This window comes from Phenylobacterium sp., assembly GCF_035569475.1.
GTDB lineage: Bacteria > Pseudomonadota > Alphaproteobacteria > Caulobacterales > Caulobacteraceae > Phenylobacterium.
Genome location: NZ_DATMNA010000119.1, coordinates 1 through 48,493, shown reverse-complemented (window position 1 = coordinate 48,493; position 48,493 = coordinate 1). Strand labels below are relative to the sequence as shown.

Genomic DNA, 48,493 nt, shown 5'->3' with positions numbered 1-48,493 from the left:
CTCGGTGGGACCCGCCGAACCGCCCCCTGTACGGCTCGCCCCGAGCCTCGGCCTGGCCTACCTGGGCCGCACCATTTTCGAAGGCGTGCGCCTGGCGGAGGTCCTGAACCCGCTGGCCAAGCGCTACCTCGCCGATCCGGGCGACGTCGGGGCGCTCATGGACCTGTCGATCCTGGTGCACATGCGCGGCGACCGCGAGAAGGGGCTGGAGCTGCAAGCCTCGGCCCTCGAGGCGTGCCGCATCTACCGCACGACGCACGGCAGCGGGAAGGGGCCGAAGATCCTGGCCTTCATGGCGCCCGGGGACTTCATGACCAACACGCCGATCGACTTCCTGCTGGAAGGCTCGGACGCCGAACTGACCCTCTATTACATCGATGGCGACCTGCCGACGCCGGACCAGGTCCCCGAGCATGACATCGCCTTCCTGGCCATCGGTCAGGCCGACGACGGCTCGGCGGCGCTCGCCAGGCTGCAGGGCGCCTTCGACGCCTGGCCCCGGCCGGTCCTGAACGCGCGCCCGGACCTCATCGCCGCCCTCAGCCGCGATGGCGTGGCCGACCGTTTCGAGGGCCATCCGCAGGTGCTCTGCCCGCCCACCCGCCGGGTGGAGCGTGCGGCCCTGGCCGCCATCGCCGGGGGCGCGCTGGCCCTTGACGCCCTGCATGCCGAACTGCGCTATCCGATCATCGTGCGCCCGATCGGCTCCCACGCCGGCAAGGGCCTGGAGAAGGTCGACAGCGCCGCAGAGCTGGCCGCCTATGTCGCGGGCCACGAGGCCCAGGCCTTCTTCATCGCCAACTTCTTCGACTACGCCGGAGCGGACGGCCTCTACCGCAAGCTGCGGGTGGTGTTCATCGACGGCCAGCCCTTCGTCTCCCACATGGCGGTCTCCGCCCGCTGGATGGTGCACTACCTGAACGCCGACATGAGCGAGGCGGCCAACCGCGCCGCCGAGGCCGAGATGATGGAGACCTTCGACGAAGGCTTCGCCGCGCGCCACGCCGCGGCGTTCGAGGCCCTGACCCGCGCCTTCGGCCTCGACTACTTCGGCATCGACTGCGCCGAGACCCAGGACGGGCGGCTGGTGGTGTTCGAAGCCGACGTGGCGATGATCGTCCACGCCATGGATCCGGCGGAGCTCTATCCCTACAAGAAGCCGGCCATGGCGAAGCTGTTCTCCGCCTTCGTCGCCGCCCTGTCGCGCTCCGCCCAGCGCGGCCGGCTCGCCGCCTAGGCCCGTCCCGGCGGGCCGCGCTAAGCTCGGTCACCTTTCGCCGGGAAGACCGCCATGCCCAAGATCGACGTCGCCGCCGTGCCGGAGCGCAAAGGCTCCGGCTATCCGCCACCCTTCGCCGCGCCCTGCGCCGACCGCGTAAGGCAGCGGCTTGGCAACGCCGGCGGGCTCGTGGATTTCGGGGTCAATCTCATGCGCCTGCCGCCGGGCAATTGGTCGAGCCAGCGCCACTGGCATAGCCACGAAGACGAGTTCGTCTATGTGCTCGAAGGCGAGCTGACGCTGATCGAAGACGCTGGCGAGACGGTGCTGCGGGCCGGCGATTGCGCGGCCTTTCCGAAAGGCTCGGGCAACGGCCATCACATGATCAACCGGTCGGGCGCGACGGCGGTCTATCTCGAAGTCGGCTCGCGCGCGCCCGCCGACCTCACCACCTGCTCCGACATCGACATGATGAGCCTCAACGCCGACGGCCGCTTCACGCACAAGGATGGCTCGCCCTATCCCGAGGCCTAGACCCTGTCCCGGCTGACTTGGATCAAGTCAGCCGGGAAAGAACAGGGTTGTCGCCTATGTCTGGAGCCCTTCTTGTCCACTCAGGGCTCTAGGCTGGGGTCCTCAAGCTCTCCACCAGGGCGCGGGCGTAGGGGCGAAGCTCCGCGTCGGCGCGCACGACGATGGTCAGCTCGCGCGCCGACCAGTCGTCCGCGAGCTCGACGCGGCCCAGGCGCATGGTCATGGCCGCCCGCGCCGCGGTGGTCGCCGGCACGACACCCACGCCGACGCCGCACTCCACCATCCGGCAGACAGCGTCGAAGCTGCGTAGTTGGACGCGAAGCCGCAGCGGCCGCCCCTCGCGCGCCGCCTTGCCGGCCAGGAAGCGCTGCAGGGACGCCGCCCGGTCCAGGCCGACCAGATCGTAGTCCAGAACCTCCGCAAAGCGCACGCTCCCGCGCCCGGCCAGTGCATGGTCGGCGGGCGTCACCACCACGAACCGATCGGAGCGGAACGGGTAAGTGGCCAGCGCGCCCACCTCGACCGTGCCGGCGACGATGCCCACGTCGGCCGCGCCCTCCGCCACCAGGCCGACGATCTCGTCGGACAGCCGCTCCTCAAGGTCGACGCTGACCTGCGGATGGGCGGCGAGGAAGGCCGAGAGCGCCTCGGGCAGGAATTCGGTCAGGGCGTTGGTGTTGGCCAGCAGCCGCACTTCGCCGGTGAAGCCGCCGGCAAAGGCGCTGAGGTCTTCGCGAAGCTGCGCGCTCTGGGCCAGCATGGCGCGGGCGTGCTTCAGCAGGGTGCGCCCGGCCTCGGTGGGCGTGACGCCCTGGCGCGAGCGGATCAAGAGGGCCGCGCCCAGCGCCTCCTCCATGCCGCGGATGCGCGTCGAGGCGGCGGCCAGGGCCAGGGCGCTGCGCTCGGCCCCGGCGGTGATCGAGCCCGCGTCAGCCACATCGCAGAACAATCGCAGGTCCGTCAGATCGAAGCGCATCCTTCGCCTTTCGCGAAGTAAGACTACAGCAATGACGCATTGCCCCGCTAGATGAGATCGCAGAAGCTTCGTCCCCGGCGAAACAATTCCGAGGCATCGTCGCATGGCTGCGTTCCTCGCCGAAAGGACGAACTCCCCGGCGTCGAAGGCCGAAAACCCCGTCATCGCGACCCGGTGCGCGGCCTTCGTTGACACCCCTCGCGCGGCGCTTAAAAGCGAACTCGCCTTGGCACGGGATCAGAGCGGATCACACCCATGACGGAAGCCTCCACCACGCCGCGAGAGCGGCCGGTTTCGCCGCACCTGGTCACCGGGGGCCTCGGCTCGCCGCCCCTCTGGCGCTGGCACATCACCATGTGGACCTCGATCCTGCACCGGGCGACCGGCGTGGCGCTGTATGTGGGCGCCCTGATCGCCGCGGCCTGGGCGATCTCCCTGGCGGGAGGGCCCGACGCCTACGCCGGGTTCAAGGCCCTGCTGGGCTCGATCCCCGGCAAGGTGGTGATGTTCGGCCTGACGGTCTGCGTCTTCTACCACCTGGCCAACGGCGTCCGGCACCTGGTCTGGGACACCGGCCACGGCCTCGACGTGAAGTCCGCCAACGCCAGCGCGGTGCTGGTCTTCGCCTTCGCCGCGGCGGCCAGCCTGGCGATCTGGGGCATCGCCGGCATGACGGGAGCGCTCTGATGGTCAGCTATCGCACTCCGCTCGGCCGCGCCCGTGGCCTGGGCTCCGCCAAGCACGGCGCCGGCCACTGGGTCTCCGAGCGGGTCAGCTCCATCGCCCTCGCGCCGCTGGTGGTCTGGGCGGTCTACGGCGTGCTGCGCCTGGCCGCCGGGGACTACGGCTTCGCGGTCCACTGGGTCCAGGCCCCGCTGAACGCGACGCTCCTGGTGCTGACCCTGGCCATCAGCTTCTGGCACATGCATTCCGGCATGCGGGTGGTGGTCGAAGACTACATCCACAAGACCCTGACCAAGACCGCGCTCCTGGTCCTGAACCTTTTCGTCTGCGGCCTGGCCGGCGCGCTGGCGATCTTCTCGATCCTCAAGGTCGCGCTGGGAGGCGCCTGAGATCAGCATGGCGACCTACAATTTCATCGATCACAAGTATGACGTCGTCGTCGTGGGCGCCGGCGGGTCCGGCCTGCGCGCGGCGCTGGGCTGCGCGGCGGCGGGGTTGAAGACGGCCTGCATCTCCAAGGTCTTCCCGACCCGCTCGCACACCGTCGCGGCGCAAGGCGGCATCTCCGCCAGTCTCGGCAACATGGGCGAGGACGACTGGCGCTGGCACATGTACGACACCGTCAAGGGGTCGGACTGGCTGGGCGACCAGGACGCCATCGAATATCTGGTCAGGAACGCGCCGGCGGCCGTCTACGAACTCGAGCACTGGGGCGTGCCCTTTTCGCGGACCCCGGACGGCAAGATCTACCAGCGCGCCTTCGGCGGCATGACCCGCAACTTCGGCGAGGCGCCGATCCAGCGCACCTGCGCGGCGGCCGACCGCACCGGCCACGCCATGCTGCACACCATGTACGGCCAGGCGCTGGCCAAGAAGACCGAGTTCTTCATCGAGTACTTCGCCCTGGACCTGATCATGGACGAGGGCGTGTGCCGCGGCGTCACCGCCTGGAAGCTGGACGACGGGACCCTGCACCGCTTTCAGGCGCAGATGGTGATCCTGGCGACGGGGGGGTACGGGCGCGCCTACTTCTCCTGCACCAGCGCCCATACCTGCACCGGCGACGGCGGCGGCATGGCGTTGCGCGCCGGCCTGCCGCTGCAGGACATGGAGTTCGTGCAGTTCCACCCCACCGGCATCTACGGCGCCGGCTGCCTGATCACCGAGGGCGCCCGCGGCGAGGGCGGCTACCTGACCAACTCCGAGGGCGAGCGGTTCATGGAGCGCTATGCGCCCTCCGTGAAGGACCTGGCGCCCCGCGACATGGTCAGCCGCGCCATGACCATCGAGATTCGCGAGGGCCGCGGCGTGGGCCCGAAGAAAGACCACATCAACCTGCACCTCGATCACTTGGATCCGAAAGTATTACACGAACGCCTGCCGGGCATTTCTGAAAGCGCCAGAATATTCGCTGGTGTTGACGTAACTAAAGAGCCCATTCCGGTGCTCCCGACCGTCCATTATAACATGGGCGGGGTGCCGACGAACTTCTACTCCGAGGTAGTGACCAAAGCCGGCAAGGATCCGGACAAGGTAGTGCCGGGCCTGATGGCCGTGGGCGAGGCGGCCTGCGTGTCCGTGCATGGCGCCAACCGCCTGGGCTCCAACTCGCTGATCGACCTGGTGGTGTTCGGGCGTTCGGCGGCGCTGCGCGCGGCGGACATCATCAAGGCGGGCGCGACCCAGCCGGAACTGCGGCCTTCGATGACCGACGGCCACCTGGCGCGGTTCGACCGGTTCCGCAACGCCAGCGGCAAGACCTCGACCGCGGCGCTGCGGCTGGAGATGCAGCGGTCCATGCAGGAGGACGCCGCGGTGTTCCGCACCGGCGAGAGCCTGGTGAGCGGCGTGAAGCGCCTGGAGGCGGTGCAGAAGAAACGCAAGGATCTGGCGGTCTCCGACCGCGGCATGATCTGGAACACCGACCTGATGGAGACCCTGGAGCTCGACAACCTGATCGGCCAGGCCGTGGTGACGGTGGTGGGCGCCAACAACCGCCAGGAGAGCCGCGGGGCCCACGCGCGGGAGGACTTCGCCAACCGCGACGACAAGACCTGGATGAAGCACACGCTCACCTGGTTCGACGACGCCACGGGCAAGGTGAAGATCGATTACCGGCCGGTCCACGACTACACCATGACCAACGACATCGCCCCGATCCCGCCCAAGGCGCGGGTGTACTGAGGCGGTCATGGACGCCGCCCAGCCAGGTCTGGAGACACCCCCGGCCATCGGCTGGTTCCACTCGCTGAGCCTGCCGGGCGGCGAGACGACGACTGGCGAAAAGCCGGCGGCGGTGCTCGGCGCCGAGGCCGAGGTGGTGTTCAGGCACGGCGTCGCCGGCAAGCGGGTGCTCGACATCGGCGCCTGGGACGGCTTCTTCAGCTTCGAGGCCGAGCGGCGCGGAGCGGCCCATGTGCTGGCCACCGACCACTTCTGCTGGTCGGGGCCGGGCTGGGGCACGAAGGCCGGCTTCGACTACGCCCACCGCCGCCTGGACTCCAAGGTGGCGAGCCTGGACATCGACGTGCCGCGGATCGGGCCGGAGACCGTGGGGACGCACGACGTGGTGCTGTTCCTGGGCGTGCTCTACCATGTGAAGGACCCGCTGGCGGCGCTGGAACGGGCGGCCTCGGTGACCGGCGAGCTGCTGGTCGTGGAGACCGCCACGGCGCTGGACGTCCTGCCCTGGCCGGTGGCGCGCTACTACCAGGGGCGCGAGCTGAACAACGACCCCACCAACTTCTGGGCGCCCAACCGGCGGTGCCTGGAGGGCATGGCCCGCGACCTCGGCTTCTCGCGCATCGAGATGACCGGCCATCCGTCGACCCGGCCGCACTGGCGCGCGCCGGACCTCTACTGGAAGCACAATCGGGTGTTCATGCATGCCTGGCGTTGAACTCGAATCCGCGCTCCGGGCGCGCGACACGGACGCCGACTGGCGCGAGCTGGGCGAGACCGAGCCCTATTGGGCCGTGCTCAGCCACCCGGACTTCCGTAGCGAACGGCTGACGCCTGAGGGGATCGAGAGCTTCTACCAGTCGGGCCCGCCCTACATCGCCACCCTGGCCGAGGCGCTGAAGGCGATGACCGGCGCCTATCCGTCCGGCCGCGCGCTGGACTTCGGCTCAGGCGTCGGCCGGCTGGCCGAGGCGATGACCGCCTACGCCGGCGAGGTCACCGGCGTCGACATCTCTCCGGGCATGCTGGCGCTGGCCCGGGCCCGCGGCAGCAAGGTGACCTACGCCGACCGGATCCCGGACGGTCCCTTCGACTGGATCAACAGCTTCATCGTGTTCCAGCACATCCCGCCGCCCCGGGGCGAGGCGATCATCGAGGAGCTGCTGTCGAAGCTGTCGCCCGGCGGGGTCGTCAGCCTGCAGATCATCGTCTGGCGCGACAAGAACCGCGAGTGGCCCGCCGAGACCGGCTGGCGAAAGCTGATCGCCGGCCAGCTTCGCCGCAAACGGGTGCGCGAACTGCCGGTGGGCCAGATCCTGATGTACGACTACGACCTGTCGCGGGTCGTGCGCCTGCTGAACCTGGCCGGCATTGAGGAGATCCGCCTGGTCTCCACCAACCACGACGGCCACCACGGCTTCATCATCCTCGGGCAGAAGACCGCCCCGGCCAGCTTTTCTTAGGGACCCTACCGATGGTCGAACTCGTCCTGCCGAAGAACTCCCGCGTCACCAAGGGCAAGCACCACCCGGCCCCGGAGGGCGCGAAAAAGACCAAGACCTTCCGCGTCTACCGCTACGATCCGGAGGGCGTCGAGAACCCGCGCTGGGACACCTATGACGTGGACGTCGAGGCCTGCGGGCCGATGGTCCTGGACGCGCTGATCTATATCAAGAACGAGATCGACCCGACGCTGGCCTTCCGCCGGTCCTGCCGCGAGGGCGTCTGCGGCTCCTGCGCCATGAACATCGGCGGGCGCAACACGCTGGCCTGCACCCACGGCTGGGCCGAGGTCCCCGGCAAGGACGTGCAGATCAGCCCCCTGCCGCACATGCCGGTGGTCAAGGACCTGGTCCCCGACCTGACCCAGTTCTACGCTCAGTACGCCTCCATCGAGCCCTGGCTGCACACCGAGACGCCGGAGCCGCAGAAGGAATGGCTGCAGTCGCCGGAGGACCGCGAGAAGCTGGACGGGCTCTACGAGTGCATCCTCTGCGCCTGCTGCACGACCTCCTGCCCGAGCTACTGGTGGAACCAGGACAAGTATCTCGGCCCCGCGACGTTGTTGCAGTCCTACCGCTGGCTGGTCGACAGCCGCGACGAGGCCACCGGCGAGCGGCTGGACGCGCTGGAGGACCCCTTCAAGCTCTACCGCTGCCACACGATCATGAACTGCGCCCAGGTCTGCCCGAAGGGTCTCAACCCCGCCAAGGCGATCGCCGAGGTGAAGAAGATGCTGGTGGAGCGGGTGGTCTAGAACGCGTCCTCTCCCTTCGCGCTTCGCGTCCGGGGAGATGCGGGTTTTTTGGATTTGTCGGGGGTTCAAGATGGGCGGCAGGACGATCGGAAGCGGGCTCGTGGCCCTGGTGCTGGCTTTGGGGACGGCGCCGGCGGTGGGGCTGCTGGCCGCACCCGGCCTGGCCATCGCCCAGCCCAGCCAGGCCGAGGCCGGAAAGCTGACCGCCTTCCTCGACGCGGAATACGAAGAGGTGCTGAAGGCCAATCCGCAGCAGGCGACCTCGCTCGGCCGCAAGGAAGGCCAGGACCGCCTGAACGACCTCAGCGAGGCCGCGGAGCTGAAACGCCTGGAATGGCGGCGCGGCAGCGTGGCGCGGATGAAGGCCCAGTTCCAGCGGGACAAGCTGCCGCTGGAGGCGAAGATCAGCTTCGACATGTGGCTGGACGAGCTCGACAGCGCCGAGCTGGCCTACAAGTTCCGCCGCTATGACTACGCGCTGGGCGGCGGCGCGCTGCACTCCGGCCTGCCCAATTTCCTGATCAGCTCCCACCTCGTCGACAGCGCGTTGGACATGGCCGCCTACAACGCCCGCGTCCGGGCTCTGGGCCCGGCGATGGACCAGGTGCGCGAGCGCGTGGCGGCGGCGGCCGGCGAGGGCGTCCGCATGCCGCGCTTCCAGTACGAGCGGGTGATCGCCGAGAGCCGCAAGCTGATTTCCGGCCAGCCGTTCGACCAGGCCGGGCCCGACTCGCCGCTCTGGGCCGACGCCAAGGCCAAGGTCGGCAGGCTGGCCGCCGCCGGCAAGGTGACCCCGGCCCAGGCCCAGGCGCTGCTGGACGAGACCCGGGCCGCGCTGACGGGCTCCATGAAGCCGGGCTATGAGCGGCTGATCGCCTGGGTCCAGGCCGACGAGCCGAACGCGCCCTCCGGCAAGGTGGGCGCGGTGACCCTGCCGGGCGGCCTCGCCTGGTACGCCGCGGCCCTGAAGCTGCAGACCCGCACCGACCTCACCGCCGACCAGGTCCACGCCCTGGGCCTCTCCGAGGTGAAGCGCATCCAGGGCGAGATGAACGCACTCGCCCGGACCGCCGGGTTCAAGGACGCCGAGGCCTACTATGCCGAGCTGGCCCGGCTCGATCCGCCGCAGCCCTACACGGACGCCAACCGCGCCGAGATCCTGGCCTACTCCAACGCCCTGATCGCCAACGACCGGGCGCACCTGCCGGCGATGTTCAACAGCCTGCCGATCTACGGCATCGAGGTGGTGCGCGAACCCTCGTTCAGCGAGGTCCCGGGCGGTGCGGCCCACACCAACGGCGCCAGCCCCGACGGCAAGCGCCCGGGGATGGTCTATCTGCACATGCTGGGCAAGACCTCGCCGCGCGCCAGCCTGCCGGACTTGATGTGCCACGAGGGCATTCCCGGCCACGCCATGCAGGGCGACATCCGGGTGCGCCAGAAGGGCGTTCCGAAGTTCCGGCTTGGGGCCCGCAACGCGGCCTTCAACGAGGGCTGGGGCCTCTATTCCGAGCTGCTCTGCAAGGAGATGGGCGTCTATCCGGACACGGCGTCCGACTTCATGCGCCTGGACGGCGAGCTGTTCCGCGCCGCGCGCCTGGTCACCGACACCGGCCTGCACGCCAAGGGTTGGACCGAGGACGAGGCGGTCGCCTACCTGAAGACCACCGGCCATCGCAGCGAGGACACCGCCCGCGCCGAGACCCACCGCTACATCGTCAATCCCGGCCAGGCGACGGCCTACAAGATCGGCATGATCCGCATCCTGGCGCTGCGCACCGAGGCGCAGAAGGCGCTGGGCCCGAAGTTCGACATCAAGGGCTTCAACGACATGATCATCGCCTCCGGGTCGCTGCCGCTGTCGGTCCTGGACATGCGGGTCCACGAGTGGGTGGCCGAGCGGAAGGCGGGGGCGTGACGCGCTCCCTCCCCCGGCGCAGCCGAGAGGGAGAGGGTTGGGGAGGGGGCGGCGCAGGACTCGCGAGCGGCGCCGTGGTCCAGTCACTGTCCGCTCCCGGCAGGTCATGGCTGAATCGGCTGTTCGTGGGGTGACGCGGAGCCGCCCTCTCCCTACCCTCTGCCTCTCGGCTGCGCCGGGGTAGAGGCGAGCAAGTTGACGCCGGCGTCATTTTTGGGCATCGAGGCTGAATGAGCGATGCGGCCAATCCTGCTCCGGGCGGGCATGTGGTGATCCTGGGGGCTGGCCATGCGGGGGGCACGGCGGCGGCGCTGTTGCGGCAGTACGGGCACGCGGGGCCGATCACCCTGGTGGGCGCCGAGCCGATTCCGCCCTACCAGCGGCCGCCGCTCTCCAAGGCCTGGTTGAAGGGCGAGGCCGACGCGGACTCCCTGGCGCTCAAGCCGCTGGAGTTCTACGCGGAGCACAATATCGACTTCCGGGCCTCGACGACGGCGGTGGCGATCAACCGCGGCGCCAAGACCGTCAGCCTCTCCGGCGGATCGACCCTCGCCTACGACGTCGCGATCATCGCCACCGGCGCGCGGCCCATCGCGCTGCCGATCCCAGGCGCGGACCTCAGGGGCGTGATGTTCCTGCGAACCGCCGCCGACGCCGAGCGGCTGAAGGCCACCGTGGGACCGGGCAGGCGGCTGGCGGTGGTGGGCGGCGGCTACATCGGGCTGGAGGTGGCCGCCTCCGGCCGCGCGCTGGGCGCCGAGGTCGTGGTGCTGGAGCGCGAGGATCGGCTACTCGCGCGGGTGGCCTGCACGACCCTGTCGACCTTCTTCAAGAGCTATCACGAGGCCCATGGCGTCAGCTTCGAACTGGGCGCCACGGCCACGGCCTTCGAGGGCCGTGACGGCCATGTGACCGGCGTGACCCTGGCCGATGGCCGCACCGTGCCTTGCGACGCCGTAGTGGTGGGCGTCGGCGCCCATCCGAACGACGAGTTGGCCAGGGACTGCGGCCTGGATGTCGCCCGCGGCGTGGTGGTGGACCTGGAGGCCAGGACCTCCGACCCTTCGATCTTCGCCATCGGCGACGTGGCCCACCGGCCGATGCCGATCTACGGCCGCATGTTCCGCATGGAGAGCGTGCCCAACGCGCTCGAAGGCGCCAAGCAGGCCGCCAGCGCCATCGTCGGCCGCCCGCCGCCGCCCGGCGAGACGCCCTGGCAGTGGTCGGACCAGTACGACCTGAAGCTGCAGATCGCCGGCTACGCCTTCGACGTGGACGAGATCCTGCTGCGCGGTGACCCTGCGTCAGGCAAGTTCGCGGTCTTCCACCTCAAGGGCGACCTGATGCAATCCGTGGAGGCGATCAACTCGCCGCCGGAATTCATGATGGGCAAGCAGTTGATCCTGGCGCGGCGTCCGGTCGACAAGGCGAGGCTTGCAGACCCATCCATTTCCATGAAAGAGGTCGCCGCCTAGAGTGCGGTCATCGAGGGGTTAGATGGCGAAGATTACCTACATCGAACATGACGGGACCGAGCACGTGATCGACGTGAAGCCCGGCCTCACCGTCATGGAAGGCGCCGTGAAGAACAACGTCCCGGGCATCGACGCCGATTGCGGCGGGGCCTGCGCCTGCGCCACCTGCCACGTCTATGTGGACGAAGCCTGGCGCGCCAAGACCGGCGAGAAGTCGGCCATGGAAGAGTCGATGCTGGATTTCGCCGAGAACGTCGAGGACAACTCGCGCCTGTCCTGCCAGATCAAGGTGAGCGACGCGCTGGACGGGCTGGTGGTGCGGATGCCGGAGAGCCAGCACTAGGCTGAATCGACATTCATTCCGAGGATGGGCCGTGGCTTGGCGTTCCTCCTCCCCTTGTGGGAGGAGGTGTCAGCCGGAGGGCTGACGGAGGTGGGGTCGCGCTCCGCTCTCAGCGCGAGACTGAGCTTCGAGCTGCGCCGGGAGGCCGAGAAACCCCACCTCCGACCCGCTGCGCGGCCCACCTCCTCCCACAAGGGGAGGAGGCAGCCTTAGGCGCCGGCCTGAATGTCGATGAGTCCTGCGGGGCGGCGCGCCTTTGGCGCGTCCTTGAGAAGCCGAGGCCCCAAGGCAGAATGGCCGCCATGAGATTTAAGCCGCAGTCTGCCGGTTAGCCCAAAATCTTCGTCATCCTCCGGTCGCGCGAAGACGCGATCCGGGGGACCCATGATCTCAATCGCTGCGGATCATCTGCGGCGGCGCCACCCCAATCCTTTTACCGGCCACGGAGATCATGGGTCCCCCGGATCAGCCTTCGGCTGACCGGAGGATGACGACGGGTGGGGAGCGCGGAGTCGCTATTTTTGCCGCGGTTCGCGCGGATCCGGCAGCGGTTCGGCCAGCTCCACGGCGGCCGGAAGCGGCGGGCCGGGGGCTGAGCCCGACCGCTACGGCTTGGACAGGGGGTCCGGCTTCATGGTTGCGAGGTCGACGGGCACGGAGACGTGCTCCTGGACGATCAGCCACTTGCCGTCGATCTTGCGATAGACGTCGCTGACCCGGACCACCAGCTCGGTGGTGGATCCGTCCTTGGCGGTGAAGTGTCCGTCCTGGATGCTGTGCCCATAGGCCACGTCGCCGACCACGGTGATGCTGAGGTCGGTGATCTTGTTGGTCACCGGGCCCGGGAACTGGGCGAGCAGGTCATCCCAGTCCTTCTTGTAGTCGGCCCAGCCGACATGCTGGCGTGGCGGGGTGACGTCGAACACGAAGAGGCCCTGGCGGGCGTAGTAGGACATCACCTTCCTGGAATCCCTGGCCATCAGACCAGCGTTCAGGCCCTTCTCGAGGGCTTGAATCTGGGCCTTGTCGGTGGGGCCGGCGGGCGCCGATGGCGCGGCGGCGCTTGTGGCCTCGGCCGCAACCGAGGCCCCGGAGATCCCCAACGCAACGGCGGCGGCGCCCGCCCACATCTTCAGCTCGTGCATGATTGCCCCCTTCAAGGCCCGCCCGATCGGCAAGGCGGCCGAGCTTGCGCCAGATATCCACGTTATCAAGTGCGCATTTCTGGCGGCGAGGCGGCGACCCTCGCGCGGGCGCGCCGGCGGCTCTTGCGCGGCCCCGGGGATTTCGGGCTAAGTCCACGCTCGGTTGAGGGGCAAGTCACATGCGTGGAATTCAGGCAGTCGCCTGCGCGATGGCGTTGGCGGCGTTCGGGTTCGTGGGCCAGGCTCCGGCGGCGGAAGACGCCCAGCCCGCGCAGAAGCAGGACGAGGCCTACACCGCCCTGATCAGGAAGCACCTGGTCGATCCGCGCTTCACCACCGAGCTGGTGGACCACATGCCGGCGTCCGACACCGTGCCCTCGCCGCTGAAGTTCTTCGGCCGCATCCCGGGCACGCCGGGCGAGCTGACCTACGCCAAGGACATCGAGCGCTACTACCAGGAGCTGGCCAAGACATCGCCCCGGGTGAAGTTCTGGAAGCTGGGGACCACCGAGGAAGGCCGCGACCAGGTGGTGATCGCCATCGCCGACGAGGCGACGCTGAAGGACCTCGACAAGTACAAGGCCGCGCTGGCGGCGCTGGGCGACCCGCGAAAGACCACGCCTGAGCAGGCCAAGGCCACGATCAAGACCGCCAAGCCGATCTACTGGATCACCAGCGGCATCCATTCGCCGGAGACCGGCGGGCCGGAAATGCTGATCGAGCTGGCCTACCGCCTGGCGGTGGAGGAGACGCCGCTGGTCCGCAACATCCGCAACAACGTGATCACCTTCATCACCCCGGTGGTCGAGGTGGACGGCCGCGAGAAGGTGGTCGACACCTACTATTACGGCAAGAAGACCGGCAAGCCGAAGCCGCCCTTGATGTACTGGGGCAAGTACGCCGCGCACGACAACAACCGCGACGGCATGGGCCAGTACCTGAAGCTCACCCAGAACATCACCAGGGGCGTGCTGGAGTGGCATCCGACGGTGGTGCACGACCTGCACGAGGCGCAGTCGTACCTCTACGTCTCGACGGGAACGGGGCCCTACAACCCCTCGCTGGATCCGGTGCAGACCGACGAATGGTGGCTGCTGGCGGAGACCGAGGTCACCGAGATGGCCAAGCGCAAGGTGCCCGGCGTCTTCACCTACGGCTTCTACGACGGCTGGGTGCCGAACTACCTGTTCTGGATCGCCAACACCCACAACTCGTTCGGGCGCTTCTACGAGGTGCAGAGCTACGGCCCCGACGTGCAGAAGGAGCTGAAGCTTCCGCCCACGGTCACCAGCCGCGAGTGGTACCGGCCCAATCCGCCGCTGCCCACCGTCGCCTGGGGGCCGCGCAACAACACCAACATCCAGGAATCGGCCCTGCTGTTCGCGATGGATCGGGTGGCGAAGGACCGCGAGCTCTATCTCGAGACCTACTGGGTGAAGGGCCAGCACGCCGTCGACGGCGGCAGGACCGGCGCGGTCAACGCCTGGGTGATCCCGGCCGACCAGGCCGCGAAGCTCAACGTGGTCGACATGATCAACGACCTGCGCCGCCAGGGGCTGGAGGTCTCGACCGCCGACGCCGCCTTCACCGCGGGCGGGGTCAAGGTGGCGGCCGGCGACTATGTGATCCGCGCCGACCAGCCGTACCGGACGCTGGCGGACCTCTATTTCAGCGTCCAGAACTACCCGGCCGCCAATCCCAGGCCCTATGACGACACCGGCTGGACGATGCAGTACATGCGCAACGTCACGCTGAAGGCGGTGCAGGATCCGGCGGTGTTGCGGCAGCCGATGACGCTGTTGACGGCAGACCTGGCGCCCGCCGGCGCGATCTCGGGCTCGGGGTCGACGATCCTGGTGAACCACACCGGCGACAACGAGCTGGTCACCTTCCGCTTCAAGCTCAAGGACGTGAAGATGCTGGCCGCCGAGAAGCCCTTCGAGGCCGGCGGCAAGAGCTACGCGGCCGGGACCTTCATCATCCCCAACGCGCCGCGCGCGGCGGTGGAGAACGCGGCCGTCGAGCTGGGCCTGAAGGGCGAGGCGGTCGCGGCCGCGCCCGACGTCAAGACCCACCCGCTGTCGATCCCGCGGATCGGCTACCTGCACTCGTGGCTGCGGACGCAGGACGAGGGCTGGTGGCGTGCGGCGCTCGACCACTACGGCGTGCCCTACACCTACCTCGCCGACACCAAGGCGCGCGCCGGCGACCTTCGGAAGCGGTTCGACGTGATCATCTATCCGACCGTCGGCTCGAGCGCGCGCGACCAGGTGGTCGGCGTGGCGATGAACGGCGATGTCGCGATCCCCTACAGGAAGAGCGAGCTGACGCCGAACCTGGGCGTGCTCGACTCCGCCGACGACATCCGCGGCGGCCTGGGCGTCGACGGCCTGGCGGAGCTGAAGAAGTTCGTCGAGGCCGGCGGGACGCTGATCGGCGACGGCTCGACGGTGGAGATGCTGGCCAACTACGGCGTCGCCGCGGGTGTCACGGTCTCCGCGCCGGGCGAGCTCTACACCAAGGGCGCCCTGATGCGTGGGGTGTTCGCGGACCAGGCCAGCCCCATCGCCTATGGCTACGCCGGCAAGGAGCTGCCGATCTATTTCGCCGACGCCCCGGTGATCACCGTGGCGACCCCCGGCCAGAACGGCGGCGGCGGTGGTGGCGGCCAGGGCGGCGGCGCGGGCGGTAGGCTCGCCCAGAACGTCACGCCGAACGCCACGCCGGAGCGGCTGTCGCCTTGGCCCGCGCCGGAGCACGCCGCCAAGGCCGCGGACGAGCCGACGGCGCCCGTCGACACCGCCCCGCCGGCTTCGCGGCAGGGCGGCGCGGAGCCCACCCAGCGGCCGCGCACCGTGATGGCCTTCCCGGCCCAGGCGGACAGCATCCTGCTCTCCGGCCTGCTGGAGGGCGGCGGCGCGCTCACGCGCAAGGCGCTGATCGTCGACGTGCCCGACGGCAAGGGTCACATGGTGCTGTTCGGCCTGAGGCCCTACTGGCGCTGGCAGACGCAGGGGTCCTATTTCCTGGGCTTCAACGCGATCCTCAACTGGGATCACCTGGACGCGGGCGCGCCGCCGCCGAAGCCGGCGGAGAAGCCCGCCGAATAGGGCCTACTTCTTCGAAGACGCCTCCTGGGCCGCCTTGGTCTTGTTCGCCTGGCTGACGATGTAGTGGTAGATCGCCTCGGCCTGGCCCTCGGCCAGCACCTTCTTGAACGAGACCATGCCCTTGTCGGCGCGGGCGCCGTCCAGGACGATCGAATTCCAGGTGGTGAGGTTCCTCAGCGACGGCGAGTAGCGCAGGTCCGGGATCGACTTGTCGGCCGTCCCCCCGGCGCCATGGCAGCCGGAGCAGAAGCGGCCATAGGCGCCCTCGCCGTCGATCACCTGCTCGTTGGTGCCGGTGAGCAGGGGCGGGTCGAGCACCTTGCCGGCGACGGAGCCGGCGATCGGGGTCTGGGGCAGGGTGGCGCTGGCGTTCAGCTTGTAGACCAGCAGGCGCGAGTTGTTGGCGCTGAGCGGATTGGTGCGCGCCTGGCCGGGCGGCAGGCCGCGGGCGCCCACCAGCAGGGCGACATACTGCTCGCCGCCGATCGTGTAGGTCGAGGGCGCGGCGACCACGTCGGCCTGGGTCGGGGCCGACCACAGCTTCTGGCCGGTGCGGGCGTCGAAGGCGTTGAAATTGCCGCTCCAGTCGCCGGAGAACACCAGGTCGCTGGCGGTGACCATCGCGCCGTGGGCGCCGTAGTCCTTGTCGGGCGCGCGCCAGACCTCCTTCTGCCGGACCGGATCGTAGGCCTCCAGGTAGCTCCTGATATTGCCGCGGGCCGGGGCGCCGGGCTTGCCGTAGAGCTCGGTGATCTTGTCGGAGAAGGACACGGTGGCGGTGTTGTAGACCCGGTCCTTGAGCTGGAAGGTCCCGGGCTTGGCGCTCTGGAAGCCGGTCGAGCTCTCGGTGACCGGGATGTAGACCAGGCCGGTCTTCGGGCTGTAGGCCATCGGGTGCCAGTTGTGGGCGCCCAGCGGGGCGGGCTGGACGATGGCGGCCTTCTCGTCGGTGTAGCGGACATCGGGGTTCTCGACCGGGCGGCCGGTCTTGATGTCGATCTTCGAGGCCCAGTTGGCCGGCGCGAACTTCTCGGCCGAGATCAGCTTACCGGTCGCGGCGTCCCAGACGTAGAAGAAGCCGGTCTTCGGGGCCTGCATCAGGACATGGCGCAGCTTGCCGCCGATCTTCAGGTCGGCGGTCATCAGCGGGTTGGTGACGTCGTAGTCCCACTCGTCGCCGGGCACCTCCTGGAAGTGCCACGCGTACTGGCCGGTGGTCGCCTTCACCGCGATCACCGAGGAGACGAAGAGGTTGTCGCCGCCGCCGGGGCTGCGGATTTCCTGGCTCCAGCTCAAGCCATTGCCGGTGCCGAAGTAGATCAGGTCGGTCTTGGGATCGTAGAGGATGGTGTCCCAGGCCGTGCCGCCGCCGCCGTATTTCCAGAAGTCGCCGTTCCAGGTCTTGAGCGCCGACTTGAGCTGCGGGGTGTTGGTCGGGTCGCCGGGCGCGGCGGGCACGGTGTAGAAGCGCCACTTCAGCTTGCCGGTGGCCGCGTCATAGGCCGAGACGTAGCCGCGGCAGGTGTACTCCGCCCCGGCGTTGCCGATGATCACCAGGCCCTTCACGATCCGCGGGACCTGGGTGATCGTGTAGGGCTGTTTGGGATCGGTGGTCTGCACCGACCAGGCGACCTTGCCGGTCTTGCCGTCCAGCGCGATCAGCCGCCCGTCGAGCGCGCCCAGGTAGATCTTGCCCTTCCAGGCGGCGACACCGCGGTTGACCACGTCGCAGCAGGCCACCGCCCCGTTGGCCGGATCGACCTTCGGGTCGTAGTCCCAGAGCTTGGCGCCGGTCTTGGCGTCATAGGCCTTCACCTTCGACCAGGCGGTGGTGATGTAAAGCGCGCCGTCGACCACGACGGGAGTCGATTCCTGGCCGCGCTCGGTGTCGATGTCGCCGTACCAGGCCAGGCCCAGGGTCTTGACGTTGGCCTTGTTGATGCCGGTGAGCGGGCTGTAGCGCTGTTCGGAATAGGTGCGGCCCGAGGCCATCCAGGTCCCGGGCTCGGCGTCGGCGGCCAGCAGGCGCGGCCCATCCACCGCCGCGGCGCCGATCGGCCGCTGGGCGGGCTTGGCCGCAGCGCCGAAGGCGGCGGGGCCGAGGGCCATCGAGATCGCCGCCGCGGCGGCGACGAGGGTCCGGAAGGCGCGCCCCGCGGCGGCGCGCGTGTCTTGGTCTTGCATGTGTTTCGCTCCCCAGATTCGCTTTGTCCCATCCGTCCGCGGCGGAGGCAAGGCGAAGGCGGACATGGCGCTCGACGCCGGGCAGGGCGGCGGCTAGTAGGCCTTGAGCCCTCCTGCGCCGCCCGCTCCCAGGCCCTCCCCATGATCCTGCGCCTTTCCCGCTTCGCGCACATGATCCCGATCGCGGAAGGCCGGTTCCTGGTCGTCGACGCGATCAGCCAGGCCCGGCTGGTGGTGAACGGCGAGGTGGCGGCCTTCATCGGGACCTTCGCCGAGCCGCAGACGGTCCCCGAGCCGCTTCCCCCCGGCGGGGTGGTCGCCGCCATGGTCGAGCGCGGCCTCCTGACCGAGCACGGCCCCGACGAGGAACTGGCCGACGTCGCGGCCACGCTCGCCCCCTATCACGGCCGCGATCCGGACGCCCTGCTGCAGAAATTCCGGCGCGAGGCGAAGGAGGGCGCGGACCCCTACTGGGCGGTCGCGCAGGCCCGCGGCCTCGCCGAGTTCGGCGGGGGAAAGACCCGGGTCGACCTTGTGCTGCTGGGCGATTGCGACGTGCACATGGAGGCCGATTTCCTGCGCCGCGAAGCCGCCGCGCGGGGGCTGGACCTGCGGGTCGCCGCGACCTTCCCGGACGACGTCCGGTTCGCCGGCGAGCACCGGCACGACGCGGTCCTGGTCGGCGCCCTTCGCTCGCGCCACAGTCTGACCGACCCGCAGCCGGCCGATGGCGCGGCCCCGCCGCACGCGGGCTTCCTCGCCGAGGCGCGGACGATCATCGAGGGGCTGCGGCGGCACACCGCCGCGCCCATCCTGATCGACGGCCTCCCCGAGCCGACAGTCCAGCCCATGGGCTTCGCCGACCGTGGGCCTCTGGGGCATCGGGGGCGATTCCGGGTCGCCAACCTGGCGCTGTCGGCCCTGGTGGAGAGCTTCCCCGACACGCACATGGTCGACCTGGCCGCGGCCCTGGGCGCGGCGGGCGCCGAGCGGCTGCTGGACGACGGCCTCTCGGGCTTCACCCACATGGGCTCGCCGGGCTGGATGCTGCAGCGGGCGGAGGAGGAGCTGGCCCCGGTCCATGGCCAGTTTCCCGACCTGGCGCCGCTCGCCGACTGGCTGGGCGGCGACCCCTACGGCCGCGAGGCGGTTGCGGCGCGGGCCCATCTCGACGCCCTGGCCGTGGTGCTGGGGCTGGACGCGAAGAAGTGCGTCGTCGTCGACCTCGACGGCCTCCTGTGGCCGGGCGTGCTGGCCGAGACCGGGAGCCCCTTCGCCTGGACGCCGCAGGACAATCCCCATTCCTACATCGGCCTCTACTTCGGTCTGCACGAGGCGCTGCTGACGCTCAAGCGCCGGGGCGTCCTCTTGGCCTGCGTGAGCAAGAACGACGAGGCCACGGTCCGCGCGCTGTGGACCTATCCGGCCGGCTATCCGCGCGCCCTGCTGACGCCCGACGACTTCGTCACCCTGCGCATCAACTGGGGCGACAAGGTCGAGAACATCCGCTCCATCGCCGACGAACTGGGCCTGGCGCCGGAGACCTTCCTGTTCCTCGACGACAATCCGGTCGAGCGCGACCGGGTGCGCCAGCGGCTGCCGCAGGTCGAGGTCTGGGGCGACGACCCCTTCAGCCTGCGCCGTCGGCTGCTGAACGATCCGCGGCTGCAACAGCCGCGCCTGACCTCGGAGGCGGCGGGCCGCACCGAACTGGCCAAGGCCCAGCTCGGCCGGCAGGCGGCGCGCGCCGGGGCGGTGAGCGAGAGCGACTTCATCGCCTCGCTGAATGTGCAGAGCCGCATCGAGCGGCTGGCGCCGGGCGCGGCGCTGGAGCGGATCGTCGAGCTTTTCCAGCGCACCACCCAGTTCAACGCCACGGGGATCAAGTTCACGGCCGCCGAGCTGGACGCCCTGCTGCGCCGCGACGGCGGCGCCGTCTACGCCATGCAGGTCAGCGACCGCTTCGCCGACCACGGCCTGGTGGGCGCCGCGGTGCTCCGCGACGGCGAGATCGTCGGCCTGGCGCTGAGCTGCCGGGTGCTGGGGATCGGCGTTGAGCACCGTCTCCTGCAGGCGATCATCGCGGGCGAGGGCGCGCTCACGGCGCGCATCACGCCCACAGACCGCAACGCCCCGGTGCGCAACATCTACCGCGACAACGGCTTCACGGCCGGCGACGACGGGGTCTGGCGCTGCGGCTGAGGGGCCTGGGTCGTGCGCTCATGAAGTGATCGCGATGACGGCAGCCTGGACATGCGAGCGGGCGCCGCGCGCGGCGGCATGCGGACATTCTGAATGACTGGGCGGGGTGGAAAGCAGACCGGCTCCGCGGCAATGCAGCCCCGTCAGTCACGCGAGCAACGGCCCGGCGTGACCAGTGGCCGCACACCGCTGAGCTAGTGCGCCGCTTCAGGCTGCTCCGATGCTGGAGCGGCGGCCGTCTCGTCATCGCTGGCGCTCAGCACCGCGCCCTCAAGCTCGGCCGGCGCGGGGGGGTCGTAAATGGCCTCGAGCATTTCGAACATCTCCGGCGTCACCTCCATGACGAAGGTCTCGCCCTTGGCGGTGTTCCGGTCGGCGACGCGGGCACGGCGGACCTCCTGCGGCGCGTCGACGAAGTGCCACTGCAGCGACAAGCTCTTCGCCTCGGCGATCTGGCGGATGCGCTCCCGATCAGCCCGCCGCATAGCGCCGGTGTCGAGGACAACCGAGGTTCCGGCGGCAAGCACGGCCTCGGCGGTGGACCAGATCAGCGCGTTGCAGCGGCCGAGGCGCTCCAGCATCCAGGCGAACTCGATGGGCCCCTGGAGGTCGGGGCCGAACAGTCGCGCACCCCATTCGTCGAGGACGAAGGCGACCGCGCTCTCGCGGCGGGCCAAGGCGTGGGCGTAGGTGGTCTTCCCTGCGGCGCAAGGCCCGAAGATCACGTTGAGCGTGGCTGGCAAGGCGCTACTCCCTCTTGAAGCTCGGGAGCAAGGCGGCCGTTCATGCTCCCCCTTTGGCGCGTGCAACGGCTCAGCTTGAGCTTCGTTCCCTACGAGCCTCATCGACGCCCGGTCGAAAGTCCGCCGAGGGTCGCAGGCGGACATTGGAGTCGTGGCCGATAGCAGACCTCGCAGGATTTATGAGGCTCCAGCCTAACCCGCGTCGCCCCACTGGCGGTGCAGGGAGGCGGAGATGTGGTTCAGGCGGGTGCGGGACTCCCAGCTCAGGTTTTCCCGCTCCTGCGCCACCACCTCGTTCAGTTCGAACAGCAGCTCGCGGCCCGCGCGGTCGACGATCTCGCTCTCGATGAAGGTGATGCCGCACAGCCGCTCGCCGCGGGTCACGGGGCGGACCTGATGGATCGTCGTGGAGGGGTAGATCACCGCGCCGCCGGGCGGCAGCTTGAAGTCCACGTCCCGCGTCCCCAGGCTGACCGACAGCTCGCCGCCGTCGTAGTCGGCGGGGTCGGTGAGGAAGATCGTGCAGCTCAGGTCGGCGCGGAGCGGGCGGGGCCCGAGCGGCAGGAAGGCGTTGTCGGCGTGCGCCCCGTAATGCATCCCCGGCTGGTACTTGGTCAGCACCGGCGGCGCCATGCGCTTGGGGAAGGCGTAGGCGGCGAAACCCTCGCTGCGCCCCAGGCCGCGCCCCAGGATCTCCGACGACTTGGCGTGGTTCGGGTCCTGCAGGTCGGCGTGCAGGTTGTTCTTCACCTGAGAATTCGGATTGGTCACCCGGCCGTCGACGAAGTTGAGCGCGCGGGCGAACTCGCGAAGCTGCTCGATCTCGGCGCCGGTCAGGAGGTCGGGAATCTCGTGGAACATGGCCGACGCCCTTAGCTCATCCTCCGTGGGACGGGTAGGTGAATCCCCTCGGGCGGCAGGACGATCAGGCCCGCAATCCGAGCTCCGGCTGGGCCGCGGCGCCCACGGCCTCCTCGGGCAGGTGGCAGGTGAACGCGGCGCCCGCGCCCGGCTCGCTCTCCAGCGCCACCCAGCCGCCGTGCAGCTCGGTGAGCGCCTTGACCAGGGCCAGGCCCAGGCCCGGGCCGCCGCGCTCGCGGCCGATGAAGCGGTCGAAGATATGCGCCTGGACGTGGAAGGGGATGCCGCGGCCGGTGTCGGAGACGCGAAGCTGCACCTCGCCCAGGCCCTTCTTGGCGCCCAGGGTGACGGTCCCGCCGGGCGGGGTCTGGCCCAGCGCGTTCTCCATCAGGTGGTTGAGGATCTGGCCCAGGCGGCGCGAGTCGCCGCGGATCAGGCCGACCTCGGGCGGGCATTCCACGACGATGGCGACGCTGGCGGCCTCGGCCTCCGGCGCCCAGCGCTCGGCCTGCGCGGCCAGCAGCTCGGCCACCCGCACGTCCTCCAGGTCCAGCGCCATCTCGTCGGCGTCGATCTGGGCCATGTCGAGCACGTCGTCGATGGAGCGCGCGAGCTGCGTCGCCGCCTGCTTCACCGCCCCCGCGTAGCCGCGCCCGCGTTCGGACAGGCCGTCGCCGGAGCGTTCCAGCAGCTCGGAGTAGCCGATGATCGTGGTGAGCGGGGTCCTGAGCTCGTAGGAGACGTTGGCCACGAAGTCGCGCTTCAGCCGTTCGGCGTCGGCCAGGGCCTGTTCCTTGGCCTCCAGGGCCCCCTCGAGCTTGCGCGCGTCGGTGATGTCGGTGAAGGCGATCAGCGTCGCCCCGTCGGGCAGGGGGCGCGACTGGTAGAGGACGATGCGGCTGTCGGCGGTCTTCACCTCGCCGGTGGTCGGCGCGCGGGCCTGCGGGTCGGGATCGGCGACGCGGCCCTTCAGCTCGGCCCAGAAGCTGCGGTCGTGCAGCTTGGGGATGCAGAGCTCGACCACGCCCTCGAAATCGCCGGCCGCCTCCACCTGGGCTGGCGTGACGTTCCAGAACTTGGCGAAGCTTTCGTTGTGCAGGCGCAGGCGCCCGTCGGAGCCGAACACGGTCACCGCGTCGGAGAGCTTGTCGAGCGTGGCCTGCTGCACCTGGATCAGGGCGTTGTACTGGCTGGTCAGCTTCAGTTCGTCGGTGATGTCGGAATAGAGCAGCAGCAGGCCGCCCATGGGGTGCGGCTGGCGCACCACCTTGAGCGTGCGGCCGTCCGGCAGGCTCCACATCTCGTCCGGGCCGGCGGCGAGCTGCTCGTAGCGGTCGAGTTCGCCGGCCTTCCACTTGCCGTAGTCGGCGGTCTCCGGCAGGCGGCGGCGCTGGCGCAGGCGGTCGAGGATCTCCGAATGGCTGGGCTGTTCGGCGAGCCACGCCGGCTCCAGGCCCCAGAGCTCGGCGAAGGCGGTGTTGTGGAACATCAGCTTCTTCGCCTTGTCGAAGACGGCCACGGCCTCGGCGATGTGGTTGAGGGTCTCGTCGTGCGCCTCGACGTTGCGCTTCAGCAGCTCTCGCAGGTCCTCCTGCTCGCTGACGTCTTCCGTCCAGACCCCGACGCCGCCGCCCTCCAGCGGCTGGGCGGCGATGTGGAAGGCTCGGCGTTTGCCGGCGACGGTGGACCAGCGGACCGTATCGCGCCGCTGGCCGAGGTTGGCGGCTTCGCTGGCGAGCGCGTCGGCGGAGCGGTCGAAGGCGGCGCCGCGGGCGGCGGCCTCGTCGAGGCTGACGGCGTCGGCGGCCTTCAGCCAGGCGGCGTTGACCCAGACGGGCGACCCGTCGGCGGCGGCGATCCAGGCCGGCGTCGCGCGGGCGTTGATGAAGGCCGCAAAGCGCGGAGCGGTCGGCAGGCCCGCGTCCTCCGCCGTGGCCGACGACAGCCGCAGCCAGGCGAGCGCCCCGGCCGCGCGGCCCTCCACCGCCACCAGGCCGCCCTCGCCCTGCACCTCGAAGGCGCAGGCCTCGCCGCGCTCGAAGAGGGCGCGCAGGCGGCGCGCATGGTCCGGGTCGGCGCGCATCAGGGCGTTGACGACCGCCTGCGGGTCGGGCTCCGAAAGGCCCAGGGCGGCGCCGCAGACGGCCAGGGACTCCTGGCCCGAGGCCAGGAGGGCGCGGCCCTCCTCCACGGCCAGCAGGGCCGAGTCGAAAGCCTCCGCCGAGGCCTGGGCGGTCTCGGCGCGGGCCTCCAGGGCGGCGAGGCGCCGGGCGATGGCGGAGACGTGGTCCTGCGCCTGGCGGCGCTGGGCCAAGGCCCAGAGCACCGCGCAGATGGCGAGCGACACCGCGCCCGCCGCGGCGGCCAGGATCAGTTGGTTGGCGCCCATGCCTCTTACGCTTCGGCCCCGCTCCGGCGAATCAGCCCTTTTTTACCCTAGGCCGTGCGGAGGTTCGCCGCATCCGCGTCGCGCGCTAGGATAGGCCAGTTTCAGTGATCGGTGACATGACCGCGATCCTCTATCCTGTGGCGGCGAACGCCGAGCTGGCGATGGCCGGCCCGCTCGGCCATGCGGCGCGGGAGCGCGAGGCGGTCGGCGTGGCGGGCGAGGCCGTGGTGTTCACCACCGATCCGACCGGCCCGGCCTTCGCCACGCGGGAGGCGGGCGCGGCGGCCTATGGCGCGGCGCTGGACGAGCCCTGGCGGCGGCTGACCGAACAGATCCTGCCCGGCCAGAAGGCGCCCCACGCCGAACCGGTCATGGCCGACGGCCGCCGCTGGCCCGCGCCGGCGGGCGCACCGCCGCGCACCGCCTGGCGGCTGATGGTCTCCTACTGGCGGATCGCCACCGCCGAGCGGCCGATAGAGACGCCGCAGGCCCGCCGCGCGCGGCGCGAGCGCCAGGCCCTGGACTCCGAGACCGTGCGGGCGATGGCGCAGGCGCCGCTGAGGCCGATCGAGCCGCAGCAGCCGCTGGACATCGGCCTCTTCGAGACCCGCCTGCCCGAGGCCCCGCATATCGTGGTGCCGGATGAGTGATCGCCCCGATGAGTGAGAGCCAGGCCCCGGGCCCGTTCGGCAAGGCCCCGTCGCTGGACGACCTCGCGGCCCTGGCGCAGGCCGCCTTCCTGACCCTGCCGGAGGGCTTCCGCAAGTTGACCGGCGACGTGGTCTTCCGCGTCGACGACTTCCCCTCGGACGAGGTGCTGGACGAGCTCGGCATCGAGGACCCGTTCGGCCTGACCGGGCTCTACCAGGGGGTCGACATCGGCCGCCGCGGCGGGATCGGGCCCGCGGCCGCGCCCTCGATGATCTTCCTCTACCGCCGCCCGATCCTCGACGAGTGGGCCGAGCATGGCGAGGTGACCCTGGAGGAGCTGGTCGCGCACGTCCTGGTCCACGAGATCGGCCACCACATGGGTCTCTCCGACGCCGACATCGACGCCATCGAGGCGAGCGCCGGTTAGGCTGGGAGCCGAACGCGGCGGCTCCGCGGCAAGCGTTGCGCCCGGAAGGCCAGGGCGCGCGACGATACGATCCGGCAACAAGTTCCTTTCTGTCGCCACCCCGAGGACCAGCTCCTGCCGCGGCGCTGGCCGAGAAGAACCGGGCATCCCGGCCTCCTCCCCCTTTGCGCCGGGCATGACACTTCCACTGACCCTCCCTCACCCGAGGGAGGGTCTTTTTTGACGGGTCTGCCGCTCAAGGTCGTGGGAGCCGTTCCTGGCTCGTCGGGAGGGTGCGCGGGCTTGGCGTTTGAAGGCCTCGCCGGCCGGCCGTCGGCCGGGTCCGGCGCTTCGAAAGGGTCAGGCCTGGGCGGCGAGCCGCGGGGCCGGACCGCGGCTCACCGCGGCGTCGAAGATGTAGCCGCGGCCGCGAACCGTGCGGATCACTTCGTTGGGCACGTTGTCGTTGAGCTTTCGCCGCAGCCGGCTGATCTGCACGTCCACGGCGCGGTCGAAGACGTCGGCGTCCATGCCCTTGGACTTCTCGATCAGCTCGTCGCGAGAGAGGATCCGCCCGGGGTCGGTGAGGAACGCCAGCAGCAGGGAGAACTCGCCGGCGCTCAACAGGATCACAACCCCGTCCGGGGAGCGGAGCGTGCGCCGCGCGGCGTCCAGGGTGAAGCCGAGAAAGCCGTAGTCGGCCTTGCCGGGCTGCGCCGCGTCGGCGGCGTCGTTTCGGCGGCGCAGGACCGCGCGGACGCGGGCCAGCAACTCGCGGGGCCGGCAGGGTTTGGCCAGGTAGTCGTCGGCGCCGAGCTCCAGCCCGACGATCCGATCCACCTCCTCGCCCACCGCGCTCAGCATGATGACCGGCGGCCCGCCGAATTCGGAAAGGCGGCGGCAGATGGAAAGGCCGTCCTCGCCCGGCAGCATGAGGTCCAGCACCACGAGGTCGCAGCCGGCCCCGGCCAGGGCCTGGTCCATCGACGGCGCATCGCGGGCGACGCCGACGCCATAGCCTTCCGCCGCGAGGTAGTCGGCGATGCACGTCCGCAGTCCCTCGTCGTCGTCGACCACGAGGATGCGGGGCGATCCGGGCTGGGTGGCTGCTGGCTGCACAATGCGACCCTTGCGCGCCAAATGGGACCAGAGCTTGGCCGCAATGTTTCGCCGCGCTTCAGGATTCGTCGGTCGCGAACAAACCTGACGCCAGCGTCATCTTTCGTTGACTTATCAGTGTTTAGATGGTTGGGTCATCCCAACGCCAGACGGGCCGACCTCGCCCGCGCCCCAGGAGCAGACGCCATGGCCGCCGACGGCAACATCACCAAGGACATCATCTACGACGCCGTGGCGCCGGACGATTTCGAGTCCATGCTGGAGTTGGACCGCTACAACGCCCGCTCGACGGCGTTCGACAAGATCATCAGCGCGACCCACGACCACTTCTGGGATCCGCTGGACCCCAAGTACATCGACTTCTCCGAGCCGTTCGACATGGAAGCGACCATGATCCTGCCGGAGAAGATGATCGGCCCGCTGAAGCTGGACTACGTCAACGAGGTGCTGGGGACCGAGAAGCGCCGCATCGCCTTCGCCAACGCCCAGACGCTGCGGACCTTCTCCTCGATCCTGCACGGCGAGCAGGGCGCGCTAAACCTGTCGGCCAGCCTGTGCCACGTGCTGAAGGACCAGGGCGCGCAGGAGTACGCCGCCAACCAGACCCGCGAAGAGGCCCGCCACGTCACCGCCTTCGCCCGCTACATCAAGGCCCGCTGGGGCCGGCCGGTGGAATGCGGCCCGATCCTGAAGGACCTGCTGGTGGAGATCATCGGCGCGCCCGAGGTCTACAAGAAGATCATCGGCATGCAGATGCTGGTCGAGGGCCTGGCCATGGGCGCCTTCGCCACGATCTTCAACGAGACCGCCGACCCGCTGGCCAGGAAGCTGACCCAGCTCGTCATGACCGACGAGGCCTTCCACCACAAGTTCGGGAAGATCTGGGCCGACCGCACCATCCCGCACCTGACCGAGGCCGAGCACGAGGTCATCGAGATGTGGGCGGCGCACTGCTTCCAGACGCTGCTGTTCAACCTGGTCGCCCCGACCCAGAACGTCGGCCTCTACGAGGAATTCGGCCTCGACCCGAACCGGGTGATCGAGGAGATGGGCAAGCTGGTCAGCGACGAGACCCGGCGCGAGGAGATGAAGGAAGCCACCAACATCTTCCGCGTCCTGGTGAAGACCCTGGTCAACGCCGGCATCATCACCGACCGCACCAAGGCGTTCTATGCGGTCTACGTCGACATCGACGAGCTGAAGAACGAAGGCGACAAGATGGTCGGCGACGACATCGCCGAAGAGGGGATCAAGTACCTCCAGGAGATCAACTTCAAGGACCGCGCGCTCGCCAAGATCATGATCGCCGCGGAGTAGTCTCCTTCTCCCCTTGCGGGAGAAGGTGTCAGGCGAAGGCCTGAGCGATGAGGGGTCGCACGGCGTGGGCTGTGCGATCCCTCATCGTCTTGGGAGGGGTTCGCGCGACCCCTCCGGGGCAACCTTCTCCCGCAAGGAGCAGGTTCCTATGCCGCAACCGGCAGGGCGCCGAGGGCTCGGGGCGGAGGCGCGGCGCGCAGGGGGCGGCTGACTGCGTGGAGCTTGCGGAAGGCCAGGACCGTCAGCGGGGCGAAGACCGCCAGCGCCGCCAGGGCCGGGGCGAACAGCGGGTCCGCGAAGCCCATGGCGTGGGGGATCTGGTCGTGCGGCCAGAGCACCGTGAAGCCCAGCACGTCGCCCAGGCTGTGGACCGCCATCGCCGCGTAGAGCGAGTTGGTCATGTAGCCCAAGAGGGCGAAGATCAGGCCCGCGCCGAAATAGAGGCTGAGCTTCACCGCATCGATCCCCTGGACGAAGTGGACCGCGGCGAACAGCAGGGTCGAGCCGACGATGGCCGCGGGCGCATGGCCCCAGGCCTTCTGCAGGATGCCCATGGCGTAGCCGCGGAAGGCGGCCTCCTCGCTGAGCGGGGCGGCGAGCGCGCTCATCACCAGGAACGAGATCGCCGTGGGCAATGGGATGTGGCCGAGCTTCGGCTGCACGCCTGCGGGGATATGAACCAGGTCCGCGGCGGCGATCCAGAGGCCGCCGAAGGCCGCGAGGCCCAGGACCCCGGCGCCGACGGCCAGGAAGAAGGTCGACCACGGCATCCGGTTCCACCGAAACAGCTCGCGGCGGCGTTCGCTTGTCGCCCGTGGCCAGCCGCGGCCGGAGAGGTAGGCGAGCAGCCCCGCCAGCAGGACCGCCATGGTCGGCGCGGCCCACGGGATCTCCGGATGGAACTTGATGTTGGCGATGACCAGCGGCTGCCAGAGCCCCTGGCCGTATGCGACGATGGCGAAGCTCACGAGGGCGGCGAGGCCGAAGGCGGCGGCGCCGCGGACGATCGTCTTGGCGGTGGTCATGGGACCCTCCCGGGTTGCGATGGAAGGACCTTGGGTCCGTGGGCCCCCGATGTGTTTGCCGCCGCCTGCCGGAAACCTTGGGATTTCCTTGGGGACAGGAGATTGTCACCGCACCAGGCGAACCTTCTCCATCAGGCGCGGCCATCGCGGGTCGTCCCGCAGCGGGTCGCAATAGGGGAGCCAGGGGAGGAAGACGAGGTAGGGGTCGTCGAGGTCGGCGGCGGCCTGGAGGGCGGCGAAGGCCCGGTCGGGCTGGCCCGCGGCGGCGCGCAGGAAGGCCACGTCGGTGAGCCTGGGCGTGAACATCACCTTCTGGGTCTCGAAAAGGTCGGCCCCGGCCGCGCAGAGGGCCGGGAAGCCGCCCGCGGCGGCGCAGGCGCGCAGGGCCTCGATCCGCGGCCGGTCGACGCCCCAGAGCTCCAGGCCCTTCAGCAGGGCCTCGACCCCGCCGGCCTCGTCGCCGCTCAGGACCTGGGCCCAGCCCCTGGCGTACCAGCCTTCGCTGGAGAGCGGGCTCAAGGCGAGCGCCGCGTTGGCCGCGGCGATGGCCTGCCGATAGCGCCGCGCAGCCAGCAGCACCTGCAGCAGGGCGCCGTGCGCCGCCAGGGAGACGGGCTCCAGCTCGACGGCGCGGCGGCTCTCCCGCTCGGCCTCGACGAACCGGCCGAGCGCGGCGAAGCCGAAGGCCCGGTGGCGGCGCGCCGAGGCGTGGCCGGGGTCGATGGCCAGCGCGCGGCGCAGCGCCGCATCGGCGGCGGCGAAATCGCGCTCGCCCATCAGCAGGGCCAGCCCCAGCACCGACCAGGCGGCGGCGAGGTTGGGGTCGAGGCCCACAGCGGCGTGGGCGGCGGCCTGGGCGGCGGCCATCAGCCCGCCTCCAGCGCCGGCGAGGTGCTGGGCCGACAGGGCCTGGGCCAGGCCCACGTGGCCCGGCGCCCAGCCCGGCGCCTCGCGCACGGCGGCCTCGAAATAGAGCCGCGCCTGGGCCTGGCTGGCCGGATAGGGGGAGGCCAGGGCCGCGCGGCCCTGCGCCGCCAGGGCGGCGGCCTTGGTCGGCGCCTTGGCCTCGGCGCGGGCGGCGCCCGGCGAAGCGTCCTGGGCCATCGCCAGGCGATAGCCGCGCTTGGGCAGGGTCTCGATGTAGCGGCGCTCCGGCGTCTCGCCGAGCGCGGCGCGCAACCGGCTCACGGTCGCCGCAAGCGTATCGTCGCCGACCACGCGGCCCCAGACGCCGTCGATGATCTCCTGCTTGCCGAGCACCCGGCCCGCCGAACCGGCGAACAGCAGGAGCAGGTCCATCAGCCGTGGCTCGATGCGGGTCTCCGCGCCGCCCTCCAGAGCCGTCAGCACGCCCCGCGCCGGCTCCACGCGCCAGTCGCCGAACTCGAAGGGCTGCTCGCTCAGGGCCTGCGGGCTCATGCGGGCGATAGTGCGGGCGAACGCCGGTTGACGCCAAGGTCCATTCGGCGGCGCGCCGTCCCCGGTCCGGTTTCCTTTGACGCGCGGCGGCCTCGGGGCGATCCTTCAGTGAACGCCGATCAGGCTCGCGCCGAACACGCGCAAATGGGCGGGCCGTCCTGGGAGCGCACGCAATGGCCGACGGCAACATCACCAAGGACGCCATGTACGGGGCGGTGGCCCCGGACGATTTCGAGTCCATGCTGACGCTGGACCGCTACAACGAGCGCTCCACGGCCTTCGACAAGATCATCAGCGCCACCCACGACCATTTCTGGGACCCGCTGGACAAGCGCTACATCGACTTCGACGAACCCTTCGACCTCGAGAACGAAGCTATGGTCCCCGACGAGCAGCAGCCGCTCCTGCGCCTGCCCTACGTCGCCGCGACGCTCAAGGACCCCAGGCAGAAGATCGCCTTCATCAACTACATGCAGCTCAGGGGCTTCTCCTCGATCCTGCATGGGGAGCAGGGCGCGCTGAACCTGTCGGCCAGCCTCTGCCACGTGCTCTACGACCAGGGCGCCCAGGAATACGCCGCCAACCAGACCCGCGAGGAGGCGCGCCACGTCACCGCCTTCGCCAGATATATCAAGGCGCGCTGGGGCCGGCCCACCGAGTGCGGGGCGGCGCTGAAGAGCCTGCTGGTGGAGATCATCGAGGCGCCCGAGGTCTACAAGAAGATCGTCGGCATGCAGATGCTGGTCGAGGGCCTGGCCATGGGCGCCTTCGCCAACGGCTACCGCCACAATCGCGATCCGGTCGCCAAGCGGCTGTTCCAACTGGTGATGACCGACGAGGCCTTCCACCACAAGTTCGGGAAGATCTGGGCCGACCGGACGATCCCGCAGCTCACGGAGGCCGAGCGCAACCTGGTCGAGGACTGGACCGCCCACTGCGCCCAGAGCCTGCTCTTCGACCGTGGCGACCCGCGGCAGATGGCGGAGATCTACGGCCGGTTCGACCTCGATCCCGAGCGGGTGGTGGCCGACATCATCCAGCGCCGCAAGGAGCGTGACCCGACGCGCAAGTTCAAGGGCGAGACCAACGTCTTCCGGGTGCTGATCAAGACCCTGCTGCAGGCCCGGCTGATCACCGAGCGCACCCGCGGCTTCTACGCCATGTACGTCGACATGGACGAGCTGGCGGCGGAGGGCGACCGCACCGTGGGCGACGACATCGCCGAGGACGGCATCCGCTACCTGCAGGCGATCAACTTCAAGGCCAGGTCGCAAGAGGGGGCCGAGCCGGTCTCCGCCGCCGCCGAATAGCAAAACCTCGGCCGCTGGAGCAGCTCTGCCCTCAAAAGGGCATGGTTGTGATGCGTCTTGATGCGGCGCCCGCGATCCCTCCGCGGGCGTTTCCTTTGTCGCAAGACGCAGCTATTCACCGGCCCCATGCTGAAACGCCTGATCCTGAGTCTCGCCGTCGCGTCGGCGTTCATCGCCGCTGCCCCGGCGTCGGCCGACGCCATGGCCGAGCCGGTCGCCCACATCGAACTGACCAAGATGATGGGCCGCTGGTACGAGGTGGCCCGCATGCCGAACATGATCCAGCGCGGCTGCCAGGCCGGCGAGTCGGACTGGACGCGCACCGGCGACGGCTTCGCCGTGATCCAGACCTGCCACAAGGGCTCGCCCGACGGCCCGCTGGCCGAGTGGAAGGCGCACGCCCGCGTCGCCGACCCGGTGTCCAACGCCAAGTTCAGGATGACCTTCTTCGGCGGGCTGGTGAGCCAGGAGTACTGGGTGCTCGACCAAAGGTCCGACGAGGGCTGGCTGATCCTGGCCACCCATGACGGGCGCTACCTGTGGCTGATGTCGCAGAAGCCCACCCTGCCCACGGCGATCAAGACGGAGGCCGTGGCGCGCATCAAGCAGCTCGGCTTCGACATCGGGCGCCTGGAGTTCCCGCTGCCCGCCCACGGTTGAGTTCACGGGCCGCTCTGTCGACTCGCACGTTTACAACGTCGGGTTGCCGACTTAACATGCGTCATCGCCGGCCTAGTTCCTGGGCGCCGACGGCTGAGAGTCCAGAGCGCTCCCGCCTGATCTGGTCGAGAGGCTGGCGTGCCGGCAAACCCAATCTACGTCATGCATTTCGAATGGCCCGAGGGCGCGCCGGCCGACGTGAACCGCGGCCACGAACTGGAGGCCTGGAACGACGAGCACGCCCGGATGCAGGCGGCCTTGCTCTATGCCGGCGCCTCGTTCGACGACCCGGCCCCCATGGCCTACCGGATCGTGGGGCCCGGCGGCGGGGTCGTCTACCGGTATCCGGAACTGTCGGACGCGCTTGACGCGCCACGCCCATGGCCGCGGGGCGTGCCGTTGCCCGGGACGCGCTGAGGCCTTGCGTCCGGAACGTAGCCGGAACATTCTGCGGAGGTGGACACCACCGTCGCCTTCGTCACCGTCTCGCGGCCCGAGACCACCGCCGCCGTCACCCGCGGCGCCGCGCGGCTGCTGACGGCGCTCGGCTACGCGCCCCTGGCCGAGGTGACCCTGCCCAATGGGCGGCGCGCGGACCTGATGGCGCTCGGGCGCCGGGGCGAGATCTTCATCGTCGAGGTGAAGTCGAGCCTTGAGGACTTCCGCACCGACCAGAAATGGCACGAGTACCAGCCCTACTGCGACGCCTTCGCCTTCGCCGTGGCGCCGGAGTTTCCGCGCGAGATCCTGCCGCAGGAGCCCGGCCTGATCGTCGCCGACGGCTTCGGCGGGGCGGTGCTGCGCGAGGCGGCCGCGGTCCCGCTGGCAGGCGCGCGGCGCAAGGCCCTGACCCTCGCCTTCGGCCGGCTGGCGGCGCTGCGCGCCGCGGGGGTGCAGGCGCTCAGCCTGGAGTGAGCCGGTGGGCGGCCTGGACTCGGCTTGGGTCCCCCGGATCGCGTCTTCACGCGACCGGAGGATGACGATGTAGAGGGGCGAGCGGGGAAAACTAAGCGCCCCGACTCATCGCCTTGAGCGCGCCCATGTGCCGGCGGGAGACTGCGACTTCGACGCCCGTCGACAGGATCACCGCGCCGCGGCCGGCGGCGTGGCGGATGCGCACGATGCGGTCGGTGCGGACCAGGCTGGAGCGGTGGATGCGGATGAACTGGGCCGGGTCCAGGCGCTCGGCGAGCGCCCCGATGGACTGGCGGACCAGGAAGCTGCGCGCGCCGGTGTGGATGCGCACATAGTCCCGCTCGGCGGCGATCCAGTCGATGGCCGCGATCGGCACGCTGGTGCGCCCGCCGCGCTCCTGGATCCAGATCTCGCGGGCGTAGAGGCTGGGCGCCGGCGCGTTCGCCGGGTCGCCGCGCAGGTTGCGCAGGATCTCCTCCAGCTCCAGGGCCCGTTCGGCGGCCGCGCGGCCGGCCAGGGCCTCGCGGGCGCGGGTCAGGGCGGCGGCCAGGCGCGCCGGCTCCACGGGCTTCAGGAGATAGTCGAAGGCGGCGCGCTCGAAAGCGTCCAGGGCGAAGCGGTCGAAGGCGGTGACGAAGATGACGATCGGCAGGCCCTTGCCTCCGGACCCCTCGCCCAGGGCGTCGAGCACTTCCAGGCCCGTGAGGCCCGGCATCTTGATGTCCAGCAGCACCACATCCGGCGCGCGCTCGGCGATCATTCGGGTCGCCGCCACCCCGTCGGCGGCCGAGCCCGCCAGCTCGATGGCCGGCTGTTCGCGCAGCAGGATCTCCAGCCTGCGCCGCGCCAGCGGCTCGTCATCGACGATGAGGACGCGCAAGGGGTTCATCGGCGTTCCAGGGGCAGCTCGACCGTGGCCGCGAAGCCGCCGCCGCGGCGCGGACCGCAAGTCAGCCGGCCGGCCTCGCCGTAGAGCACCTCCAGGCGGCGTCGCACATTGGCCAGGCCGACGCCGAGCGTGGCCGGCGCCTTGGCGATGTCGGGGATGGCGTCGTCCTGCACGGTGACGGCCAGGCCGCGCTCGCCGAGCGCCGCGGTGATCTCCACCCGCACCGGCCGGGTCGTGCGGGCCACGCCGTACTTCACCGCGTTCTCGATCAGGGGCTGCAGGATCAGGCCGGGGACCAGGGCGTCCTGCAACTCGACCGGCGCGGTCTCCACCAGGACCAGGCGCTCGCCGAACCGCTCCTGCTCGATGGCCAGGTACTGGCGCTGGGCGGCGAGTTCGTCGGCGAGGGTGATCTTGTCGCTGGGGGCCTTTTCGAGGGAGGCGCGCAGGAAGTTGGACAGCGAGAGCACCATCCGCTCGGCCCGGTCGAAGTCCTTCTGCAGGATGAGCGAGGAGAGCGCGTTCAGGGTGTTGAACAGGAAGTGCGGGTTGATCTGGTAGCGCAGCATCTGGTTCTGGCTCTCGGCCGCCAGGGCCTGGGCCTCCATCAGCCGCAGGCTCTGCTCGCGCGCCCGGTCGTCGGAGTTGAGCGCGAAGACCACCGCGCACCAGGCCACGAACGACCAGACCAGGCTCGAGAAGGTGAGCATGGTGTTCCAGACCACATCCATCGGCGTTTCGTGGCTGACGTCCGCCGCCGGGGCGATGACGTAGAAGGCCAGGTGGTTCAGGGCCGTGTAGAAGATCGCGCCCGCCAGCGAGAGCGCCGCGGCCAGGGCCAGCCTGCGGAACCGCGACCAGCCCGCCGAGCGCAGCAGCAGGTGCTGGAAGCCGATGCAGAGGATGAAGGCCGCGGCGCAGACCGCCGCGCGCCGCAGGCCGTAGTTCAGCAGCCGGGGCCAGGGCGTCTGCATCCCCAGCGAGCGGACGCTGATCAGCAGGTAGGTGAACGCCCACAGGATCAGGTTGGCGGCGAGGTAGCGGTCGAAGAACGTCCGCCGGACCGGCTCGGATTCGGCGAAAGTGCTGTCCAAGGACGCTCCTCCGCGCCGTTCCGGTTACGGCGTGCAGACTAGGCCGCCGGGCCCGCCGAGGCGACGCCGCTTGTCGTGCAAAACCTGCCGCTTGCCGCAGTGACTGCAGTTGGCTGCGTGATTTGCAGCCTTCATCGAATACGGCGTGATCGCGCCCGCCCGCGATCGGATGCTGGGTGCGCCATGAAGCTCAGCGGCCAGATCTCCATCGAACTCACCGTCGACGACTATGTCGCGGCCGCGGACCACCAGAGGCGGATCGAGGGCCTGCTGGCCATGGTCCGCGATCTCTATCCCGGCGCCACCCTGACCCTGCGCGAGCGCCGCCAGCCGAAGCCGCCGCTGCCGCGCGCGCGGCCGCCGGCGCCGCGCGATCTCTACGGGGAGGCCTGAAGCCATGCGCCGGCGAAACGCGGTCCTGCAGGTGCTCTGCCTTCTGAAGGGGCTGGAGCCCAGGATCAGCCTCAACGAGGCGGTCGCCTTCCTTTATGTGGCGGAGAACGAGGGGCTGACCGTGCAGGAGATGGCCGGCGTCTCGGGCCTGACCCAGTCGACCGCCTCGCGCAGCCTGCGGGCCCTGGGGCCGAAGGAGTCGAGCTGGTCGATGGCGCCGGCGCTCGGCCTGCTGGAGGCCTACCTCAATCCGGCCGACGCCCGCAGCCACGTGATCCACCTGAGCGCCCGCGGCCGCGAGGTGCGCGACCGCATCGACGCCATCATCCGCCGCGGCGAGACGATCCAGCCGGACCAGGCGTTCCGGGCGGCTTAGGACGCTGCCCTCACCCCAACCCCGCTCGTCCAGGCCTTCGCCGGGATGAACGGGGCGAAGGGTTACCGCGGCGCCCGCTTGGCGAGGATCCGCTGCAAGGTGCGCCGATGCATGTTGAGCCGGCGCGCGGTCTCCGAGACGTTGTGGTTGCAGAGCTCGTAGATCCGCTGGATGTGCTCCCAGCGCACCCGGTCGGCGCTCATCGGGTTGTCCGGCGGGGCCGGCGCGGTGTCGCCGCGGGCCAGGAGCGCGCGGACCACGTCGTCGGCGTCGGCGGGCTTGGAGAGGTAGTCCACCGCCCCGGCCTTCACGGCCTGGACCGCGGTGGCGATGTTGCCGTAGCCGGTCAGCATGATGATCTTGGCGTCGGGGCGCGCGTCGCGCACCGCCTCCACCACCTTCAGGCCCGTGCCGTCCTCCAGGCGCATGTCCAGGACGGCGTAGGCCGGCGCGTGGGCCCTCACGGCCGCGAGGGCCTCCGAGACCGAGCCCACCAGCGTCGGCTCGAAGCCGCGCTGCTCCAGCGCCCGGCCCAGCCGCGTGCGCAAGGGGGCGTCGTCGTCAAGCACGAGCAACGTCTTGTCGGCCAGGGCGGCCACATCTGCGGAAAGATCGTTCATGCGGGGATCCCTTTGAGGGGTCGGTACTGTGCGGCATTCTGTCGCGGCGATGGAGCTCAGGGCAAGCTGGAACTCTCGATGGGCGAATTAGAGGGCTCCCGCCTCGATCTTGGTGCGCGGCCACCGGGCCGACACAACCGCACCGTGCGGTCTGCTGTTCTGAAACGTCACAAGGGCCCCAGTTCGTTCCAACAGCGTCTTGGCGATGAAGAATCCGAGCCCCATGCCGATGTGGCCGGTGCGTGAGCCCTCGGCGTCCGGCCGGGTGGTCACATAGGGCTCGCCGAGCTTGGCCAGCACCTCCGGGGCGAAGCCCGGGCCGTCGTCGCGCACCTCGATGGAGATGGTCTCGGCGTCGAACCGCGCCGACAGCAGGATCTCCGACCTGGCGAAGTCGACGGCGTTTTCCACGAAGGAGGTGAAGGCGTGGGCGATCTCCGGCAGGCGGCGGATGTCGGGGGTCTTCATCCCCTTGGCGCCGGTGACGATGGCCTCGACCCGCACCCCTTTCACCCCGGCGTGGGGTTCGATCACGTCCTGCACGAGCTGGCGCAGGGAGATGCGTTCGTGAACCTCGTCGGAGGCCGCGTCCGGGGTTTCGGTGAGCCGGCGCAGGATCTCGCGGCAGCGCTCGGCCTGGGAGACCAGCAGCTCGGCGTCCTCCTTGACCGCGGCCGTGGGGGCCTCGCGGCCCAGCTCCTTGGCGACGATGGAGATGGTGGCCAGGGGCGTGCCGAGTTCGTGGGCGGCGGCGGCGGCCAGGGCCCCCAGGGCCGAGAGCCGCTGCTCGCGCGCCAGCACCGCCTGGGTGACGTCCAGCGCCAGCGCCATGCGGGCCGACTCCAGCGCCGCCTGGCGCACATAGCCGGCGGTCAGCGCCATGCCGGCCAGGTTGGCGACGGCGGCGGCCACGCGGAAGCTCAAGGGGACGGTCGCCGCCATGCCCGGCGCGTGCGGCAGGGGCAGGGATGCGAAGGCCAGGGCGACGGAGATCAGGGCGGCCATGGCGCCCAGGATCAGCACGGGCCGCAGCGGCAGGGTGGCGGCCGCCAGCGTGACCGGGGCGATCAGCAGGAGGACGAAGGGATTGGCCGTCCCGCCGGTGAGGAACACCAGCGTGCCCATCTGCAGGATGTCGAGGCTGAGCTGGGCGGCGGCCTCGCGCTCGCCGAACACCCGCTGGCCGGGGGAGGCCACGCCGGTCAGCAGGTTCACCCAGGCGCCCGCCCCGACGATGGCGAAGCACAGGGCGTAGGGCAGCGACGACCCCCTCGCCATGACCGCGAGCAGCAGCAGCGCCTCGCCCGCCACCACCATCCAGCGCAGGGTGACCAGGGTGCGGACCCGCAGCCGGCCGCGATTCACCGAGCCGCGCGGCCAGGCCTCGGCGCCGTCGATCTCGCCGGCCGCCGGTCCAGCTTGCGCGTCGCCGCGGGCGGTCCTATCGAGACCAGGCTCTGTCGACGGCGCGGCGGAGGTCTGGGATCTAGGCATGGCCCGGGCAGGATCGCGCGCCCGCGCCGCCGTGACGAGCCCTAATGCGGCCGCCCCTGGGGCCGCGGAGCCAACAGGGACGCCGCATGAGCCGGACCGTCTGGGTCATTCTCGCCATCCTGGCTGTGGCCTTCGCCGTGATCACGGGCCTGGCGGTGAAGCGCGGCCTGCTGGGCCCGCAGAGCCAAACCGCGGCCATCGGCGGACCGTTCCACCTGGTCGACCAGACCGGCGCGCCGCGCGACGCGGACCTGCTGAAGAAGAAGTGGAGCGCGGTCTTCTTCGGCTTCACCTATTGCCCGGAGGCCTGCCCCACGACGCTGCTGGCGCTGGGCCAGACCGAAAAGCTGCTGGGCCCGAAGGCTGACGACTTCCAGACAGTGTTCATCTCCGTCGACCCCGAGCGCGACACGCCCAAGGTGCTGGCCAACTACCTGTCGAACAGCGCTTTCCCGCACCGCACACTGGGCCTGACCGGCACGAGCCAGCAGGTCGCCGACGTCGCCCACGCCTACCATGTGTTCTACCAGAAGGCCGGGACCGGGCCGGACTACCAGATCAACCACTCGACCATTACCTATCTGATGAGCCCCAGCGGAGACTTCGTCTGCGTGATCCCCTACGGCGAAACGCCGGACGCCATGGCCGGCCAGATCCGCTCGGCCATGAAGCAGGGTCCTCACGCGCAATCTTGCCACGCCTGAGCTTGAAGATTGGGTATGGACCCAGTTAACGGTTCGGGTGTTATGCTGCGGCGCACAAAGGATGGGACATGCTCTACTCCCTCTATGAAGCCGGCTTCTACGCCGCCTCGCCGCTGCGGGCCGCGGCCCGCGTGACGCGCGACTTCTGGTCCTCGCCCCTGAACCCGGCGAAGGACTCCGACCTCGGGCGTCGGCTCTACGCCAACGCCGACCTGTTCGCGAACCTGACGCGCCGCTACGGCAAGCCCGCCTGGGGCATCGACACCGTCGAGATCGACGGCCAGCCGGTGCGCGTCCGGCCGACCGAGGTCTGGTCGAGCCCCTGGTGCAAGCTCACCCACTTCGCCCGCGACATGGCCGACATGCGTCGAGCGGGCCGGCGGACGCGGGAGCCTGCGGTGCTGATCGCGGCGCCGCTTTCGGGCCACTACGCGACCCTCCTGCGCGGCACGGTGCAGGCCTTCCTGCAGGACCACGAGGTCTACATCACCGAATGGACCAACGCCCGGGACGTGCCGGTGCTGGAAGGCCGCTTCGATTTCCACGACTATATCGACCACATCCGCGCGATGCTGCAGGCGCTCGGCCCTCGGCCGCATGTGGTCGCCGTCTGCCAGCCGGGCCCGCCGGTGCTGGCCGCCGCGGCCCTGATGGCCGAGGACGGCGACGAGAGCCGCCCGGGTTCGATGACCTTCATGGGCTCGCCGATCGACGCGCGCCTCTCGCCGACGGTGACCAACAAGCTGGCCGAGGAGCGGCCCTTCACCTGGTTCCAGTCGCACATGATCGACACCGTGCCGCCGCCCTATCCGGGGATGGGCCGGCGCGTCTATCCGGGCTTCGTGCAACTGGCCAGCTTCATGTCGATGAACGCCGAGAAGCACCAGGAGGCGCACCAGCGATACCTGCGCCAGTTGATGGACGGCGACGGCGACGGCGCCGAGCGGCACCTGGAGTTCTACGACGAATATCTGTCGGTCCTCGACCTGACCGAGGAGTTCTACCTGCAGACCGTCGACGTGGTCTTCCAGCGCTACCTGCTGCCCAAGGGTGAGCTGACGCACCGCGGGCGGCTGGTGCGGCCCGACCGCATCACCGACATCCGCCTGCTCACCGTCGAGGGCGAGAACGACGACATCTCCGGCATCGGCCAGACCCAGGCGGCGCACGACCTCTGCTCGGGCCTGCCGGCGGAACTCAAGGAAGACTACGTCCAGCCGCACGTCGGCCACTACGGCGTGTTCAACGGCGCGCGGTTCCGCGACCAGATCTATCCGCGGGTGCGCAGCACCATCTGGGAGGCGGAGACGGCCCTGTCGCGCAGCCCCGCCAACGCCCTCCCCAAGGCGACCAAAGCCGCCTAGATTCAGGCCCGATGAGTCTCTTCGGCCGATCCCCGCTTGTCGGAAAAACCTGGGCCGACGGCGACCGGCTGGAGGTGGCCGGGACGGCCGTCACCCTGAAGGTCAACCGCCGCGCGCGCCGGGTCTCTCTGCGGCTGGACCGCACGCGGCGCGAGATCGTCGCCACCGCCCCCTCGCCGCGCCGCCTGCCCGAGGCCGCCGCCTTCGCCCGCGCCCGCGCCGGCTGGATCGCCGAGCGCATCGCCGAGCTGCCTGACGCGACGCCGATCCATCCGGGAATGACGCTCACCGTGTTCGGTGAGCCGGTGCGCCTGGAGGCCGGGACGGGCCGCGCCAAATGGCTGCCGGCGGCGGGGGGCGAGCCTGCGCGGATCACCGCCATGGTCTCCGACGACTTTGGGGGCGAGGGCTATGCGCGGGCGGTCATCCTGATGCTGAAGAAGCGCGCCGCCGCGGTGCTGGGCGAGCGCACGGAGGTCTACGCCGCCATGCTGGGCGCGCCGGCGCCGAAGGTGACCGTGGCCGACGCCAAGGGCCGCTGGGGCTCCTGCCGCCCCGGCGCGCACGGCCAGCCGGCGTCGATCCGCTACTCCTGGCGCCTGGCGCTCGCGCCCTTCGCGGTGGCCGACTATGTGGCGGCGCACGAGTGCGCCCACCTGATGGAGCTGAACCACGGCCCGCGCTTCTGGGCGCATGTGAAGGCCCTGGTCGGCGAACCCAAGGCGCACCGCGCCTGGCTGCGCGCCGAGGGCGCGAGGCTGCACGCCTTCGGGCGGTGAAGACCTAGCCCCCGCGAAGACGACGGAGGAGCCCGGCTAGTGCGGGGCTTCTTCCGGGTATCTCTGCGGCGCCGGCGCGGGGCCGGGCCCTTCGGCCTCGTGGTCGCCGTGCAGCAGGTCGTTGACGCCGCTGATGATCGCCCCGATGGCGTCGGTGGGCTCCGCGGGCGGCGGGGCGTCGGCGCCGGGGATGCCTTGGGTCTTCAGGCGCGGCAGGGCCTGGATCATGTAGTCGTGCCAGATGGCGGCCGGCGGCCCGCCGCCGGTGACCTTCCGCATCGGGGTGTTGTCGTCCTTGCCGACCCAGACGGCGGTGACGAAGCCGCCGGTGTAGCCGATGAACCAGGCGTCGCGGTAGTCGCTGGTCGTGCCGGTCTTGCCGGCCAGGTCATAGCCTTTGACATTGGCCCGCGTGCCGGTGCCGGACTGGATCACCTGGCGCATCATGCGGATCATGTAGGAGAGCGCCGGCTGGCCGATCACCGCGCGGCGCTGATCGTTGCCGACATTGTGGTCGTAGAGCACCCGGCCCGAGGCGGTGCGGATGCGCTCGATCCCATAGCCCTTGGCGAAGACGCCGCCGTTGGAGAACGGCGCGTAGGCCTGGGCCATCTCCAGCGGGCTCACCTCGACGGCGCCCAGGGCCATGGAGGGATCGAGCTGGATCGGCGAGGCGATGCCCAGCCGGTGGGCCGTGGCCGCCACGTTGGAGGTGCCGACCTCGTTGGCCAGCCGCGCGGCGACCGTGTTGATGGACTCCTTCAGCCCGATCTCCAGCGTGATCGGGCCGAGGTACTTTCCGGTGTAGTTGCGCGGCGTCCAGGTCCCGATGGTGATCGGCTCGTCGACCACCGGGGTATCGGGCGTGCGCCCGGCCTCCATGGCGGTCAGGTAGACGAAGGGCTTGAAGGACGAGCCGGCCTGGCGGCGCGCGCTGGTGGCGCGGTCGAACTGGCTCTGCAGGTAGTTCACCCCGCCGACGTAGGCGCGGACCCGGCCCTCGCCGTCGAGGGAGATCAACGCCGCCTGCTTGACGCCCTGGGTCTGGGCGGCGGCGACGCCGGTCTGTACGGCCTGCTCGGCGGAGGCCTGCAGCGGCAGGTCGAGGGTGGTCTCCACCACCAGGTCCTCGGTGGGCTGGCCGACCAGGTGGCGGACCTGGTCGTCGACCCAGTCGGTGAAGTACTGGGCCCGCTGGTTGGCCAGCACCGGGTTGACCCGGATCGGCTGCTGGAAGGCCGCGTCCCTCTCGGCAGGCGTGATGGCGTGGATGCGCACCATCTCGTCCAGCACGGTGGTGGCGCGCCGCTCGGATCGCGCCGTGTCGGCCATGGGCGAATAGCGCGAGGGGCCCTTCATCAGGCCGGCCAGCATGGCGCTCTCGCCCAGGCTGAGCTGGGCGGCGGGCTTGCCGAAATAGCGCTGGCTGGCGGCCTCGATGCCGTAGGCGCCTTCGCCGAAATAGACCCGGTTCAGATAGAGCTCGAGGATCTGCTTCTTGGAGAACTTGGCCTCCAGCCAGATGGCCAGGATCAGCTCCTGGGCCTTGCGGCGGTAGGTCTGGTTGGGCGTCAGGAAGAGGTTTCGGGCGAGCTGCTGGGTGATGGTCGAGCCGCCGCGCAAGGGGCCGCCGCCGCGGTGGGTCATGTCGTAGAACTGGCTGCGCGCGATGCCCCAGGGGTTGAAGCCGAAGTGCCAGTAGAACCAGCGGTCCTCGATGGCGACGAAGGCCTTGGGCACGTAGGGCGGCAGCTTGTCGAGGTCGACCGGCGGGGCGAACTGGCTGCCGCGCACCGCCACCAGCCCGCCGGAGCGGTCGAGGTAGGAGATCGAGGGCTGGCGCTTGACGTCGTAGAGCTTGGAGGTGTCGGGCAGGTCCACCGAGAAGACGGCGAAGAAGGCGACCACGAAGATCAGCGCCCAGACGCCCAGCACCAGGGCCCAGTAGATCACCGCCTGCAGGGGGGAACGGCCCGGCCGGGGCGTTCCGGCTCCGTCGCTTGGCGGCGGCGCTTTGGCCATCTGCTCGTCGTCCTACGGTCGCGCGGGGTCCCCGACCCGGCGCGGGTCATAGCCCACGCCGCAGAAGCACGCGACAAGATTGACGAGATGTGAACGGCGGGCTTTGAGAGGCGTTCGATGGCCTCTCAGCTTCACTTGAGGCCAAGCTTGCGTCACATTCCGCGCCGAGTTTCGGGATCGGTTCGGGCCGGCGCGCCCTGGAAGGGATTTTAAGGCGATGTTGCGGATGAAGGTTGCGCTGCTGATGGCGCTGACGATGTTCGGCGCGGCCGCCTGCTCCAAGGGCGGCGGCGGAACGGCGCTCACCGCCGACGACATGGATCTCGGCAACCCCCAGGCCAAGGTGACGGTGGTCGAGTACGCCTCGGTGGGCTGCCCGGTCTGCGCCAAGTGGCAGCGCGAGGTGTGGCCGGCGTTCAAGGCCAAGTACGTCGACACCAACAAGGTGCACTATGTGTTCCGCGAGATGCTGGTGGGCGCGGGCCCCGAGGTCGCGGTGGCGGCCTCCGGCTTCCTGCTCGCCCGCTGCGCCGGCAAGGACAAGTACTTCGCCGTCACCGACGCCATCTTCACGAGCCAGGAACAGGCCTTCCAGGCGCCGCGCGAGACCCTGCTGGACGTCGCCAAGTCGGTGGGCATGACCGAGGACGGCTTCAACAAGTGCACCAGCGACGAGAAGGCCATGCAGGCGCTGAACGACCGGGTCGAGCACCACAGCCGCGACGACCACGTCAATTCGACGCCCACCTTCGTCATCAACGGCAAGACCCTGGAGCCCGGCTACCACACGCTCGACGAGATCGACGCGGCCATCAAGGCGGCGGGCGGCTAGGGAGAAACTTGCTGCTGCCTCCCCGGGAATGGGGAGTGCAGATTGCTCAGCCATGGGCGCCGCTGCGTCGGCCCTGCGACATTCCTGCATAGCGGCTGTGCGAAAATAGCAGTTGCCAGTGATCTTAACACTGTTATCTTAGCGATGCTCAGTTCGTGGCGCGCCTAGGGTGGGGATACCCGAAGCGATCCCACGCGGCGAACGGGGCCGGCGTCTTGAGCAGGGACGCCGACACTCCCCAACGCCCCGGAGGGCTACTATGAAACTCCTGACCCTTGCGGCCGCCTGCGCCGCTGTCGCCACCCTGTCCGCCGCTCCCGCTTTCGCCGCCGATCCGGTGGTCGCCAAGCTGGCGCAACCTGTCCCCCAGGCCACGAAGATCATCGCCGGCGAGGCCGTGTTCAACTGCGAAGGCGACACCTGCGTCGCCACCTCCCCGACCTCGCTGACCTTCTCGAGCACGACCTGCAAGGCCGTGGCCGCCAAGTTCGGGACCATCGTCTCCTACACCGGCGCCAAGGCCATGGACGACACGCGCCTGAGCGCCTGCAACAGCGTCGCCGTGGCGCGCGCCGCGGGCCCGCAGATGGCCAAGCAGTAGGCCGATCCTTCGATCTCCCAGCAGCTCTGTTGTCGAGCTTCTGAAACTGCAGGGCGCCGGTCCGGGACCGGCGCCCTTCTTCTTTGCGCATTCCCCGGGCCCTTCGGTTCAGGGGGGTGAAAAGGCGCGGACCCCGTGACTATTCGTCAGGTCCCAGGGTGACCCCTCCGTGTTGCGGCGCGGGAGGTCGCGTGCTATCAGGCGCGCGGCTTTGGGACGGGGGTCTTTGAGACCTTTCGGACTGATGTGCTTTTTCCAAGCGCTTTCAAGCCTTTAAGGCTGCTGCGGAGACCTTCCGCCGCGGCTCCCTAGACGCACTGGGCGGACAACTAAGTGGCGGACGATTCAAAGGCATCGAATGTGGGCGGCCGGTACGCTCAGGCCCTGTTCGATCTGGCGAGCGATGAGAAGCAGGTCGCGGCCGTGGAGGCCGACCTGAAATCCCTGAAGACCGCGCTGGCGGACAGCAACGACCTGCGCGTGCTGGTGCATTCCCCGGCGTTCAGCGCCGAGGACAAGGCCAAGGGCCTGGCGGCCATCGCGGCCAAGGCGAAATTCGCCGCCACGACGAAAAAGTTCCTGGGCCTGCTGGCCGCCAACGGACGCACGGCCCTGCTGGCCTCGGTGATCACCGGCTATGAGGACCTGTCGGCCAAGGCCCGCGGCGCGGTCTCCGCCCAGGTGACCACCGCCATTCCGCTGTCCGCCGCCCAGTCCAAGGGCGTGGCCGCCGCGCTTCGCCAGGCGCTCGGCAAGGACCCTGAAATCCAGACCCGCGTCGACCCCGCCATCCTCGGCGGGATCAAGGTGCAGGTCGGCTCCCGTCTGTTCGACGCTTCGCTCAAGTCGAAGCTCGACTCCCTGAAATTCGCCCTCAAGAGAGCGTAAGATCCATGGATATCCGCGCCGCCGAAATCTCGGCCATCCTCAAGTCGCAGATCGCGAACTTCGGCCAGGAAGCTGACGTCTCCGACGTCGGCCAGGTGCTGAGCGTCGGCGACGGCATCGCCCGCGTGTTCGGCCTCGACAATGTCCAGGCCGGCGAGATGGTCGAGTTCCCCAAGGCCGGCGTGAAGGGCATGGCGCTCAACCTGGAGCGCGACAACGTCGGCGTGGTGATCTTCGGCGAAGACCGCTCGATCTCCGAGGGCGACGAAGTCCGCCGCCTTGGCGAGATCGTGGACGTGCCGGTGGGCAAGGGCCTGCTGGGCCGGGTGGTGAACCCGCTGGGCGAGCCGATCGACGGCAAGGGCCCGATCGTCGCCACCGAACGCCGCCGCGTGGACGTGAAGGCGCCGGGCATCATCCCGCGCAAGTCCGTGCACGAGCCGGTGCAGACCGGCCTGAAGGCCATCGACACCCTGATCCCGGTCGGCCGCGGCCAGCGCGAGCTGATCATCGGCGACCGCCAGACCGGCAAGACCGCGGTGGCGATCGACACCATCCTGAACCAGAAGTCGATCAACGCCGGCACCGACGAGAGCGCCAAGCTCTATTGCATCTACGTCGCGATCGGCCAGAAGCGCTCGACCGTCGCCCAGATCGTCAAGACGCTCGAGGAGCGCGGCGCGCTGGACTACACCATCGTCGTCTCGGCCACCGCCTCGGAGCCGGCCCCGTTGCAGTTCCTGGCGCCCTTCTCGGGCTGCGCCATGGGCGAGTGGTTCCGCGACAACGGCATGCACGCCGTGATCATCTATGACGACCTTTCCAAGCAGGCCGTCGCCTATCGCCAGATGTCGCTGCTGCTGCGCCGCCCGCCGGGCCGCGAAGCCTATCCGGGCGACGTCTTCTATCTGCACTCCCGCCTGCTGGAGCGCGCGGCGAAGCTGAACGAGGACAACGGCTCGGGCTCGCTGACCGCGCTGCCGATCATCGAGACCCAGGCCAACGACGTGTCGGCCTATATCCCCACCAACGTGATCTCGATCACCGACGGCCAGATCTTCCTGGAGACCGACCTGTTCTTCCAGGGCATCCGCCCGGCGGTGAACGTCGGCATCTCGGTGAGCCGCGTGGGCTCCTCGGCTCAGATCAAGGCGATGAAGACCGCGTCCGGCCCCATCAAGGGCGAGCTGGCGCAGTACCGGGAAATGGCCGCCTTCGCGAAGTTCGGCTCCGACCTGGACGTCACGACCCAGCGGCAACTGGCGCGCGGCGAACGCCTGACCGAGCTCCTGAAGCAGCCGCAGTACTCGCCCCTGAAGGTCGAGGAACAGGTGGCCGTGGTCTACGCCGGCACCCGCGGCTACCTGGACGGCGTCGCCACCAACCAGGTCCGCCGCTTCGAGAGCGAACTGCTGGCCCACCTGCACTCCAAGCATCAGGGCCTGCTGGACAAGATCCGCATTGAGAAGGACCTGAAGAACGTCGAGGACGATCTGAAGTCCGTGCTGGCCGCCTTCGCCCAGACCTTCGCCTGACGCTGGCTGACGGGAGCAGGAACTAGGCGATGGCCAGCCTCAAGGAGATGCGCAATCGGATCGGAAGCGTGAAAGCCACGCAGAAGATCACCAAGGCGCTGCAGATGGTGGCGGCGGCGAAGCTGCGCCGCAGCCAGGACGCCGCCCAGAACGCCCGGCCCTACGCCGAGCGGATGGCCGCGGTCATCGCCAACCTGGCCGCCGGGGTCTCCGGCGAAGGCGCGCCGCGCCTGCTGGTGGGCACCGGCTCCGACCGGCGCCACCTGATCGTGGTCGCCACCTCCGACCGCGGCCTGGCGGGGGGCTTCAACTCCTCCATCGTCCGCGCCGCGCGCGAGCGGATCGGCAAGCTGATCGCCGAGGGCAAGGACGTCAGCATCCTCACCGTCGGCCGCAAGGCCCGCGACCAGTTGAAGCGTCTCGACCGCTCCGTGGGCGCCTATGAGGCGGGCGGCAACCCGTCGCTGGCGGTGGCCGAGGAGGTTTCGGCGAAGATCCGGGAGATGTTCGCGGCCGGCGAGGTGGACGTCGTCACCCTGTTCTTCTCGAAGTTCCAGTCGGTGGTCGTGCAGACCGCCACCGGCGTGCAATTGATCCCGGCCGAGGTGAAGGCCGCCGCCCAGCCGATCGACCTGAAGGGCGCGGTCTACGAGTACGAGCCCGACGAGGAAACGATCCTCGAGGAGCTGCTGCCCCGCAACATCACCACCCAGTTGTTCTCCGCCATGCTGGAGAACCAGGCGGGGTTCTACGCGGCCCAGATGACCGCGATGGACAACGCGACCCGCAACGCCGGCGACATGATCTCGGCGCTCACCCTGCAATACAACCGCTCACGCCAGGCGCAGATCACCAAGGAGCTGATCGAGATCATCTCCGGCGCCGAAGCGCTCTAGTCGAAAGTCGAAAGAGACAGCCATGGCTACCACCACCGCCAAGAAGCCCGCCGCCGCGAAGAAGCCGGCGGCCCCCAAGGCGCCCGCGAAGGCCTCCGCGAAGACCCCGGCCACGGCGGCCAAGGCCGTCGCCACCGGCAAGCTGGTGCAGATCATCGGCGCCGTCGTCGACGTGGAGTTCGAAGGCCACCTGCCGGCGATCCAGAGCGCGCTGGAAACCACCAACACCGACCAGCGGACCGGCCAGCCCTTCCGCCTGGTGTTCGAGGTCGCCCAGCACCTGGGCGAGAACACCGTGCGCGCCATCGCCATGGACACCACCGAGGGCCTCACCCGCGGCCAGCCGGTGTTCGACACCGGCCGTCCGATCACCGTGCCGGTGGGCCCGGCCACGCTCGGCCGCATCATGAACGTCATCGGCGACCCGATCGACGAGGCCGGCCCGATCGCGACCACCTTCACCTCCTCGATCCACCGCGAGGCCCCGTCCTTCGCCGAGCAGTCGACCTCGGCCGAGGTGCTGGTCACCGGCATCAAGGTGGTGGACCTGCTCTGCCCCTACACCAAGGGCGGCAAGATCGGCCTGTTCGGCGGCGCGGGCGTCGGCAAGACCGTGACCATGCAGGAGCTGATCAACAACATCGCCAAGGCCTACGGCGGCTATTCGGTGCTGGCCGGCGTCGGCGAACGCACCCGCGAGGGCAACGACCTCTACCACGAGATGATCGAGTCCAACGTGAACATTGACCCGAAGAAGAACGGCTCGACCGAAGGCTCCAAATGCACCCTGGTCTATGGCCAGATGAACGAGCCGCCGGGCGCCCGTGCGCGGGTGGCCCTGACGGGTCTGGCTCAGGCCGAGTATTTCCGCGACCAGGGCCAGGACGTGCTGTTCTTCGTCGACAACATCTTCCGCTTCACGCAAGCCGGCTCCGAAGTCTCGGCGCTCCTTGGCCGCATTCC

General features: G+C 69.8%; 44 protein-coding genes and 1 pseudogene. 31 read left to right on the top strand and 14 right to left on the bottom strand.

Annotation, left to right across the window (positions count from 1 at the left end; genetic code table 11):
* Both VNW53_RS19035 and VNW53_RS19030 read left to right on the top strand, forming a co-directional pair.
* The coding region (locus VNW53_RS19035) for a hypothetical protein (RefSeq protein ID WP_325557581.1) at nt 1-1,237 on the top strand (1,237 nt) is incomplete at its 5' end.
* A 54-nt stretch (nt 1,238-1,291) separates the two neighbouring features.
* A complete protein-coding gene (locus VNW53_RS19030) occupies nt 1,292-1,753 on the top strand; it encodes a cupin domain-containing protein (RefSeq protein WP_325557580.1) in 462 nt (153 codons plus the stop codon).
* A gap of 88 nt (nt 1,754-1,841) precedes the next feature.
* Here VNW53_RS19030 and VNW53_RS19025 read toward each other — a convergent pair whose 3' ends face one another.
* Nucleotides 1,842-2,729 (bottom strand): LysR substrate-binding domain-containing protein, encoded by an 888-nt coding sequence (locus VNW53_RS19025; protein ID WP_325557579.1) that lies wholly within the window; start codon nt 2,727-2,729, stop codon nt 1,842-1,844.
* A 255-nt stretch (nt 2,730-2,984) separates the two neighbouring features.
* Between VNW53_RS19025 and sdhC the strand changes: the two genes are divergently transcribed.
* The 9 genes from sdhC to VNW53_RS18980 all read left to right on the top strand — a co-directional run bounded on the left by sdhC (nt 2,985) and on the right by VNW53_RS18980 (nt 11,587).
* A complete protein-coding gene (gene sdhC, locus VNW53_RS19020) occupies nt 2,985-3,416 on the top strand; it encodes a succinate dehydrogenase, cytochrome b556 subunit (RefSeq protein ID WP_325557578.1) in 432 nt (143 codons plus the stop codon).
* Nucleotides 3,416-3,802: a succinate dehydrogenase, hydrophobic membrane anchor protein gene (gene sdhD / locus VNW53_RS19015; protein WP_325557577.1), complete on the top strand. Its 387-nt coding sequence runs from the start codon at nt 3,416-3,418 to the stop codon at nt 3,800-3,802. Before sdhC ends, sdhD begins: the two co-directional genes overlap by 1 nt.
* Before the next feature lie 7 nt (nt 3,803-3,809).
* Nucleotides 3,810-5,597 (top strand): succinate dehydrogenase flavoprotein subunit, encoded by a 1,788-nt coding sequence (gene sdhA, locus VNW53_RS19010; RefSeq protein ID WP_325557575.1) that lies wholly within the window; start codon nt 3,810-3,812, stop codon nt 5,595-5,597.
* A 7-nt stretch (nt 5,598-5,604) separates the two neighbouring features.
* Entirely contained in the window at nt 5,605-6,312 is a 708-nt protein-coding gene (locus tag VNW53_RS19005; protein ID WP_325557573.1) for a class I SAM-dependent methyltransferase, read from the top strand.
* Nucleotides 6,299-7,057: a class I SAM-dependent methyltransferase gene (locus VNW53_RS19000; RefSeq protein WP_325557572.1), complete on the top strand. Its 759-nt coding sequence runs from the start codon at nt 6,299-6,301 to the stop codon at nt 7,055-7,057. Before VNW53_RS19005 ends, VNW53_RS19000 begins: the two co-directional genes overlap by 14 nt.
* Before the next feature lie 11 nt (nt 7,058-7,068).
* Nucleotides 7,069-7,851 (top strand): succinate dehydrogenase iron-sulfur subunit, encoded by a 783-nt coding sequence (locus tag VNW53_RS18995; protein ID WP_325557570.1) that lies wholly within the window; start codon nt 7,069-7,071, stop codon nt 7,849-7,851.
* A 70-nt stretch (nt 7,852-7,921) separates the two neighbouring features.
* Nucleotides 7,922-9,769, top strand: coding sequence for a DUF885 domain-containing protein (locus VNW53_RS18990; RefSeq protein WP_325557569.1), 1,848 nt, complete (start codon nt 7,922-7,924; stop codon nt 9,767-9,769).
* 230 nt (nt 9,770-9,999) lie between these two features.
* Nucleotides 10,000-11,244: an NAD(P)/FAD-dependent oxidoreductase gene (locus VNW53_RS18985; protein ID WP_325557567.1), complete on the top strand. Its 1,245-nt coding sequence runs from the start codon at nt 10,000-10,002 to the stop codon at nt 11,242-11,244.
* Between the two features lie 22 nt (nt 11,245-11,266).
* Nucleotides 11,267-11,587 (top strand): 2Fe-2S iron-sulfur cluster-binding protein, encoded by a 321-nt coding sequence (locus tag VNW53_RS18980; RefSeq protein WP_325557566.1) that lies wholly within the window; start codon nt 11,267-11,269, stop codon nt 11,585-11,587.
* 605 nt (nt 11,588-12,192) lie between these two features.
* Here the strand turns inward: VNW53_RS18980 and VNW53_RS18975 are convergent.
* Nucleotides 12,193-12,732: a YybH family protein gene (locus VNW53_RS18975; protein ID WP_325557565.1), complete on the bottom strand. Its 540-nt coding sequence runs from the start codon at nt 12,730-12,732 to the stop codon at nt 12,193-12,195.
* 179 nt (nt 12,733-12,911) lie between these two features.
* On the opposite strand from VNW53_RS18975, the gene VNW53_RS18970 reads away from it, so the two are divergent.
* Nucleotides 12,912-15,842 carry a M14 family zinc carboxypeptidase gene (locus tag VNW53_RS18970; RefSeq protein ID WP_325557563.1) on the top strand — a complete coding sequence of 977 codons (2,931 nt, stop codon included), beginning with the start codon at nt 12,912-12,914 and terminating at the stop codon, nt 15,840-15,842.
* Between the two features lie 3 nt (nt 15,843-15,845).
* Here the strand turns inward: VNW53_RS18970 and VNW53_RS18965 are convergent, their stop codons facing one another.
* Nucleotides 15,846-18,026: a PQQ-dependent dehydrogenase, methanol/ethanol family gene (locus tag VNW53_RS18965; RefSeq protein ID WP_325557561.1), complete on the bottom strand. Its 2,181-nt coding sequence runs from the start codon at nt 18,024-18,026 to the stop codon at nt 15,846-15,848.
* 141 nt (nt 18,027-18,167) lie between these two features.
* Between VNW53_RS18965 and VNW53_RS18960 the strand changes: the two genes are divergently transcribed.
* Nucleotides 18,168-20,228, top strand: coding sequence for an HAD-IIIC family phosphatase (locus VNW53_RS18960; RefSeq protein ID WP_325557559.1), 2,061 nt, complete (start codon nt 18,168-18,170; stop codon nt 20,226-20,228).
* Nucleotides 20,229-20,422: 194 nt separating this feature from the next.
* Here the strand turns inward: VNW53_RS18960 and VNW53_RS18955 are convergent, their stop codons facing one another.
* The 3 genes from VNW53_RS18955 to VNW53_RS18945 form a co-directional block, all read right to left on the bottom strand.
* Entirely contained in the window at nt 20,423-20,971 is a 549-nt protein-coding gene (locus tag VNW53_RS18955; protein WP_325557558.1) for an ATP-binding protein, read from the bottom strand.
* A 192-nt stretch (nt 20,972-21,163) separates the two neighbouring features.
* Nucleotides 21,164-21,832 carry a Fe2+-dependent dioxygenase gene (locus VNW53_RS18950; RefSeq protein WP_325557556.1) on the bottom strand — a complete coding sequence of 223 codons (669 nt, stop codon included), beginning with the start codon at nt 21,830-21,832 and terminating at the stop codon, nt 21,164-21,166.
* A 64-nt stretch (nt 21,833-21,896) separates the two neighbouring features.
* A complete protein-coding gene (locus VNW53_RS18945) occupies nt 21,897-24,221 on the bottom strand; it encodes a PAS domain-containing sensor histidine kinase (RefSeq protein WP_325557555.1) in 2,325 nt (774 codons plus the stop codon).
* A gap of 116 nt (nt 24,222-24,337) precedes the next feature.
* On the opposite strand from VNW53_RS18945, the gene VNW53_RS18940 reads away from it, so the two are divergent.
* A complete protein-coding gene (locus VNW53_RS18940; protein WP_325557553.1) occupies nt 24,338-24,871 on the top strand; it encodes a hypothetical protein in 534 nt (177 codons plus the stop codon).
* An 8-nt stretch (nt 24,872-24,879) separates the two neighbouring features.
* Entirely contained in the window at nt 24,880-25,299 is a 420-nt protein-coding gene (locus tag VNW53_RS18935; protein ID WP_325557552.1) for a metallopeptidase family protein, read from the top strand.
* A 339-nt stretch (nt 25,300-25,638) separates the two neighbouring features.
* Here the strand turns inward: VNW53_RS18935 and VNW53_RS18930 are convergent, their stop codons facing one another.
* A complete protein-coding gene (locus VNW53_RS18930) occupies nt 25,639-26,400 on the bottom strand; it encodes a response regulator (protein WP_414693303.1) in 762 nt (253 codons plus the stop codon).
* Between the two features lie 183 nt (nt 26,401-26,583).
* Between VNW53_RS18930 and VNW53_RS18925 the strand changes: the two genes are divergently transcribed.
* Nucleotides 26,584-27,714, top strand: coding sequence for a ferritin-like domain-containing protein (locus VNW53_RS18925; RefSeq protein WP_325557550.1), 1,131 nt, complete (start codon nt 26,584-26,586; stop codon nt 27,712-27,714).
* A 146-nt stretch (nt 27,715-27,860) separates the two neighbouring features.
* On the opposite strand, the gene VNW53_RS18920 is transcribed toward VNW53_RS18925, so the two are convergent.
* Nucleotides 27,861-28,739: a type II CAAX endopeptidase family protein gene (locus VNW53_RS18920; RefSeq protein WP_325557548.1), complete on the bottom strand. Its 879-nt coding sequence runs from the start codon at nt 28,737-28,739 to the stop codon at nt 27,861-27,863.
* A gap of 105 nt (nt 28,740-28,844) precedes the next feature.
* The gene (locus VNW53_RS18915; protein WP_325557547.1) at nt 28,845-30,158 is read right to left on the bottom strand and encodes a winged helix-turn-helix domain-containing protein; all 1,314 of its coding nucleotides are present in this window, start codon (nt 30,156-30,158) and stop codon (nt 28,845-28,847) included.
* A 173-nt stretch (nt 30,159-30,331) separates the two neighbouring features.
* Here VNW53_RS18915 and VNW53_RS18910 point away from each other — a divergent pair, with 173 nt between their 5' ends.
* The 4 genes from VNW53_RS18910 (at nt 30,332) to mmcB (ending at nt 33,043) form a co-directional block, all read left to right on the top strand.
* The gene (locus tag VNW53_RS18910; RefSeq protein WP_325557546.1) at nt 30,332-31,468 is read left to right on the top strand and encodes a ferritin-like domain-containing protein; all 1,137 of its coding nucleotides are present in this window, start codon (nt 30,332-30,334) and stop codon (nt 31,466-31,468) included.
* Between the two features lie 126 nt (nt 31,469-31,594).
* A complete protein-coding gene (locus tag VNW53_RS18905; protein ID WP_325557544.1) occupies nt 31,595-32,128 on the top strand; it encodes a lipocalin family protein in 534 nt (177 codons plus the stop codon).
* A 138-nt stretch (nt 32,129-32,266) separates the two neighbouring features.
* A complete protein-coding gene (locus VNW53_RS18900) occupies nt 32,267-32,545 on the top strand; it encodes a hypothetical protein (RefSeq protein WP_325557543.1) in 279 nt (92 codons plus the stop codon).
* A 39-nt stretch (nt 32,546-32,584) separates the two neighbouring features.
* The gene (gene mmcB / locus VNW53_RS18895; RefSeq protein ID WP_325557541.1) at nt 32,585-33,043 is read left to right on the top strand and encodes a DNA repair putative endonuclease MmcB; all 459 of its coding nucleotides are present in this window, start codon (nt 32,585-32,587) and stop codon (nt 33,041-33,043) included.
* A 91-nt stretch (nt 33,044-33,134) separates the two neighbouring features.
* On the opposite strand, the gene VNW53_RS18890 is transcribed toward mmcB, so the two are convergent.
* Both VNW53_RS18890 and VNW53_RS18885 read right to left on the bottom strand, forming a co-directional pair.
* Nucleotides 33,135-33,932 (bottom strand): LytTR family DNA-binding domain-containing protein, encoded by a 798-nt coding sequence (locus tag VNW53_RS18890; protein WP_325557539.1) that lies wholly within the window; start codon nt 33,930-33,932, stop codon nt 33,135-33,137.
* Nucleotides 33,929-35,026 (bottom strand): sensor histidine kinase, encoded by a 1,098-nt coding sequence (locus VNW53_RS18885; protein ID WP_325557538.1) that lies wholly within the window; start codon nt 35,024-35,026, stop codon nt 33,929-33,931. Before VNW53_RS18885 ends, VNW53_RS18890 begins: the two co-directional genes overlap by 4 nt.
* Before the next feature lie 183 nt (nt 35,027-35,209).
* Between VNW53_RS18885 and VNW53_RS18880 the strand changes: the two genes are divergently transcribed.
* The gene (locus VNW53_RS18880) at nt 35,210-35,419 is read left to right on the top strand and encodes a hypothetical protein (protein ID WP_325557537.1); all 210 of its coding nucleotides are present in this window, start codon (nt 35,210-35,212) and stop codon (nt 35,417-35,419) included.
* A 4-nt stretch (nt 35,420-35,423) separates the two neighbouring features.
* Nucleotides 35,424-35,795: a MarR family winged helix-turn-helix transcriptional regulator gene (locus VNW53_RS18875; protein WP_325557535.1), complete on the top strand. Its 372-nt coding sequence runs from the start codon at nt 35,424-35,426 to the stop codon at nt 35,793-35,795.
* A 62-nt stretch (nt 35,796-35,857) separates the two neighbouring features.
* On the opposite strand, the gene VNW53_RS18870 is transcribed toward VNW53_RS18875, so the two are convergent.
* Together VNW53_RS18870 and VNW53_RS18865 are read right to left on the bottom strand one after the other, a co-directional pair.
* Nucleotides 35,858-36,415 carry an ActR/PrrA/RegA family redox response regulator transcription factor gene (locus VNW53_RS18870; protein ID WP_325557533.1) on the bottom strand — a complete coding sequence of 186 codons (558 nt, stop codon included), beginning with the start codon at nt 36,413-36,415 and terminating at the stop codon, nt 35,858-35,860.
* A gap of 87 nt (nt 36,416-36,502) precedes the next feature.
* A complete protein-coding gene (locus VNW53_RS18865) occupies nt 36,503-37,909 on the bottom strand; it encodes an ActS/PrrB/RegB family redox-sensitive histidine kinase (protein WP_325557531.1) in 1,407 nt (468 codons plus the stop codon).
* A gap of 86 nt (nt 37,910-37,995) precedes the next feature.
* On the opposite strand from VNW53_RS18865, the gene VNW53_RS18860 reads away from it, so the two are divergent.
* The 3 genes from VNW53_RS18860 to VNW53_RS18850 all read left to right on the top strand — a co-directional run bounded on the left by VNW53_RS18860 (nt 37,996) and on the right by VNW53_RS18850 (nt 40,756).
* Nucleotides 37,996-38,613, top strand: coding sequence for an SCO family protein (locus VNW53_RS18860; protein ID WP_325557530.1), 618 nt, complete (start codon nt 37,996-37,998; stop codon nt 38,611-38,613).
* Nucleotides 38,614-38,681: 68 nt separating this feature from the next.
* A complete protein-coding gene (locus VNW53_RS18855; protein ID WP_325557528.1) occupies nt 38,682-39,977 on the top strand; it encodes a polyhydroxyalkanoate depolymerase in 1,296 nt (431 codons plus the stop codon).
* A gap of 11 nt (nt 39,978-39,988) precedes the next feature.
* Nucleotides 39,989-40,756 carry a M48 family metallopeptidase gene (locus tag VNW53_RS18850; protein WP_325557526.1) on the top strand — a complete coding sequence of 256 codons (768 nt, stop codon included), beginning with the start codon at nt 39,989-39,991 and terminating at the stop codon, nt 40,754-40,756.
* A 36-nt stretch (nt 40,757-40,792) separates the two neighbouring features.
* On the opposite strand, the gene VNW53_RS18845 is transcribed toward VNW53_RS18850, so the two are convergent.
* On the bottom strand, nt 40,793-42,778 hold the full coding sequence (locus VNW53_RS18845; protein ID WP_325557524.1) for a penicillin-binding protein 1A: 1,986 nt from the start codon (nt 42,776-42,778) through the stop codon (nt 40,793-40,795).
* Nucleotides 42,779-43,004: 226 nt separating this feature from the next.
* Here VNW53_RS18845 and VNW53_RS18840 point away from each other — a divergent pair, with 226 nt between their 5' ends.
* The 6 genes and pseudogenes from VNW53_RS18840 to VNW53_RS18815 all read left to right on the top strand — a co-directional run.
* The gene (locus VNW53_RS18840; RefSeq protein ID WP_325557522.1) at nt 43,005-43,610 is read left to right on the top strand and encodes a DsbA family protein; all 606 of its coding nucleotides are present in this window, start codon (nt 43,005-43,007) and stop codon (nt 43,608-43,610) included.
* Nucleotides 43,611-43,869: 259 nt separating this feature from the next.
* Nucleotides 43,870-44,211, top strand: coding sequence for a CC_3452 family protein (locus VNW53_RS18835; protein ID WP_325557520.1), 342 nt, complete (start codon nt 43,870-43,872; stop codon nt 44,209-44,211).
* Nucleotides 44,212-44,544: 333 nt separating this feature from the next.
* Nucleotides 44,545-45,099, top strand: a complete 555-nt coding sequence (locus tag VNW53_RS18830; RefSeq protein WP_325557518.1) for a F0F1 ATP synthase subunit delta — start codon at nt 44,545-44,547, stop codon at nt 45,097-45,099.
* Nucleotides 45,100-45,104: 5 nt separating this feature from the next.
* Nucleotides 45,105-46,634 carry a F0F1 ATP synthase subunit alpha gene (gene atpA / locus VNW53_RS18825; protein WP_325557516.1) on the top strand — a complete coding sequence of 510 codons (1,530 nt, stop codon included), beginning with the start codon at nt 45,105-45,107 and terminating at the stop codon, nt 46,632-46,634.
* A gap of 29 nt (nt 46,635-46,663) precedes the next feature.
* The gene (locus VNW53_RS18820) at nt 46,664-47,530 is read left to right on the top strand and encodes a F0F1 ATP synthase subunit gamma (protein WP_325557514.1); all 867 of its coding nucleotides are present in this window, start codon (nt 46,664-46,666) and stop codon (nt 47,528-47,530) included.
* 22 nt (nt 47,531-47,552) lie between these two features.
* Nucleotides 47,553-48,493, top strand: a pseudogene (locus tag VNW53_RS18815) (F0F1 ATP synthase subunit beta); the annotation flags it as partial.

Bases quoted from the DNA above. Each gene is read 5' to 3' on its own strand.
- VNW53_RS19030 (WP_325557580.1), top strand. From the start codon at position 1,292: ATGCCCAAGATCGACGTCGCCGCCGTGCCGGAGCGCAAAGGCTCCGGC.
- VNW53_RS18860 (WP_325557530.1), top strand. From the start codon at position 37,996: ATGAGCCGGACCGTCTGGGTCATTCTCGCCATCCTGGCTGTGGCCTTC.
- VNW53_RS18840 (WP_325557522.1), top strand. From the start codon at position 43,005: ATGAAGGTTGCGCTGCTGATGGCGCTGACGATGTTCGGCGCGGCCGCC.
- VNW53_RS18855 (WP_325557528.1), top strand. From the start codon at position 38,682: ATGCTCTACTCCCTCTATGAAGCCGGCTTCTACGCCGCCTCGCCGCTG.
- VNW53_RS19005 (WP_325557573.1), top strand. From the start codon at position 5,605: ATGGACGCCGCCCAGCCAGGTCTGGAGACACCCCCGGCCATCGGCTGG.
- VNW53_RS18950 (WP_325557556.1), bottom strand. From the start codon at position 21,832: ATGTTCCACGAGATTCCCGACCTCCTGACCGGCGCCGAGATCGAGCAG.
- VNW53_RS18890 (WP_325557539.1), bottom strand. From the start codon at position 33,932: ATGAACCCCTTGCGCGTCCTCATCGTCGATGACGAGCCGCTGGCGCGG.
- VNW53_RS18920 (WP_325557548.1), bottom strand. From the start codon at position 28,739: ATGACCACCGCCAAGACGATCGTCCGCGGCGCCGCCGCCTTCGGCCTC.
- VNW53_RS19025 (WP_325557579.1), bottom strand. From the start codon at position 2,729: ATGCGCTTCGATCTGACGGACCTGCGATTGTTCTGCGATGTGGCTGAC.
- VNW53_RS18875 (WP_325557535.1), top strand. From the start codon at position 35,424: ATGCGCCGGCGAAACGCGGTCCTGCAGGTGCTCTGCCTTCTGAAGGGG.
- atpA (WP_325557516.1), top strand. From the start codon at position 45,105: ATGGATATCCGCGCCGCCGAAATCTCGGCCATCCTCAAGTCGCAGATC.
- sdhC (WP_325557578.1), top strand. From the start codon at position 2,985: ATGACGGAAGCCTCCACCACGCCGCGAGAGCGGCCGGTTTCGCCGCAC.
- VNW53_RS18970 (WP_325557563.1), top strand. From the start codon at position 12,912: ATGCGTGGAATTCAGGCAGTCGCCTGCGCGATGGCGTTGGCGGCGTTC.
- VNW53_RS18960 (WP_325557559.1), top strand. From the start codon at position 18,168: ATGATCCTGCGCCTTTCCCGCTTCGCGCACATGATCCCGATCGCGGAA.
- VNW53_RS18880 (WP_325557537.1), top strand. From the start codon at position 35,210: ATGAAGCTCAGCGGCCAGATCTCCATCGAACTCACCGTCGACGACTAT.
- VNW53_RS18865 (WP_325557531.1), bottom strand. From the start codon at position 37,909: ATGCCTAGATCCCAGACCTCCGCCGCGCCGTCGACAGAGCCTGGTCTC.
- VNW53_RS18935 (WP_325557552.1), top strand. From the start codon at position 24,880: ATGAGTGAGAGCCAGGCCCCGGGCCCGTTCGGCAAGGCCCCGTCGCTG.
- VNW53_RS18845 (WP_325557524.1), bottom strand. From the start codon at position 42,778: ATGGCCAAAGCGCCGCCGCCAAGCGACGGAGCCGGAACGCCCCGGCCG.
- VNW53_RS18870 (WP_325557533.1), bottom strand. From the start codon at position 36,415: ATGAACGATCTTTCCGCAGATGTGGCCGCCCTGGCCGACAAGACGTTG.
- VNW53_RS18945 (WP_325557555.1), bottom strand. From the start codon at position 24,221: ATGGGCGCCAACCAACTGATCCTGGCCGCCGCGGCGGGCGCGGTGTCG.
- VNW53_RS18910 (WP_325557546.1), top strand. From the start codon at position 30,332: ATGGCCGACGGCAACATCACCAAGGACGCCATGTACGGGGCGGTGGCC.
- VNW53_RS18985 (WP_325557567.1), top strand. From the start codon at position 10,000: ATGAGCGATGCGGCCAATCCTGCTCCGGGCGGGCATGTGGTGATCCTG.
- VNW53_RS18835 (WP_325557520.1), top strand. From the start codon at position 43,870: ATGAAACTCCTGACCCTTGCGGCCGCCTGCGCCGCTGTCGCCACCCTG.
- sdhA (WP_325557575.1), top strand. From the start codon at position 3,810: ATGGCGACCTACAATTTCATCGATCACAAGTATGACGTCGTCGTCGTG.
- VNW53_RS18975 (WP_325557565.1), bottom strand. From the start codon at position 12,732: ATGCACGAGCTGAAGATGTGGGCGGGCGCCGCCGCCGTTGCGTTGGGG.
- VNW53_RS18850 (WP_325557526.1), top strand. From the start codon at position 39,989: ATGAGTCTCTTCGGCCGATCCCCGCTTGTCGGAAAAACCTGGGCCGAC.
- VNW53_RS18925 (WP_325557550.1), top strand. From the start codon at position 26,584: ATGGCCGCCGACGGCAACATCACCAAGGACATCATCTACGACGCCGTG.
- VNW53_RS18940 (WP_325557553.1), top strand. From the start codon at position 24,338: ATGACCGCGATCCTCTATCCTGTGGCGGCGAACGCCGAGCTGGCGATG.
- VNW53_RS18965 (WP_325557561.1), bottom strand. From the start codon at position 18,026: ATGCAAGACCAAGACACGCGCGCCGCCGCGGGGCGCGCCTTCCGGACC.
- sdhD (WP_325557577.1), top strand. From the start codon at position 3,416: ATGGTCAGCTATCGCACTCCGCTCGGCCGCGCCCGTGGCCTGGGCTCC.
- VNW53_RS18990 (WP_325557569.1), top strand. From the start codon at position 7,922: ATGGGCGGCAGGACGATCGGAAGCGGGCTCGTGGCCCTGGTGCTGGCT.
- VNW53_RS18980 (WP_325557566.1), top strand. From the start codon at position 11,267: ATGGCGAAGATTACCTACATCGAACATGACGGGACCGAGCACGTGATC.
- VNW53_RS18915 (WP_325557547.1), bottom strand. From the start codon at position 30,158: ATGAGCCCGCAGGCCCTGAGCGAGCAGCCCTTCGAGTTCGGCGACTGG.
- VNW53_RS19000 (WP_325557572.1), top strand. From the start codon at position 6,299: ATGCCTGGCGTTGAACTCGAATCCGCGCTCCGGGCGCGCGACACGGAC.
- VNW53_RS18820 (WP_325557514.1), top strand. From the start codon at position 46,664: ATGGCCAGCCTCAAGGAGATGCGCAATCGGATCGGAAGCGTGAAAGCC.
- VNW53_RS18905 (WP_325557544.1), top strand. From the start codon at position 31,595: ATGCTGAAACGCCTGATCCTGAGTCTCGCCGTCGCGTCGGCGTTCATC.
- VNW53_RS18995 (WP_325557570.1), top strand. From the start codon at position 7,069: ATGGTCGAACTCGTCCTGCCGAAGAACTCCCGCGTCACCAAGGGCAAG.